Annotated in this window: 39 protein-coding genes and 4 tRNA genes (1 of these 43 only partly in view); 22 read left to right on the top strand and 21 right to left on the bottom strand. The window is 53.2% G+C overall.

The genetic code is table 11. The features are described from left to right. Positions 1-109: 109 nt before the first annotated feature. The 5 genes from JW499_RS05920 to JW499_RS05900 all read right to left on the bottom strand — a co-directional run bounded on the left by JW499_RS05920 (position 110) and on the right by JW499_RS05900 (position 1674). Positions 110-185 (bottom strand) — tRNA-Lys (locus tag JW499_RS05920). 46 nt (positions 186-231) lie between these two features. Further along, positions 232-307 (bottom strand) — tRNA-Lys (locus tag JW499_RS05915). A gap of 4 nt (positions 308-311) precedes the next feature. Further along, positions 312-387: transfer RNA gene (locus tag JW499_RS05910), tRNA-Asn, on the bottom strand. A 15-nt stretch (positions 388-402) separates the two neighbouring features. After that, a tRNA-Ser gene (locus JW499_RS05905) sits at positions 403-493 on the bottom strand. Positions 494-606: 113 nt separating this feature from the next. Next, entirely contained in the window at positions 607-1674 is a 1068-nt protein-coding gene (locus JW499_RS05900) for an AraC family transcriptional regulator (protein ID WP_205209731.1), read from the bottom strand. A gap of 270 nt (positions 1675-1944) precedes the next feature. Here JW499_RS05900 and JW499_RS05895 point away from each other — a divergent pair, with 270 nt between their 5' ends. Further along, positions 1945-3798 (top strand): DUF1302 domain-containing protein, encoded by a 1854-nt coding sequence (locus tag JW499_RS05895; RefSeq protein ID WP_205209730.1) that lies wholly within the window; start codon positions 1945-1947, stop codon positions 3796-3798. 27 nt (positions 3799-3825) lie between these two features. Beyond that, positions 3826-5178, top strand: coding sequence for a DUF1329 domain-containing protein (locus JW499_RS05890; protein ID WP_205209729.1), 1353 nt, complete (start codon positions 3826-3828; stop codon positions 5176-5178). A gap of 69 nt (positions 5179-5247) precedes the next feature. Here the strand turns inward: JW499_RS05890 and JW499_RS05885 are convergent, their stop codons facing one another. After that, entirely contained in the window at positions 5248-5466 is a 219-nt protein-coding gene (locus tag JW499_RS05885) for a hypothetical protein (RefSeq protein WP_205209728.1), read from the bottom strand. 245 nt (positions 5467-5711) lie between these two features. Between JW499_RS05885 and JW499_RS05880 the strand changes: the two genes are divergently transcribed. From JW499_RS05880 to JW499_RS05865, 4 genes are all read left to right on the top strand, one after another. Further along, complete coding sequence (locus JW499_RS05880) at positions 5712-6458, top strand: fused MFS/spermidine synthase (protein WP_205209727.1); 747 nt, start codon at positions 5712-5714, stop codon at positions 6456-6458. A 117-nt stretch (positions 6459-6575) separates the two neighbouring features. After that, positions 6576-7088 (top strand): S-ribosylhomocysteine lyase, encoded by a 513-nt coding sequence (gene luxS, locus JW499_RS05875; RefSeq protein ID WP_091360097.1) that lies wholly within the window; start codon positions 6576-6578, stop codon positions 7086-7088. Between the two features lie 85 nt (positions 7089-7173). Continuing rightward, the gene (locus JW499_RS05870) at positions 7174-8010 is read left to right on the top strand and encodes a CvfB family protein (RefSeq protein ID WP_091360099.1); all 837 of its coding nucleotides are present in this window, start codon (positions 7174-7176) and stop codon (positions 8008-8010) included. An 86-nt stretch (positions 8011-8096) separates the two neighbouring features. Then, on the top strand, positions 8097-9164 hold the full coding sequence (locus tag JW499_RS05865; protein WP_205209726.1) for a hypothetical protein: 1068 nt from the start codon (positions 8097-8099) through the stop codon (positions 9162-9164). Between the two features lie 131 nt (positions 9165-9295). On the opposite strand, the gene JW499_RS05860 is transcribed toward JW499_RS05865, so the two are convergent. Together JW499_RS05860 and JW499_RS05855 are read right to left on the bottom strand one after the other, a co-directional pair. After that, positions 9296-10363 carry a M14 family metallopeptidase gene (locus tag JW499_RS05860; protein WP_205209725.1) on the bottom strand — a complete coding sequence of 356 codons (1068 nt, stop codon included), beginning with the start codon at positions 10361-10363 and terminating at the stop codon, positions 9296-9298. Further along, positions 10363-11853, bottom strand: a complete 1491-nt coding sequence (locus JW499_RS05855) for a glutamate--cysteine ligase (RefSeq protein WP_205209724.1) — start codon at positions 11851-11853, stop codon at positions 10363-10365. Before JW499_RS05855 ends, JW499_RS05860 begins: the two co-directional genes overlap by 1 nt. A gap of 534 nt (positions 11854-12387) precedes the next feature. Here JW499_RS05855 and selD point away from each other — a divergent pair. Beyond that, complete coding sequence (selD, locus tag JW499_RS05850) at positions 12388-14619, top strand: selenide, water dikinase SelD (RefSeq protein ID WP_205209723.1); 2232 nt, start codon at positions 12388-12390, stop codon at positions 14617-14619. A gap of 58 nt (positions 14620-14677) precedes the next feature. Here the strand turns inward: selD and JW499_RS05845 are convergent, their stop codons facing one another. Then, entirely contained in the window at positions 14678-15370 is a 693-nt protein-coding gene (locus JW499_RS05845) for a PilZ domain-containing protein (RefSeq protein ID WP_205209722.1), read from the bottom strand. A gap of 151 nt (positions 15371-15521) precedes the next feature. Between JW499_RS05845 and msrB the strand changes: the two genes are divergently transcribed. The 3 genes from msrB to JW499_RS05830 all read left to right on the top strand — a co-directional run bounded on the left by msrB (position 15522) and on the right by JW499_RS05830 (position 18458). After that, on the top strand, positions 15522-16688 hold the full coding sequence (gene msrB / locus JW499_RS23000; RefSeq protein ID WP_205209721.1) for a peptide-methionine (R)-S-oxide reductase MsrB: 1167 nt from the start codon (positions 15522-15524) through the stop codon (positions 16686-16688). 95 nt (positions 16689-16783) lie between these two features. Next, positions 16784-17167, top strand: coding sequence for a hypothetical protein (locus JW499_RS05835; RefSeq protein ID WP_205209720.1), 384 nt, complete (start codon positions 16784-16786; stop codon positions 17165-17167). 181 nt (positions 17168-17348) lie between these two features. Further along, positions 17349-18458, top strand: coding sequence for a GIY-YIG nuclease family protein (locus JW499_RS05830; RefSeq protein WP_205209719.1), 1110 nt, complete (start codon positions 17349-17351; stop codon positions 18456-18458). A 15-nt stretch (positions 18459-18473) separates the two neighbouring features. Here the strand turns inward: JW499_RS05830 and JW499_RS05825 are convergent, their stop codons facing one another. The 3 genes from JW499_RS05825 to fadB form a co-directional block, all read right to left on the bottom strand. Next, complete coding sequence (locus tag JW499_RS05825) at positions 18474-19064, bottom strand: acyl carrier protein phosphodiesterase (RefSeq protein WP_205209718.1); 591 nt, start codon at positions 19062-19064, stop codon at positions 18474-18476. 81 nt (positions 19065-19145) lie between these two features. Beyond that, on the bottom strand, positions 19146-20324 hold the full coding sequence (gene fadA / locus JW499_RS05820; protein ID WP_205209717.1) for an acetyl-CoA C-acyltransferase FadA: 1179 nt from the start codon (positions 20322-20324) through the stop codon (positions 19146-19148). Between the two features lie 13 nt (positions 20325-20337). After that, the gene (fadB, locus tag JW499_RS05815; protein ID WP_205209716.1) at positions 20338-22509 is read right to left on the bottom strand and encodes a fatty acid oxidation complex subunit alpha FadB; all 2172 of its coding nucleotides are present in this window, start codon (positions 22507-22509) and stop codon (positions 20338-20340) included. A gap of 393 nt (positions 22510-22902) precedes the next feature. Between fadB and JW499_RS05810 the strand changes: the two genes are divergently transcribed. Continuing rightward, positions 22903-23481 (top strand): 1-acyl-sn-glycerol-3-phosphate acyltransferase, encoded by a 579-nt coding sequence (locus JW499_RS05810; RefSeq protein ID WP_205209715.1) that lies wholly within the window; start codon positions 22903-22905, stop codon positions 23479-23481. A gap of 41 nt (positions 23482-23522) precedes the next feature. Here JW499_RS05810 and JW499_RS05805 read toward each other — a convergent pair whose 3' ends face one another. The 7 genes from JW499_RS05805 to JW499_RS05775 form a co-directional block, all read right to left on the bottom strand. Continuing rightward, positions 23523-24293 carry an enoyl-CoA hydratase gene (locus JW499_RS05805; protein ID WP_205209714.1) on the bottom strand — a complete coding sequence of 257 codons (771 nt, stop codon included), beginning with the start codon at positions 24291-24293 and terminating at the stop codon, positions 23523-23525. A 41-nt stretch (positions 24294-24334) separates the two neighbouring features. Beyond that, positions 24335-25999, bottom strand: a complete 1665-nt coding sequence (locus tag JW499_RS05800; RefSeq protein ID WP_205209713.1) for an AMP-binding protein — start codon at positions 25997-25999, stop codon at positions 24335-24337. A gap of 151 nt (positions 26000-26150) precedes the next feature. Further along, complete coding sequence (locus tag JW499_RS05795; RefSeq protein WP_232846256.1) at positions 26151-26606, bottom strand: SCP2 sterol-binding domain-containing protein; 456 nt, start codon at positions 26604-26606, stop codon at positions 26151-26153. A gap of 20 nt (positions 26607-26626) precedes the next feature. Then, positions 26627-28426 (bottom strand): acyl-CoA dehydrogenase C-terminal domain-containing protein, encoded by a 1800-nt coding sequence (locus tag JW499_RS05790; RefSeq protein ID WP_205209712.1) that lies wholly within the window; start codon positions 28424-28426, stop codon positions 26627-26629. Between the two features lie 258 nt (positions 28427-28684). Then, positions 28685-29521, bottom strand: coding sequence for a universal stress protein (locus JW499_RS05785; protein WP_205209711.1), 837 nt, complete (start codon positions 29519-29521; stop codon positions 28685-28687). Then, positions 29508-31892: an efflux RND transporter permease subunit gene (locus tag JW499_RS05780; protein ID WP_205209710.1), complete on the bottom strand. Its 2385-nt coding sequence runs from the start codon at positions 31890-31892 to the stop codon at positions 29508-29510. The genes JW499_RS05785 and JW499_RS05780 overlap by 14 nt, the downstream gene beginning before the upstream one ends. Beyond that, entirely contained in the window at positions 31885-32994 is a 1110-nt protein-coding gene (locus JW499_RS05775; protein ID WP_205209709.1) for a WD40/YVTN/BNR-like repeat-containing protein, read from the bottom strand. Before JW499_RS05775 ends, JW499_RS05780 begins: the two co-directional genes overlap by 8 nt. A 364-nt stretch (positions 32995-33358) precedes the next feature. Here JW499_RS05775 and JW499_RS05770 point away from each other — a divergent pair, with 364 nt between their 5' ends. From JW499_RS05770 to JW499_RS05720, 11 genes are all read left to right on the top strand, one after another. After that, positions 33359-34492, top strand: a complete 1134-nt coding sequence (locus tag JW499_RS05770) for a branched-chain amino acid ABC transporter substrate-binding protein (RefSeq protein ID WP_269814537.1) — start codon at positions 33359-33361, stop codon at positions 34490-34492. 116 nt (positions 34493-34608) lie between these two features. Next, positions 34609-35535, top strand: coding sequence for a high-affinity branched-chain amino acid ABC transporter permease LivH (gene livH, locus JW499_RS05765; protein ID WP_091360129.1), 927 nt, complete (start codon positions 34609-34611; stop codon positions 35533-35535). Further along, positions 35532-36794 (top strand): high-affinity branched-chain amino acid ABC transporter permease LivM, encoded by a 1263-nt coding sequence (locus JW499_RS05760; RefSeq protein WP_205209707.1) that lies wholly within the window; start codon positions 35532-35534, stop codon positions 36792-36794. The genes livH and JW499_RS05760 overlap by 4 nt, the downstream gene beginning before the upstream one ends. Next, complete coding sequence (gene livG, locus JW499_RS05755; RefSeq protein ID WP_205209706.1) at positions 36791-37558, top strand: high-affinity branched-chain amino acid ABC transporter ATP-binding protein LivG; 768 nt, start codon at positions 36791-36793, stop codon at positions 37556-37558. Before JW499_RS05760 ends, livG begins: the two co-directional genes overlap by 4 nt. A gap of 1 nt (position 37559) precedes the next feature. Beyond that, the gene (locus JW499_RS05750; RefSeq protein WP_091360135.1) at positions 37560-38261 is read left to right on the top strand and encodes an ABC transporter ATP-binding protein; all 702 of its coding nucleotides are present in this window, start codon (positions 37560-37562) and stop codon (positions 38259-38261) included. Between the two features lie 667 nt (positions 38262-38928). Next, the gene (locus tag JW499_RS05745; RefSeq protein ID WP_205209705.1) at positions 38929-40293 is read left to right on the top strand and encodes a sigma-54 interaction domain-containing protein; all 1365 of its coding nucleotides are present in this window, start codon (positions 38929-38931) and stop codon (positions 40291-40293) included. 178 nt (positions 40294-40471) lie between these two features. Next, positions 40472-42115 carry an acyl CoA:acetate/3-ketoacid CoA transferase gene (locus JW499_RS05740; RefSeq protein WP_205209704.1) on the top strand — a complete coding sequence of 548 codons (1644 nt, stop codon included), beginning with the start codon at positions 40472-40474 and terminating at the stop codon, positions 42113-42115. A gap of 66 nt (positions 42116-42181) precedes the next feature. Then, on the top strand, positions 42182-42676 hold the full coding sequence (locus JW499_RS05735) for a SixA phosphatase family protein (protein WP_205209703.1): 495 nt from the start codon (positions 42182-42184) through the stop codon (positions 42674-42676). Between the two features lie 87 nt (positions 42677-42763). Then, complete coding sequence (locus tag JW499_RS05730; protein WP_205209702.1) at positions 42764-43720, top strand: AEC family transporter; 957 nt, start codon at positions 42764-42766, stop codon at positions 43718-43720. Between the two features lie 41 nt (positions 43721-43761). Further along, positions 43762-45027 (top strand): SO_0444 family Cu/Zn efflux transporter, encoded by a 1266-nt coding sequence (locus JW499_RS05725; RefSeq protein ID WP_205209701.1) that lies wholly within the window; start codon positions 43762-43764, stop codon positions 45025-45027. Beyond that, on the top strand, positions 45024-45650 hold the full coding sequence (locus JW499_RS05720) for a hypothetical protein (protein WP_205209700.1): 627 nt from the start codon (positions 45024-45026) through the stop codon (positions 45648-45650). The genes JW499_RS05725 and JW499_RS05720 overlap by 4 nt, the downstream gene beginning before the upstream one ends. A gap of 22 nt (positions 45651-45672) precedes the next feature. Here the strand turns inward: JW499_RS05720 and JW499_RS05715 are convergent, their stop codons facing one another. Both JW499_RS05715 and JW499_RS05710 read right to left on the bottom strand, forming a co-directional pair. After that, positions 45673-46023 carry a RidA family protein gene (locus JW499_RS05715; protein ID WP_205209699.1) on the bottom strand — a complete coding sequence of 117 codons (351 nt, stop codon included), beginning with the start codon at positions 46021-46023 and terminating at the stop codon, positions 45673-45675. Positions 46024-46182: 159 nt separating this feature from the next. Beyond that, positions 46183-46523 carry the 3' portion of a CoA-binding protein gene (locus JW499_RS05710; RefSeq protein ID WP_175483562.1) on the bottom strand. Its footprint extends 55 nt past the window's final position, so the window shows 341 of its 396 coding nt (coding positions 56-396); its start codon lies beyond the right edge, outside the window; the stop codon is at positions 46183-46185.

The raw sequence follows: 46523 nt of genomic DNA, 5'->3' as shown, positions 1-46523 counted from the left end.
TGTTTTCTCGCCAAAAAACGGCTCGAATCGAACCTATAGGTTCTCATCCTATATGTGCCACAAATTTCAGGCGTAAAAAAACCACCCTACGGTGGCTATTTAGTAGAAGTGGTGGGTCGTATAGGATTCGAACCTATGACCAATTGGTTAAAAGCCAACTGCTCTACCAACTGAGCTAACGACCCACACCAAACTTCTTTTTCCCCTGCCCACTACTCTCCTGAGAGAAAGTGGTGGGTCGTATAGGATTCGAACCTATGACCAATTGGTTAAAAGCCAACTGCTCTACCAACTGAGCTAACGACCCGCTGTGGCTCCTCGAGCTGGACTCGAACCAGCGACCAATAGATTAACAGTCTACTGCTCTACCAACTGAGCTATCGAGGAACAACGTTCTCACTATGGCGGAGGGGCAGGGATTCGAACCCTGGGAGGGCTATCAACCCTCGCTGGTTTTCAAGACCAGTGCTTTCGACCACTCAGCCACCCCTCCAGTGAGGTCGCGTATATTAAAGGATTCCGTGTTTGTGTCAATACTTTAGAAGGGAAAAAATTAATTTTTTGCAGAATTTTACCGGTTCGTAATCCTGGCAATATCCTCAGCCATCAGCTCATTCCCAGACTGTACTTCTCACCATAGGTGTCACTGCGCCGATACTCCCCCGGTGTCATGCCGGTCCATTTTTTGAAAGAGCGGAAAAACGCCGAAGGCTCATCAAACCCCATCAGGGCTGCCACATCATTGATCGACAGCTGCGGCGAGTCCATATAGTTGATCGCCGCTTTCTTACGGCACTCATCCTTAATCTTCTGGTATGAGCTGTTCTCCTCCGCCAGACGGCGACGCAGGGTTGATACCGACATATTCAGTTTAAAAGCCACCTCTTCCGCGCCGGGCAACTCGCGGCTGAAATCTTTACCCAGCATCGCTTTAACCTGTGAACGCAGGCTCTGATCATTATCCACCATGACAATCAGTTGATAGGGGGCTGTTTGAAGAAATCCGCGAAGGCTTTCATCACTCTGGATAATGGGATAATCGAGGTAACGGGCGGGAAACACAATCGCATTATCGTGCTGACCAAACTTGATCTCCGACTGAAACAGTGTCTCATAATGATAACTGTCGTCCTGCGGTGGAAAGGTAAAGTAAGCCGCCTTCAGATCGAGGCGTGAACCAATCAGCCAACTGATAAAGTGGTGCCACATCGACAGTCCGGTACGCACCACCGCCGGCGCTTCATTGTGAAGCATCTCGCGCACCTCTTTTTCGGGTACGGAACTGACCGGCGCAAAAGAGAGCTTGGCGTAGCGCCCCTTGCGCACCAGATAAGGCTTTACCTTAGTGCCGCGACAGATCTCATAAAAAGAGCTGCAGCGATAGATAGCCCGCTCCAGCGTCGGGCAGTGAATAATGGCATGACACATCATCCGGAAAGTACCATTGGGCACCCGACCTCCAGACACCATACCAAACGACTCATCCTGAGCCGTCCACATAATCCGCTGGTATAGCTGACCGAATTTGATAGCAGAAAACTCAGTTCGCTGCTCTATTTCAGTTGGATCGATCCCGACGACAGCCAGAAGTTCATCAAGATTGTAGCCCTGCTTCTCAACCTGCGTCAGAAGGTAACGGACATAACCTGTTGGTACGGTGATGGTCTTTTCCATCCTTCTTATCTCTGCTCTGCTAATATTTTTGTATTTTTAGGAATTTCAAATAGTATTCTCTTAACTTATATCATGAAAAACGAAAAAAATAGCTGAGACATTTTTTGTCAGTGAAAATGACAGCTATTGTTATTGAGCAAACAGGTTGAATTGAAGGATTATCTATTCTGCCTTAATTTCAGATGACGCAAGCCTGAAGTCTGCAACCCGGTTCGAGGGACGGGCGGGCTGAACAAACAAAAATAACAAGTTACCGAGAAGGTGAACTAAATGGCAAAGAGATCGATAAGGACGTCAGCCCCCTGGCGTGTCACTCCTGTGCGCAATCAACTCGCGCGAAGTGTAACCCTGGCAATGCTGACAGCCTCAATCGCCGGACCGGCATCCGCTGTAGAATTTAATCTAGGAGAGATCGAAGGCCGGTTTGATTCTCAACTGTCGGTTGGCTCGAGCTGGCGTATGAGCAACCCGAACGAAGGGCTGATCTCTAAGGCTAACGGAGGGACCAGTGCAGGCTCAGGTTCATACGACGATGGTACCCAGAACTATTCCAAAGGCGATGCCTTTTCGACTGTTTTAAAAGGCGTACATGATCTTCAACTGAGCAAGGACAATGTCGGCGTTTTTATCCGTGGTAAATACTGGTACGACTACGCTCTGAATGAAGGCAATGCGAACCATGGCAATATCCCAAATGGCTACGCCTCAAATACCCCACTGGATGACAACGGCTTTAATGATTATGCTCAATTTTCCGGGGCAGAAATTCTCGACGCGTACGTTTTTGGGGCATTCGATCTCAGTGATAAGCCCCTCGACATCCGCCTCGGCCGTCAGGTCGTAAACTGGGGTGAAAGCACCTTCATACAGGGCGGTATCAACGTTATCAACCCGTTCGACGTGAGTGCATTTCGCCGTGCAGGCGCAGAAGTAAAAGAGGGACTGCTGCCGGTCAATATGGCGTTTGCCTCACTGGGTCTGACCGACAATCTTAGTGTCGAGGGTTTCTACCAGCTTGAATGGGAAAAAACCGCGATTGATGGTTGCGGCACATATTTCTCGACGAATGACTTCACCGCAGAAGGCTGCAACGGCATCCGCATCCGCAGTGATAACCCTGCGCTGGCAGCGACGAATAGCCCAGACTCTGTATATTTCAACACTTTTGATGGCAGCCCCCCTTTTAGTACCGATCTGGTGGTAAACAGAGCGGCAGACGGCATCAGAGAAGCCGATGACAGTGGTCAGTTTGGTGTTGCTTTCCGCTATTTTGCCGAGGAACTAAACAGTACGGAGTTTGGTTTGTATCTGGCGAAATATCACAGCCGGCTACCGCTGATCAGTGGTATTAAAGCCGATCTTGTTTCACTGGGTACACTGGGCCAGCTAGGCGTCTTCCAGTCGCAGTATTTTGTTGAATACCCGGAAGATACCAAACTGATCGGACTTAGCTTTAGCACCAGCCTGGGTGATGTCGCCTGGTCAGGAGAGGTCAGCCATAAGATGGATGTCCCTCTACAAATGAATGGACCGATGCTGGTTGCTGCAATGCTTTCATTAGGTAACCCGGCAGTATCCGGCAACAATCCGGCCAACTCACTGGTAGCTTCAACCGGCTTCGGTGAGGATATTCATGGCTACAGTACTTTTGATATCACTCAGGTACAAACCAGTTTTGTAAAATTTGTTGACCAGGTGATGGGTGCCAGCCGTATGACGCTGATTGGTGAACTGGGCTGGACCCATGTGCACGACCTTGATGAGAGTGCAACCGCACTGAAATATGGTCGAAACGGTATCTTTGGTTATACTCCGGGGGATACAGAAGGTTTTGTAACCCAGGACTCCTTTGGTTACGTTGTCCGGGCAAATCTCACCTACCCCAATGCCTTTGCCGGGGTTAACCTCAAACCTGAAATCAGCTTTAAACATGGTATTGAAGGTTATGGCCCTCAACCAGGCGCAGCCTTTAACGAGGGCGAAAAAACAGCCACTATCAGCCTGACCGCCGATTATCTGAACCAGTATCAGGTTCAACTGGGCTATACCAACTTCTTTGGTGGTGACTATAACCCGATTGACGACCGCGACTTTCTGTCTCTTAGCGCTTCGGTCTCTTTCTAACAGTTAAGGATTACAGGAGAATTCTCTATGACGTTTAAATCGACTGCCCTGATCCTTGGCTCAGCTCTGGGATTAAGTTTAAGCCTGCAAACACTGGCCGCTGTTTCAGACACAGAAGCGGCCAAACTGGGGGCGACCCTGACCCCGATTGGGGCCGAAAAAGCCGGCAACGCAAACGGTACTATCCCTGCGTGGGATGGTGGTCTGCCCGCGGGTGGAGAGCGCTTTAAAGACCCCTATGGCGATGAACAACCTACCGCTACGATTACGGCAGCAAACGCTGCAGAATATAAGCAACATCTGACGCCGGGCCAGTTGGCACTGTTTGCCAAATACCCGGACAGCTTCCGGATGAATATCTATCCAACCCATCGCAGCGCCTCCCTGCCCCAGTCTCAGTATGATCACGCCCGTCAGAATGCGGTGCAGTCGGAACTGGTGGACAACGGTAACGGACTGAGTGCAAATACCCTTGAGGGAATCCCTTTCCCAATCCCTCAGAATGGCCTGGAGGTTATCTGGAACCATATGTCCCGTTACCGCGGCGGAGCCCTTGAGCGCACCTTCGTACAAGTGCCGGTGCATGAGAATGGCAACTTTGTGCCGGTGAAGATTACCGAGAAGATGTCCTGGCCCAGCTACCTGAAAGAGGGGCGTACGGAACAGGATGATAATATTCTGTTTTACTTTGTACAGGAGATTCAGGCACCCGCCCGACTGACCGGCAATGTGTTGCTGGTGCATGAAGCACAGAATCAGATCGCCAAACCCCGTCAGGCATGGATCTACAATGCCGGGCAGCGCCGGGTTCGTCGCGCTCCGCAGATCGCCTATGATGCACCGGGCACGGCCTCAGACGGCCAGCGCACCTCTGACAATCTGGATATGTTTAACGGCGCGCCCGACCGCTACAACTGGAAACTGGCGGGTAAGGAGGAGATCTACATCCCCTATAACAGCTATAAACTGGCGGACCGCAATCTGAAATACAGCGATATTCTGAAACCGGGTCATATGAACCCGGACTATACCCGCTATGAGTTGCACCGGGTGTGGAAGGTTGAAGCGACCCTGAAAGAGGGGGCACGGCATATCTATGCGAAACGGGTCTTCTATATTGATGAAGATACCTGGCAGGCAGCAATCGTCGATCACTATGATGGCCGGGGTCAGCTGTGGCGCGTCGGTGAAGCTCATGAGATGCAGTATCAGGATGCTCAGGTTCCCTGGTTAACCGCCGAAGCACTCTATGATCTTCAATCCGGGCGCTATCTGGTAGGCAGCCTGACCAATGAGGAGGGCGATGGATTCGACTTTAACGCGCGCTTTAAGCACAGCGACTTTACGCCTCAGGCGATCCGCCGCATGGGTATTCGTTAATCCGCCTGCAGAAAGTAAAGAAGGAGCCTGAGGCTCCTTCTTTTTTATTATTATTTGTTGTCTGAACCATTAACCATGACGACGCAGCGCTCGCGCCTGAACGGCCGCCGCACTTCTTGCCCCCTGCTGCCAGGCGGCCAGAGCATCTTCACAACCACTGCACACGCCAACATTCAGTTCGCGGTCAACAATAATCCAGGTACATTTGCCATAATCGGTATCACAGCTGTGATGATCATCACAGCCGCAGCCGATACAATGGGCCAGCACCAGCTCACTTTGCTTCATGAGTTTCTCCCACTTTTTTGTTTTTATCCTACTGCAAGCAGGTAATAATAGATCAAACCCATTCCACTTTCCGTTCAACTAAGTAGTTAGTTAAGATGAAAAAGAATCAACTGCTGAGAGAATCATTGAACAGATCTACACTTCAGCCACAAAATCATGATCCAGATCAATACCTGCTGTGCTATGCAGCAAACAGCGGAAATATTTTAGGGAGAAACTTTTGAACACCATTCCGGACAGTGACTATGCAGGGTACTGAGATCGCCCGCCATTTTGATGAGTATGGCCCGATCTACGTTTACGATGATGGCCCCTATCGTTACATGAGCTTTGGCTCCGGCGGTGAGCAGAGCCGGATCGATCGCAGCCGTCCGGAATACCCGGTCTATCAATATCTGCAAGCGATGCTGCTGGGCCTGTTATACCAGCCCGACCCACAACGGGCACTGATGCTGGGCCTGGGGGGCGGATCACTGGTACACGCCCTGCTGAGCTATTCATCCAGCTTATCGATCTGTGTTGCGGAACTCCGGCAACAGGTGCTGAATATCGCCTGTGAGCATTTCCTGTTGCCGGACACCGGCCGCCTGAGCATCACCATCAGCGATGCCCTGGAATACCTCTGTCAGGAAGCCACCCCCTGCGACCTGATCTTTACCGATCTGTTCAGCGATGCCGGTATGCAGCATCAGCAATTGCAAAAAGAGTACCTTGAACAGTGCTACCGCCTGCTGACGGATCAGGGAGTACTGGTACTCAATCTGTGGGATGAGGGTAATGGTTATCATCCGCTGGCTAGCCAGCAACTGTCCGACCTGTTTAGCGATAACTGGCTCTGCTGCACTGTCGATAGCGGCAATCTGATCGCTTTTGCTTTCAAGAGCGGCAAGCCGGAGTCAAACCCCAGAGCACTACTTAACGGCGCCAAAAAGCTGGAGAAACAACTGGGATTTCCCGCCCGCAAACTGCTGAACCGGCTACGGGAGATCTGAACGGTGGGCGGCGCAAAAGAAATCCGGAGAAAGGGTTAATTTCCCAGCGTAATACTGGGATAATCGGCGACTATACTATGGTTATTCCTGTTATTTACCCAAGCGAGAGATTCAGACATGCCTCTGCTAGATAGCTTTACTGTTGACCACACCCGCATGAATGCACCGGCGGTTCGTGTTGCTAAAAAAATGACAACACCCGGTGGCGATACCATTACGGTTTTTGATCTGCGCTTCTGCCGTCCGAATGAAGAGATCCTGAGTGAGAAAGGGATCCACACGCTGGAGCACCTGTTCGCCGGTTTCATGCGCGATCACCTGAACGGCAACGGCGTTGAGATTATCGATATCTCCCCTATGGGCTGCCGCACCGGTTTCTATATGAGCCTGATCGGCACCCCGGAAGAGCAAAGTGTCGCTGGCGCCTGGCTGGAATCGATGGATGATGTACTGAAGGTTGAACAACAGAACCAGATTCCAGAACTGAACGAATATCAGTGTGGCACCTACCATATGCACTCTCTGGATGAAGCGAAAGCGATCGCTGACACTATCCGCCAGCGTGGCGTGGGCGTTAACAGCAATGATGAACTGAAGCTTGATCCTGAGTTTCTGCAGTCTCACTCCTGAATTAGCGCAGATTTCTGATCCGGAACGGAGCCAGACTAAAGCGAGTATGGCTCCGTTTTTTATTGACTAAGAGGCAACACAAACCATGGCAATGATCGGCCGGTTCAACACTCTGGAAGTAACCAAACAGGTTAAGTTCGGCGTTTATCTTGATGGCGAAGAACTGGGGGATATTCTGCTGCCTCAGCGCTATGTGCCCGATAACACGCAGCCTGGAGACCGGCTGGAGGTGTTTATCTACCGTGATTCCGATGACCTGCTGATCGCTACCACCGAAACGCCAAAAGCACAGATCGGCGAGTTTGCCTGTCTCAAAGTGGTCGACCTGAACCGCACCGGTGCTTTTTTTGACTGGGGACTGCCAAAAGATCTGCTGGTGCCTTTCAGCGAACAGAAGAAAACCGTAGAGAAAGGTCAGGAACAGATCGTCTATCTCTATCTGGATCAGGAAACCGACCGCATTGCCGGCTCCACTAAGCTGAATAAGTTTCTCGATAACTACCCGCACCGTTACGAGAAGGGCCAGCAGGTTGACCTGATCATCGAAGAACATACCCACATCGGTTACAAAGCGATTATCAACGGTCAGCACTGGGGCGTGATCTACGATGATGATCTGTTCAAGCCGGTGCGCTACGGGCAGCGCATGAAGGGCTTTATCAAACTGATCCGCCCGGATGGCAAGATCAACCTGAGCCTGCAGCAGTTGGGGTATGGCAAAACCGATGATCTGGGTAAACGTATCATGCACCTGCTGGAAGAGCATGATGGTTATATTGCCGCCAACGACAAAACCTCACCGGAAACCATCAAACGTCTGTTCAGCTGCAGTAAAAAAGCGTTCAAACTGTCGATCGGGCGCCTCTACAAAGAGCGCCGTATTGCAATAGAAGCAGATGGTATCCGCCTGCTGAAAAAGTAGTCAGCGAGAGGAGATTCATCATCCGGCGCTTACAAAATACAGGAAAACCCTGATAAGATAGCCTCCCCGACCCGAGGAGTAGCGCTATGACACAGGCCCTGATAATTGCCGCCGCAAAAACCGTAGATGATCGCGGCTCTCTGAAGCACTGCCTGGATCTGGAAGCGACCCTGCATCAGCAGGGCATCCGCTTAACCGAGCTGATCATCGACCCGCTCAGCACCCCCTGGCACAGCACACTGGAACAACACCACTACCGCAGCGGCTGCGGCCCGATTGAAGCACTGGCCGATGCCCGGCAGATGATTATCAGCGGTTCAACCGATGCCGTAGTGATCAGCGGTAAAGATATGCTGCGTAGCGGCTATGAGCGCCAGCAACGGCTTGATCTGATGGCGATTTATGGTGACGACTACCCTCTGACCAGCGCTTATAATCAACTGGCGGAACAGTTTATCCACCGCCACGGCGCCGATGCTCAGCTCTTTCAGCAACTGGCTCACCACCTGTTTGAAAACTATAAATGCAGTTACCGAAACGTAGTTTCAGATCAGTTATTGGCCGAACAGCTACCCGATGAGCGCTGGTATAACCATATCACCCCCCTGTTCAGAGGGGTCGATTGCGCTAATCCGCTGATCGATTTCTCGGGCCGGTTACTGCTCTGCAGTGCAGAGATCGCTCAACAACTGGTGCCCCCTGAGGAATGCCTTGAGGTCGCCGGAGTCGGGCTGGGCTTCCTGCCCGCTGATGGTCAGCAGCATGTAGAAGACATTGTCAGCTACGCCCATCTTGAAACCGCTTACAAAGCCGCCTGTGAACAGGCAGATACCGACTTCGCCCAACGGTTTCGCAATGGTGATGCCCTGCTGGAAGTTTACACCTGCTATCCGGTGGTGCCGATCGCCTTTTTACTGACCAGTGGGCTGGTCGACCTGCTGGAGCAGGTGCCCGCCTTTCTGGAACAGCATCTGATCACGATCACCGGCGGGATGAACCTGGCGAAAGGCCCGTGGAACAACCCCGCCCTCAACAGTCTGATCGAGATGCATCAGCAACTCACCGCCAGCCCCGATCATCAGGTTGGCGCGGTTCATGGTAATGGCGGACTGGGGTATAAACAGGGCGTTGCGATACTTAAAAAGTGCCTCTGAAACGTGCAGAACTGGTGTGAAAGTTACCCACAGAATCTGTGCATAACCTCTGGGGAAAACTCTGCATAACCCACGTAATGGTTCGCCAGCGCCTGTCAGACGGGGCCCCGTCAAAGCTGGTCAGGTTCTGGTCAGTGCTCACTGTCAGCAATGGGGTCAACAATCTGATCAAGCTCAATATCGGCACAGGCGTAGAACAGGCAATCACTGAGCGCAATCGCCGGGTTAGTGGTGATCATAAACAGTTTAAGTTGCTGGGCAGAATAGAGCCCTGAAGCCCGGCTGAGGAAATAGTGCGGCAGCAGGTTTTCCCCCGTTGCACTCTGCACCCGGAATACCGACATCCCTTCAGAACCAAGCCAGCCCAACCGGGTCAGCGCCGGTATCGTACCAAAATTAAACCTCTCCACATCAGGAGGAACGGTCAGATCAGCCCCCGCAACCGGCTGCTCAGCAAACGCTATCCGGCAACCGGGTAACAACTGCAGTCTCACCGCATCTTTATACAGATCCATTACCAGCCCGGATGGCGGATGTAACACCTGCTCATTGAACAGATATCGTTGTAACCCCTCCTCTGCCACCCGGTCCGACCCGGCTTGTCCGGCACCACCACACTCAATGGTTACGACGGGCATCTGTTTACAACTCAACTCCATCAGTGCTCCTAAACGCAGCTCCGTGACGATCATTCGCTGGGTAAACAGTGCTACCAGCGCTTCATGTTCAGGGCTTTCACTGATCACCACGCCAAATGCGGGGCTCATGCCGGAGGTGTTATGAATATCCAGCAGAGCTTCTGGCTGATACTGCGCCAGCAGTTCGATGAAGTGCCGGGCAATATGTCCCGGATTATCCTCAAATGGAGGAGCAAAACAGCGGTTTAAATCCCGCTGTCCTGGTATCTGACGATGACAGAAAAGCGTCTCATGCAGGGCGGTCTGAACGGAAGCGATCAGGCAGATCAGCCGGACCGCAGGACGCTCGCCCGTGCGCAGCCATTTAAGCAGAGCTTTAACGCCGGAAGGCTCATTGCCATGCAGCAGGGTAGCGACAGCCCGGCAGCGGCTGTTATCCCGGCCATCCACCACAATCAGAGTGGGGCCACCCAGACGCCTTAGAAACAGCTCCACCTCCGGTGGCAGAGAGGCCGGATCAGGATTATGAATAAACTGTATCGGGTGTGATTGTCGTGGCATCAGATATCCTCCCATTCAGCCACCGGACGATTGTTGCCACAGTGATCAATGTAGTGTTCCAGCATAGATCGCAACGCCCGTCGCTTTACCAGTGATGCTGATAACCGTTCAAACTGTCTTAGCTGCCAGCTGGCACCATTGGTTTTCGCCTGCAGGCGCTGGCGGATAATCCCCAGATAGTGATCAGCTTCTGCGGCATCGATTCCCGCCCTCAGTAAGCCTTTCCGGGCCACCGGCAACAGTGCAGCCACAATATCCACCGCCGCACGCCGGGTTAACTGTTCACGGGGACCACTGGGCCACATCAGTTTCGCGCCCATACCAAAGCGGGCGGCCTGATAAAAATTATACTCCAGGGTTTTGAAGGGCATCGCCGGAATAATCTCCTCGATGCGGCCACGCAGCCCTTCGGCCAGGCCGATAATCAGCGCCGCATTTGCCATCATATCGCAGGGACTGGGTCCCGCCGGTAATGAGCGGATCTCAATACGCAGATGCCCGCCATCAACCGGATCGTACACCGGACGATTCCAGGGCCAGACAGTCCCCTGATGCAGTGTCAGCTCAAACAGAGTGTGGCTATCGGCTCCCTGAGCGGTCTTAGCGGGACGGCGATGGCCGCTTTCACACACCGGCAGAATCGGCTTATGCAGGTAGACGGCTTCGGCAAACAGCTCATGAACCCCATGCCTGACCCAACCATGGCCAAAACTCACGCGCTCAGCCTCTCCGGTTTTCACCGAACAGTTACCGCTGCCATCGATAGCCTGTTTGAACAGTGGTACCCGGGTTTCATGCCAGAGCCGGTTGCCCAGCAGGAACGGTGAATTGGCCGAGATCGCCAGTACCAGAGGAGTGACCAGCTGAATCGCATTATAGCTGTCGGCAAACTGCTGCGGGGTAACACGATAGTGCATCTGCAGTGAAGTATTCGCCCCCTCCAGGGTGACGTCAGAAGCGCGCAGGGAGATCGGATCTTCACCATCGATGCGAATCGCGACGGTCTCTCCCCGCATCTCAGCCAGCGCCCGGGTCAGCGCATGATAACGGGACAGATCGGTCATCGCATGCAGGCCAAAATCTTTTCGCTGCAGTGTCGGCAAAATACCGATCGGTAACACCCGGCCATCGAGAGGCTCAGCGAGCCCATTGAGCCGTTCCAGTATTTTGCGGATTTCAGCCTCGATAGCTGAAAATGGCCTGCCCTCTATACCGACCGGGGTCAGATTATATTCAAGATTGTAACGATTCAGCTCCAGAGTCAGCTGTGGGTCTCCCAGTTGCTTCTGAACCTCACTGTTCACCGGTAGCGGCCGCCCCAGTTTATCAACGATGTAGAGCTCCAGCTCGGCCCCCAGGGTAGCCGCTCCCAGGCCAAAGCCTGGCTCTCGCAACAATTGCGCCAGCTCATCGAGATTAGCAAACAACCTGCGGGTAAAACGCTCATAGTCCTGCCGGGTAAATTCAGATTTTTTAATCTCAAGTCCCATTATCAGTTCCACTCCGGTGTCTGGTTACATTCAGTTAAGACGCAGCCCGGTTATTCTTCAATGTTAATACGCAATGACAGGATCAGTTTTTATCCCCGGTTTCTGTGGATATCCTTTGGGAAAACCTTTGCACAGCGACTTATAACCCCTCTCAGCCCCTGCAAAAACGGCAGCTGTGAGGCCGGGTCAGTTTATAAGCAACAAAACCAACAAATACTATTGATAGTCATTCTCATTTGCATTAATATCAGCGCTGTCCATAAGTACTGGCAGATAACTCTCACCTCACCGGTTATCTGCCTGCGGCGCAGAGACTGATTTGGCCAGCTTCTGCGTCTTGCTTACGGGCAATGATATGCAGCGATGGGATCATGTTTATGGTAAACGCTGGCCTTGCAGCGCTTACCAGCATGCCCGCTGGTAATATCAGGCTCTTGTTAATATTGACCGGGTGCAATCACCCGGTATTTTTTTCTTATCTCTGGCCATTTATTCGCTAATATATAGCAAACTTTTTTCACAGGCCGAGCACCGATGCAACAGGACCCTACCCCCGCCAGTAAACATCTGATCTTAATCGGAGGTGGACACGCCCACGCTATTGCCCTGCTCATGATGGCAATGAACAAGCCCGCAGGGGTGCGCATTACCCTGATCTCTAACCTGGTGCAGACCCCCTATTCCGGCATGCTGCCAGGATTAATTGCCGGACATTACAGTTTCGATCAGGTACATATCGACCTGGGCCGTTTCTGCCGCTATGCCGGAATCGACTTTATAGAAGACACGGTGACCGGCATCGATCCGCTCAACCGCACTGTGCAGTGCCTTAACCACCCTGATTTCAGTTACGATCTGCTGAGTATCGACACCGGTTCAACCCCCGATCTGAGCACCATTCCCGGCGCAGCAGAGTTCACCACCGGGGTTAAACCGGTTAAACCGTTACTGGCTTACTGGGACGCCTTACAAAACCGTGTGCTGCAGGGGGATGACCAGCAGGATATTCATATCGGTACAGTCGGTGGCGGTGCCAGTGCGGTTGAAGTGATGCTGGCGATGCAGTACAAACTGCACAAGCTACTCAGTAAAGAGCAGCGGCGTACCAGCCATCTGCATTTCCATATTATTTGCGGTCCACAGCAGATTCTGACAGGCCACAATAACCGGGTAAAAAAACGCTATCTGAACGTGTTGAAACAGCGAAACATTGCGCTGCACACCGGGTTCCGCGTCGCTCAGGTAAAACAGGGACGAGTGATCAGCGACACCGGAGAAGTTCTCGAACTGGACGAGATAATCTGGGCAACCTCCGCCAGCGGCGCCCAATGGCCCGCCCGGGCGGGACTTGAATGCGCTGATAACGGTTGCATCCGGGTCAATGACTATCTGCAATCGCTCTCCCACCCGGAGATATTTGCCACCGGTGATATTGCCGATATGGTTAACCACCCGCGCCCCAAAGCGGGGGTGTTTGCGGTACGTCAGGGAGCCCCGTTACTACGCAACCTGCTGGCCGCCCTCGCCGGTCAACCCCTGATCCGTTTCCGGCCACAGCAACAGTTTCTCAGTCTGATCAGCACTGGTGATCGCTATGCAGTTGCCTCCCGTGGGCCCTTCAGTTTTGCCGGATTCTGGGTGTGGCGCTGGAAAGACCGTATTGATCAGAAGTTCATGCAACGTTTCAGCGATCTGACTCAACTGCCTGATCAGATTCCCGGGGCACAACTGAAAATCGAAAATCCGGATATGCGTTGTGGTGGCTGCGGCGCCAAAGTGGGCCACAGTATTCTGAACCGGGTGCTGAAACAGCTGCCACCACCGCCCAACGACATTGAGATCGGTCTGAACCGGCCCGATGATGCTGCAGTCATAGAGGTACCACCGGGCAAGCTATTGGTGCAGTCAGTCGATAGTTTCCGTCAACTGGTCAGCGATGATTATCTGTTTGGTCAGATTGCGGCAAACCATGCGCTGGGGGATATCTTCGCCATGGGGGCAATCCCGCACAGTGCTCAGGCGATTGTCTGCCTGCCCTATGCCAGCGATGAGATTGTTGAACAGCGGTTGCGCCATCTGTTGCTGGGTGCCAGTAAGGTGTTTACCGAATGCGGCATCGGCCTGATCGGCGGCCACACATCGGAAGGTGCCGAACTGACGCTGGGCTTCACCATTAATGGTCTGGCCGAACGTCAGCAACTGCTCACCAAACAGGGGCTGCAACCGGGAGACCGGTTAATCATCACCAAACCCCTGGGCACCGGCACGCTGTTTGCCAGCGATATGCGCAGCCAGGCGCAGGGACGCTGGATAAGTCAGGCGCTGCAACATATGCTGCACTCCAACTACCGCGCCAGCAAAATTCTCACCGCTGCCGGAGCGCATGCCTGTACCGATATCACCGGTTTTGGCCTGCTGGGTCATCTGCATGAGATGCTCGACGGCTCCAGCCTCGGTGCCCGGCTATGGCTGGAGAAGCTGCCGGTCATGGAAGGTGCTCTGGCTTGCCTGCGAGCGGGGCTGTTCAGCTCTCTTCACCCTCAGAACCGGAAATTTTCGCCGTTCCTGGATAACCTGGATGAGTTCAGTGGTGACACATTAACCGAGCTGCTGTTTGACCCGCAAACCGCTGGCGGACTGCTCGCAGCGGTCAGTTCAGATCAGGCGGATGCGGTGGTTGCCGAACTCCAGGCAGCAGGCTACCCCGAAGCCTGTGCCATCGGCAGTATCAGACCCGAGGGCAACGGTTCGGTTACCCTGATGTAGGAGGATCCAGGTGCTAAACAGATAACACGGAACGCAGTCGCGACAGACAATACCCGGATCAGAAATGATCCCTGATAGACTCCAGTTTCAGCGCTGTAATGTAACGCAGAATCACATCACGATCAGCGGTAAACGCGACCCCCACCTGCTGATCGGCCACCGACAACGACATCACCCTGGAGTGCACTTCCGAGAGTTGCTCATCAAAGGGCAGCTGCAGCCTCAGAATACACTCCTGCTGTTCGCTACGGGCAGTCTGCAACAGTTCAGAATCCTCCAATGACGTCAGTTTCAGCAGCCCGCCGCCGCTGCTGAAGTTGACCATAATGCCGCTGATACTGTTTTCACCAATCACCAGCTCAGCCGGAATCGCACAGGGATAGCGTGGTTCCTTGCGCAACAGCCGCGACTGAATCTTCTTTGGATAGCTTGTCATCAGCAACCTGCCGCCCTGCAGGAAGAGATCAACAACTTCGGTTTCAAAGGCATAAACCCGGCCATGGGAGATCATCCGCATCACCAGCTTTCGTTTACTGGTAAACGTATCCCGGTAGGTCAGTTCATCGGTCCCCATACCGCTTTTTTTCAGCTGCGAGACCGCCGGTAAACGGGTGATCACCACCTTGCCATCAACACCAAAGAAACGGGAGATATATTTAAGGCCTCCACCAGCATCACTCACCTGTATCACACATCCCTGTTCAATCGCTGGCAGCTCATCCAGGAGGACACTCGCATTTCTACTTGGCATCAGTATTCCATTTATCTCAGTGCTTACAGATCAACCAATACTACAGCTCTGTTCAGGGGTCAAAGCGAACATCACCATTTTGGAATTTTCAGTTTGATTTCATTGCCCGGCGGTAGGCTTAGATCATTCAGTGTTTGTGGAGTATTAAACGATGAGAACAAAGATAGCGGTGTTTCTGGTCGCCCTGACGGGCATAACCGTACTCAGCGTAACCGCCGGTCCGGAGACCGTGGTGCGCGAAGATCTTGAACAACAGGGTCTGAAAGTCGCCACCTTTGCCGGAGGCTGCTTCTGGTGTACCGAAGCGGGCTTTGAAAAGCTACCCGGGGTAGTAGAGGCGATCTCCGGTTACGCCGGTGGTCAGGCGATCAACCCAACCTATAAACAGGTCTCCTCCGGCACCACCGGGCACACAGAATCGGTGCAGGTCTATTATGACCCCAAAGTGATTACCTATGCAGGCTTGTTGCAGTCCCTCTGGCGTCAGATGGACCCCACCGATGGCGATGGCTCATTTGTTGACCGGGGTAATCAGTACCGCCCGGCGGTGTTCTATCACAACCAACAGCAACGCCTGATTGCAGAAAAATCGATGCAGGAGCTGGCAGCCTCTGGCCGCTATAGCAAACCGTTAGCAACAGAGCTGACCCCACTGACCCGGTTTTACCCGGCTGAGGAGTATCATCAGGATTATTACAAGCATAATCCCCTCAGGTATAAATACTACCGCTTCCGTTCCGGTCGCGATCAGTATCTGGAGAAAACCTGGGGCGATGACCTGCACCCGGACTTTACTCAGTTCGGCCGTGATCTGCCACAGGCCGCAACCCCGATGAAAGATGCCACCCAGAAGGCCGCAGCGGCCAGCCGTTTCGCGCAATTCAGAAAACCCTCTGAAAAGCAGCTGCGCGACACACTGACCGAACTGCAATATGAGGTGACTCAGGAGGAGGGCACCGAGCGGGCGTTTCAGAATGAGTTCTGGAATGAGAAGCGGGCGGGGATCTACGTGGATATCGTCAGCGGTGAACCCCTGTTCTCGTCCACAGACAAGTTTAAATCCGGCACCGGATGGCCCAGCTTTACCCGGCCGATCACCCCCACTGCGGTGACGGAGCATACCGATACAAAGTTCTTTATGACCCGTACCGAAGTTCGCAGTCAGTTTGCCGATTCCCATCTGGGGCATCTGTTCAGCGATGGTCCGCAACCCACCGGGCTGCGTTACTGTATCAACTCAGCGGCACTGCGTTTTATTCCGCGGGAGCAACTGGCTGCCGAGGGATATGGTGAACTGCTCAGTCTGTTTAGTGAGTAATACAATGGCTAACGCTCAGACAGCTGACGATCAAAGCTGAGTGATCGATAAAAATAGGATAAACTGCGCTAAAGACCTTCAACAGGAGCAGCAGTTTGTCCCACAGGCAACGGTATACAACGGGTTATCTGTCAGCGCTGGCGTTTGCTATGCTGCTGTCCCTCTCCGGATCGGCCATTGCGATGCAACTGACCGATCCGCGATCCGCAGCCGTTTACATCATCAAGCTGCGGCCCCTGATCAACGCCTGCCGGCAGCAGGCTGAGGCCAGCAACAGTTTAACGGCGCTGTGGAACAGCTCTGCCTGCCGACTGTTGTTGAATGAGGAACCCCAGTTTACCCGGGCCTGGCAACTGCTACTGCCGCAAGGCAACATCAACCCCCTCGCCGAGGTCCCCTATTCGTTGCGAAAAACCACTATCGACACCTATTCAGAGTACAAACAACTGGCGGAGCGGATCGCCCAGCTGAACCGCTGAGGGAATTTATTGTAAACTTTTTTCCAGCAGACTCTCTGCTCATCGGCTGAATAAACCATGAAATCAGTCAGATAGCCCGACTCATTTTTCTGTCTGAAAAAAAACAAAATTTCAAGTCTTACCTTTGCCTCCCGGATCTCTATAATACGCCCTCTTTTTGCCAGCGGTACCGGGTAATATCTTGATTATTTTCACCATCACCAACACAGTTTCACAACAGGTTTATGTCGGCTCCACCCGAAACGATATCGATAGCCACTGGGAGACACTGCTGATCGCAGCGGAGTCTGGCGTTGAGGCCGAACTATATAATGACATTCGTAATGCCGGAGCCCACAGCTTCGCACTGAGCGAGTACGGTTTCGCTGAAAACCTCAGCGAGGCCCGCGAGCTCACCGCGGATGCACTGGAAACCTTCAACGGTAAAAGCCTGCAGGGTCTGATCACCAAACCCAAACCCAGCAAGGTGCATCGTCAGAGCGCTGAAGAGCGCAAAGCCGCACTCGCCCTGCTGGAAGAAGCAGAACAGAAAGCCTTGCTGAAAGGCGAGGTCGTCAAGCCCTCCGGTGAAGTTGACCTGAAACTGCTGGCGCAACAACGGGATGCCGAACTGGAAGCACGCATCGCGCGTGAACGGCAGGAAACCAGGGCGATGAACAAGGTACTTGCCGCAATGGATTCCCGTAAACGTGGAGGCAGCGCGAAAACAAAAGCCAAAAAAGCCGCCGTAAAGCCGGCCAGTCAGTCCACCGCTCCGAAGCTGGCAAGTGGTAAAGTAGCCTCCGCAAAACAGGAAAAGCTGATCCGGGAAAAGATTGCCCTGGAGCGGGAAAATCGCGAAAGCAGCAAACTTTCAAAGCAAAAAGCGGAAGCTCAGGAGATGGCAGCAGTGATGGCGCGTATCGATGCCCGCGCTCAGGGGATGCGTAAAACCGCGCCCAAAGCCAAAGCCAAATCAGCGATCCGCAGCAGCCTGAGCCTGACACCGAAGAAACCGGCGGAAGCCCTCCGCGATAGCCGGCTGGAACTGGACCGGGATAGCGTTAAAAGTGCCGAAATTGCCCTGTTACAGCAGGAAAAAAATCGCGCTACAACAGCGCTCTCTCTGACACAGAAGCAGACCACTCCTGCCCGCCTGAATGCGCGCCCCGGTCTTAACAAAGAACAAAAGATAGCCCATACCATTGCCCGTTATCGCAATACTGCAGAACCTGCAGTTAACAAAACAGGGCATGGTCAGCAGGAACTGATCAGTACTCTGCAAGCCAGATTAGCCCAGCGCAACCGCTAACGGGCAGCCAATCTGTCAGTTCCCGGAATCGATCAGCGGTGACGGGAACTGTTGCACCAGATCTGCAAAAAAGACACTGAAGCCCGCTTCAAACCGGGGATAATGGCGTTCAAGCTCCTCCCCCACTCCGGTAAACTGATTGCTAAACCTGATCCTTCCGGCAATCCGGTCAAGCGCGTAGCTCACCCCGTCCAGGCACTCATAGCTGCCAAACCAGTCAGACCCGACGATACGCTGGGTGACCTGTTGCATTCGCGGTGGCATCAGCGACTGTCCGGCAATCAGATCGTCATACAGCGTATCGATCACCCGGGTCTTAGACTGAGAGCTGAACTGCTGCCAGTGATTCAGCAGGTAGTGATCGAACAAAACATCCAGTGCGATACCGGCAAACCGACGCCGCTGTCGACTAAACAGACGCTTCATCTGCTGTACCTCAGCATGCTGATCGGTAAACTGATCGACCCGACGATGATTAATCAGCCCCTGCAGAACCTCCGCGGGCAGCATCTGCTGATCGATGCCACGGGCAAAGTCTCCCAGCAGATTGCCTACCCGGGACTCCACCGTTGCGTCAGCCAACACCAGATGCGCGAAAAAATTCAAATAAAAAACCCCGGATCATGTAACACCAGGTCACAGTATCCGGGGTTTTATCAGCAGCGGCAACCACCGCTGCCGCGGTGATCAGTTGAGTCGTTCAAATACGGTCGCGATCCCCTGCCCCATACCGATACACATGGTTGCCAGTCCCAGGCTACCATCATTCTGCTCCATCACATTCAGCAGGGTGGTAGAGATCCGGGTACCGGAACACCCCAGAGGATGGCCCAGGGCGATGGCGCCGCCATTCAGGTTAACTTTCTCCTCCATCTGATCCATCAGTTTAAGGTTTTTCAACACCGCCAGTCCCTGAGCAGCAAAGGCTTCATTCAGCTCAACATAATCGATATCTTCGATTCGCAGACCCGCCCGTTTCAGCGCTTTCTGAGTAGCAGGTACCGGCCCGTAACCCATGATAGAAGGATCACAGCCAGCCACCGCCATTGAGCGAATCTTCGCCCGGGGCTTCAGCCCCAGCGCCTGAGCCCGGGCTGCCGACATCATCAGCATCGCCGATGCACCATCGGAGAAGGCTGAAGAGGTGCCTGCAGTGACGGTACCAACCTTGGGCACAAAGACCGGCTTCAGTGTTGCCAGCGTCTCTGCGGTTGTTTCCGGACGGATAACCTCATCCTGCTCAAGCAGGGATTTGAAACCGTTTTCATCGTGTCCTTCAACGGCCACAATCTCATTATCAAAACGACCCTCACGGCGGGCCTCATCAGCCAGACGATGAGAACGGGCACCAAAGGCATCCTGCTCTTCACGACTGATCATGTTCATCCGCCCCAGCATCTCAGCGGTCAGGCCCATCATCATCGCAGCCTTAGCCACCTGCTTACTCATCTGTGGATTGATATCGATACCGTGAAGAATGTCCAGATGCCCCATGTGCTCAACCCCGCCAACCATAAACAGGTCACCGTTGCCACTCATGATCGCCTGGGCCGCGGTATGCAGTGCCGCCATAGAGGAACCACACAGGCGGTTAACAGTCTGCGCTGCCACGCTATGGGGCAGCCCTGCCAGCACCGCGGCATTACGGCCAATATTAAAGCCCTGCTCTTTGGTCTGGTTAACACAGCCCCAGATCACATCTTCAATCTCTGCCGGATTGACATTGGGATTACGCTCCAGCAAGGCGTTCATCACCCTGGCAGACAGCTCCTCAGCCCGCACATTACGGAAGGAACCCCCTTTTGACTTGCCCATCGGGGTGCGCACCGCATCGACGATGACTACATCATTTGGATTCAGACTCATCTTCGATTCCTCCTTAGTTAGCGTGCTTATTTGATTGAGCGTTCAGGTAGGTGGCACCACTGGCCGCCATCTGCTGCATCGTTTCGGTTGGCTGATACAGCGGTCCCAGCTCAGCATACTTAGCCGCCATCTCACAGAATGCGGCCAGTCCCATCTCATCCAGGTAGTGGAAGACACCGCCCCGGAACGGCGGGAAACCGATACCGTAGATCAACGCCATATCCGCTTCTGCCGGTGAAGCAACAATCTGCTCCTCCAGACAACGAACCGTTTCTATACACAACGGAATCATCATCCGTTCAATGATTTCCTGATCCTCAAACGACCTGGCACTGCCAACAGCCCCCTGCAGCAACTGATCGACGTCGTCATCAGCAAGCTTGGCAGGCTTGCCTTTGCGATCCAGCTCATAACGGTAGAAGCCTTTACTGTTCTTCTGTCCATAACGCTCCAGACTGTACATCCGGTCAATCACCGACTCACCCTCGTGCGCCATGCGCTCCGGGAAGCCCGCCGCCATCACCTGATCCGCATGGTGGGCGGTGTCGATACCGACCACATCCAGCAGATAAGCGGGGCCCATCGGCCAGCCAAAGCCTTCCATCACTTTATCTACCTGACGGAAATCCGCACCATCCTGTAGCAGACCATTAAAACCGCCAAAGTAGGGAAACAGCACCCGGTTTACCAGGAACCCGGGGCAATCATTCACCACAATCGGCGTTTTCCCCATCGCGGTTGCATACGCCACGGTGCGGGCGATGGTTGCTTCAGAGGTTTTCTCTCCCCGGATCACCTCCACCAGCGGCATCATATGTACCGGGTTGAAGAAGTGCATACCGCAGAAGTTTTCCGGACGCTTGAGTGATCTGGCCAGTTCGGTAATAGAGATCGTTGAAGTGTTAGACGCCAGCACCGCATCACTGGAGATATGCTGTTCGGTCTCAGCCAGTACCATCCCCTTCACTTTGGGATTTTCAACCACCGCCTCAACCACCAGATCGACTGTGTTGAAATCACCATAGCTGAGGGTCGGGCGAATCCGGTTGATCGTCTGTGCCATCTTCGCCGCATCGATACGACCCCGTTTCAACTGACCACCAAGCAGCTTGTTAGCTTCATCCAGTCCCAGTTGAATCGCCGCCTCGTTGATATCCTTCATCAGGATCGGCACCCCTTTTGAGGCCGACTGATAGGCAACGCCACCGCCCATAATACCAGCCCCCAGAACGGCCGCCTGGGTCACCTTTTCAGCCTTCGCTTCATAGCCCCGGCTGACTTTTTTCACATACTGATCCTTCATGAACAGGCCGACCAGGGCTTTCACCACAGGTCCGGAGGCCAGTTTAGCAACGCCCTCAACCTCAGCCTGAATCGCTCTGTCACGATCCATACCGCAGGACTTCTGAATCGTTTTCACTGCCTGCAACGGCGCAGGATAGTGAGGCCCCGCTTTGGCACCAATCATCCCTTTAGCCGTTTCAAAGGCCATCATCTGTTCAATCTGATTCAGTTTCACCGGACTCTGTTTTTCAACGCGTCGGGCAGCATAATCGAATTTACCCTCGGCACACTGGCGCAGCAGATCAATGGCAGCCTCACGTACCCTGTCCTGCGCTACAACCGCATCCACTGCACCATCTTTCAGTGCCGCATCGGCGCGTTTTTCGGCACCGGCACAGATCCATTCATTGGCATTGTCGATCCCGATAATCCGGGGCAGACGCACAATACCGCCCCAACCAGGGTTGATCCCCAGCTTCACCTCCGGCAGCCCCACTTTGGCTTTTTCGCCCATCACCCGATAATCGGTGGAGAGGCACAGCTCAAATCCCCCTCCCAGCGCCAGACCATTAATCGCAACAACCGTCGGGCAGGGCAGATCTTCCACCGCGTTGAAAATTTCGTGAGTTTCCAGCAGTTTAGCGATCAGTCCCGCCTCACCCTGTTCAAACAGCGAACTGAACTCTGTAATATCGGCACCGACAATAAAACTCTCTTTGGCACTGCTGAACAGCACACCCTTAATATTTTCAACAGCACTCAGCTGGGTCAGCGCATCTTTCAGCTCCCCCAGGGTGAGTTGATTAAACTTATTCACCGGTTCATTGCTCAGATCAAAACACAGCTCATACAAGCCGTTGTCGATCTCCCGAACCTGAATAGCCTTTCCTTCAAATTGCATGGTGCACTCCATACTCAGGATAATTATTGTTCGTCATAGTAAACATCTGACTCTTTCTCTGTACGCCGGACTGCCAAATCAGAAACAGGGAGATAACTCTGCGTACAGCACAGACTTTTTAATACTAGTCGCGGGGGATTTTCCAGCAATAACAAAAATAGCCTTTATCAGTAACAAAATCGTCTATATTGAATTTATACCTTTTAAAAACAAAACCTTACAAGAAACATTCGAATCACAATTATGAGCATAAAAATGATCGGCCACGGCTTTCATAGTGTTTCCCGATCAGTGATGCGGGATAACAGACAGCGGACTAAAGGGTTGTTACGTATCAGACAGGGACAATTAACATTACAATAACGTCAAAACAGCGACACTTTCAGATATCTCATGCACTCGACTATTTTTGACAATCCGGTACTACAACCCGCGCTACGCTGGGTTTCCCGAAAATTTCTGAAGATGAACAAGTGGCAGCTGGATTTTAGCGCCATTCAGGGGATCGATAAGTGCGTTCTGATCGGAGCCCCCCATACCAGTAACTGGGATCTGCCCTACGCACTGATGCTGGCGTTCAGCCAGGAACTTCCCATCTACTGGATGGGCAAGGTACAGATATTCAGGTTTCCCTTCCGTCACCTGATGATGTGGCTGGGTGGAATTCCCATCGACCGTTCAAAATCCCTCAATGTGGTCTCCCAGGCCGCCGCTCAGTTTGACCAGGCGGAACAGCTCTATCTGGTGATCGCTCCCGAAGGAACCCGCTCGCAGGTCGACGAGTGGAAAACCGGCTTCTACCATATCGCCCATCAGGCCGGGGTTCCGGTTCTAACCGCCTATCTGGACCTGCGAACCCGTAAAGCCGGTATCTACTGCAGCTATACAACCAGTGGTGATATCGATAAAGACCTGGCAGAAATTAAAGCCCTGTATGGCGACCTGTTATTACGCCATAAGGGAAACCAGTAGATCATAAAGCTTTCGCGTGCACTCACCTGACAGACGCCCCCTCAGAAGCGGGAAAAATCCGCTTCGCGCTTCTCCATAAACGCCTGTAACGCTTCTGCAGCTTCGGCTGAGCCCAACCGGGCGGCAAACTGTTCAACCTCCGCCATCATTACCTCCTCCAACTGAGACTGGGTATAGCTGCGCAGCATCGCCTTACTCTGCCGTACCGCTTCAGGTGCCAGACCCGCCAGCTTTTCCGCCTGCAACATCGCCAGATCCTCTAAACTGTGATGCATAACCACCTGGTTGATCAGTCCCAGATCACGAGCGGTTGCGGCACTGAAAGACTCGCCCATCACTAACAGCTCAAATGCCCGACGATGCCCCACCAGTTGCGGTATCAGCAAGCTAGAGCCACCTTCAGGCACCAGCCCCAAACGGGCAAAGGGCAGCTGAAAACGAGCCTGATCACTGGCGATAACCAGATCACAATGCAGCAACAGGGTGGTACCAATACCGACTGCAGCACCCGGCACCACGGCAATAACCGGCTTTTTCAGGGAGGCGATAGTGTGCAAAAACTGCAACGGTATCTTAACGGCGTCCGGTCGCCCTGCTGCCGCAATAAAATCAGCAATATCGTTACCGGAGCAGAAGCTGTCACCGGTGGAGCCCAGCACGATAACTCTGACATCAGGGTTCTCATCCGCACTGAGCAGTGCTGCAGTTAACCCCTCATACAGCGGCAGCGTGAGGGCATTTTTCTTCTCGGGACGGTTCAGGCGAATCTGACAGACATGCCCCCGGGTGGTTATACTCAGCAGTTCACTCATAGCCGACTCCTGTATAGTCAGATTCTGATTTCGACAATATTTCAGGCAGCATGACTACCGGGCTTCTCGTTACGCAACATACGCCGCAGCACTTTGCCCACATTTGATTTGGGCAGCTCATCGGCAAACTCGACGATCTTAGGCACCTTATAGGGGGTCAGGCGCTCTTTACACCAGTCGCGAATCTCTTCGCTGGTGACCTTCTCTTTCGTCACCACAAAAAGCTTTACGATCTCGCCACTGTGAACATCAGGCACTCCCACTGCGGCGCACTCAACCACCGCCGGATGCAGAGTGACGACATCCTCAACTTCATTGGGATACACATTAAAGCCAGACACATTGATCATATCTTTTGCCCGGTCAACGATACGCAGATAACCATCCGCTTCAATAATCGCCACATCGCCGGTAATAAAAAAGCCATCATCGGTAAAACAACTGCGGGTGGCCTGCTCTCTCTGCCAGTACCCCAGCATCACCTGAGGCCCTTTAACACAAAGTTCCCCCGGCTCGCCGACACCCAGAGCCTGGCCCTCAGCGCCGACAATTTTCACCTCGGTCTCGGCCACCGGCGGGCCTATTGTCCCCACACGGATATTTCGCGGCGGGTTCATCGCTACCGCCGGAGATGTCTCAGTCAGGCCGTAAGCTTCCAGCACCTGGCAACCGGTCAGCTTCTCCCAGGCCTTCGCTGCAGCTAAAGTCAGCGCCATACCGCCGGACAGGGTGACTTTAAGATGACTGAAATCGATCAGATGGCTGTCTTTATGATTACAGATCGCAACAAACAGGGTATTCAGTCCGATAAACGCCGATACCGCATGCTTTTGCAGCTCTTTGACAAAACCGGATATATCACGGGGGTTGGCAATCAGCAGGTTATTACCACCCAGCTCAAGCACCGCCATGGTGATAGTAAAGGCATAGATATGATAAAGCGGTAACGGCGCGACCACCATCTCCGCCCAGTGTTTGTCGGCATCTGAGATCAGCTTAACCCCCTGAAGGAAGTTGGAGATCAGGTTGCCATGGGTCAGCATTGCGCCTTTGGAGACACCGGTGGTGCCGCCGGTATATTGCAGCACCGCAATATCGCTGCAGCTCTGAGGCACCACCTGGGGCTTCTGACCTGCCTTTTGCTTTAACACATGCCGCAGTTCGATCGCCTGGGGCAGATGGTACGCAGGTTCCATCTTCCTGATATATTTCACCACCGAGTTGATCAGCAGCCGTTTTAAAGGCGGGTGCAGATCGGCAATCTGGGTGGTGAAAACATATTTTATCGGGGTGTTGGCAATAATCTTATCAACATTATGTGCAACCCCTTTGTAGACCACCAGCGCTTTAGCGCCCGAGTCATTAAACTGTTTTTCCAGCTCCCTGGGAGTGTACAACGGGTTCGTATTCACGATGATCAGGCCCGCTTTGAGCGCGCCGAACAGCACCACCGGATACTGATTCAGGTTCGGCAGTTGAATCGCAATACGATCACCCGGTTGCAGATCGGTTTCCTGCTGCAGGTAAACGGCAAACGCATCCGACAACTGCCCCAGCTCTGCATAGCTCATCGCATTGCCAAAGCTGGTAAAGGCGGTTTTAGAGGCATATTCGCTGACGATTCGCTGGATAACATCCGTCAGCGTGTTATAGCCTTTTGGATTCAGACTTTCTGGAATCCAGCTACCGCGTACTTTTTGATCCATATTCAGATCCCGTCTACTGTCATTGTTATTGTTGTTAAGCTGTTTTTATAACGGGTGCAGCGTTAGACCCGTTGCTCTCAGCATAAGTGCTCAGAGAAAAAAGTCTAATATAATCAGCAGCAACCGTGACTCAGCACTGCTGTGTTACGGATTAACCGGCAGGAAACAGGGCCTCCAGGCGGGTTGCCAGCATCACGTCGCCTTCAGCACGGATGCGACCAGCCATAAACGCCTGCATACCGTTAGTTTCTCCCTCCAGCACCTCTTTGAAGGTCTGGCTGTCCATCATCAGAACCACACTGGGACTATCATGCAGCCCTTTATCCAGCGCACACTCCCCACCTGAAATAGCGACATGATAGGCATCGCCTTCATCCAGTTTATACTGAAACACCGCATCCAGGCCTGCCGCTGCAGCGCTGTTAAAGCGCCCGGCCATGGTTTCAAACAACCCCTGAATCTCTGACATATCTCTCTCCTCTGTTGCTTTTAGCTGCGACGACATGCGTGAACCCTGACGCCGCACGCGATGATTAACCCTGATCAGACCGGTCAGTAATACCTGACCGGCTTTGCTTCGTACCAGCTTGGTGACAAATCGTTTCATCGTTATTTCAACAGCCCGGATCAGCAGGAAAACTCTGCTTCATCCATCGCCAGCAGATTATCCGCACCGGAATCGATGGTCGCTTCCAGGGTTTTCGTCCGGGGCAGAATCCGCTCAAAGTAGAACCGTGCGGTTTTCAGCTTCGCCTGATAGAAGCTCCGGTCGCCCTCACCGGCATCCAGCTTCTGCTGCGCAGTGACAGCCATTCTGGCCCACAGATAGGCCATCGTTGCATAGCCGGAATACATCAGGTAATCCACAGAAGCGGCACCGACCTCTTCCCGGTTCATCATCGCTTTCATGCCGATACGCGTGGTCAGATCGCCCCACTCTTTATTCAATCGGGCAAGCGGACTGATAAACTCCTGCATGGCACGATTCTCAGCCTGGGACTGGCAGAACTTATGTACCACTTTGGTAAAGGATTTCAGCGATTCGCCCTGAGTCATCAGCACTTTACGGCCTAACAGATCGAGCGCCTGAATCCCGGTGGTGCCTTCATACAACATCGAGATACGGCTATCACGAACGTTTTGCTCCATCCCCCACTCACTGATATAACCGTGCCCACCAAAGATCTGTAATCCCAGATTGGCTGATTCAAAGCCGGTTTCAGTCAGAAACGCTTTGGCTATCGGTGTCAGGAAAGCCAGCTGAGTGTCGGCCTGCTGCCGCTCATCACTATCGGTGGTCAGGTTAACTCTGTCCACCAGCTGCGCGCAGTAATAGATCAGCGCCCGTCCGCCTTCAGCAAAGGCTTTCTGGGTCAGCAGCATACGCCGTACATCAGGATGAACAATAATCGGATCAGCAGGCTTGTCGGGACAGGCAGGGCCATTCAGCGCCCGCATCTGCAAACGATCCCGGGCGTAAGCCAGTGAGTTCTGATAGCCCCATTCAGCGTGGGCCAGCCCCTGCAGCGCGGTACCCAGACGTGCGGTATTCATAAAGGTGAACATACAGTTCAGGCCTTTGTTTTCCGGCCCGATCAGATAGCCGGTAGCGCCATCAAAGTTCATAACACAGGTAGCGTTACCATGAATCCCCATCTTATGTTCCAGCGAACCACAACTCAGGTTATTCCGTTCACCGACATTACCATCGCTGTTAGGCAGGAACTTGGGTACGATAAACAGCGAGATACCTTTGGTCCCCTGGGGAGCATCCGGCAGACGGGCCAGCACGATATGAACGATATTATCCGCCATATCGTGCTCACCGGCGGAGATAAAGATCTTAGTGCCGCTGATTTTATAGCTGCCGTCGGCCTGGGGTTCCGCTTTGGTTTTCAGCATCCCCAGATCGGTACCGCAATGGGATTCGGTCAGACACATGGTACCGGTCCACTCGCCACTGATCAGCCGGGTCAGGTAGGTCTGTTTCTGCGCTTCTGTACCATGAGCTTCAATGGTATTCATCGCCCCGTGGCTCAGCCCCGGATACATACTCCAGGACCAGTTGGCTGAGCCAACCATCTCATTAAGTACAATACCGATCGACTCCGGCAACCCCTGCCCACCCCACTCAGGATCATGGGCCAGAGAGGGCCAGCCCCCTTCAACAAACTGCTGATAGGCCTCTTTAAAACCAGCAGGCGTCTTCACCTCGCCATCCGTTAACTGACAGCCTTCCCGATCACCCACCTGATTCAGGGGTGCCAGCACCCGCTCAGCAAACTTTGCCCCCTCTTCCAGAATAGCTGCCACCATATCCGGGGTAGCTTCTTCACAACCCGGCAGGCTCTGGTAGTGCTGTTCACTGTGCAGCATTTCGTCCAGTACAAACTGTATATCTTTTAAGGGCGCTTTATATTCCGGCATGATGACACCTCGACAGATCCTGTATCGCACCTGCATCAGGGACACAGGTATCTTGTGTTAATTATTGTATGCCATGAGGATCTCCCAAATACCCTGCATTACCAATAACAAAACCCTCCATTATCACTAACACAAAAAATCATATCGAGATTTAAATCCATTTAATCTTTATTTTTCATAAGCTTAAAAAACAATAGACAGGTATTTTTTATTAACAAAAAAGCCCGGACAAACCAGGCTTCTGGACTGAAAATCTATTTACTGCTGTAACACAGGAACCACCTGATCAGATAACCCGATCCGCAATACCAGAATATCGCAATCCAGCCGCGGCAATATCCGTTCGGCAGTATTTCCGATCAACGCTCCCTTTAAGCCGCCGCGGGCCCGGGTACCGATCACCACCAAACGCGCAGCCTGCTTCGCTCCAGCTTCAGGGATCCAGTATTCAGCAGGCCCCTCTCCCACAGCAACATCCTGTGGCTGCAACTGCAACCGGCTTAACTGCGCGTCAAGAGCCTGATGCGCTTTCTGCTGAATCAACTCTTCGGACTGCATCACAGGATCAGCGCCCATCATCGCAGAGGGACAGGCAACCGCAGCCGTTAAGGTTGATCCGGTCGCCAGGGCAATCTGAGCTGCAACTTTAAGGACATCATCATTGAGTCGTCGCTGGTAAGAATCATTAGCCAGCGAATTAACGGCGGCCATCACTACACCATCCTGCCAGAGCAGATCTCGCTTAACCATCAATACAGGACAGGGAAGTTCCCGCAGAATCTGACCATCCACCGTGGTCATAAAGCCTTTACTGCGGGGATCACAACTCTTTATTAACAAGCCAAAAGACTCCCGCTCCAGAAACTTAGCCAGTAACTTTAAGAGTTTATCTCTGGCGGCAATATGAAGCGCCACAGAGATACCATCACTCTCCAGCTGCTTCACAGCGGCTTCCGCCTTTTCAATGCTGTCGCCAAGCCAGATCAGGGTTACCTGACTTTGCAAACGTCCGGCGATCAGACGACAACGCTGCAATGCATTGCAGGCCTGATCCTGCTGATCCAGCACCAGCAGCAACCGCTTATTTAACAACATCTTTTACCTCCGGAGGGGTTGTAACAGTGGCTTTCGCACCACAGTTAAGCAGACAGGCAAGCGCAGGCAGCAACACCAGAGCGCCAAGCATATTCCAGAGGAACATAAAGGTGAGTAACACGCCCATATCCGCCTGAAATTTAATCGGAGAAAAGACCCACAGCACCACGCCAATTGCCAGCGTTAAGCCGGTAAAAGCCACCGATTTACCGGTTGTTTTAAGCGTATTAAGATAAGCCTCCTGCAACGGCATCCCCTGCACCAGATAGGTGTTGAGTTTGGAATAGATATAGATACCGTAATCGACACCGATACCCACCCCCAGGGCAATCACCGGCAGGGTCGCTACTTTGACGCCGATACCAAAGCTGGCCATCAAGGCCTGACAGAGAATCGAGGTCAGCGCCAGCGGTGCGATGATGCACACCAGTGTTTTCAGTGACCGGAAGGTCAGCAGACAGAGCAAACCCACCACCGCGTAAACCCAGGCCAGCATCTGATACTGGGCAGTACCGATCACCTCATTGGTAGCGGCCTCAAAACCGGAGTTGCCAGCAGCCATCTCAAACTGTATCCGGTCCGAACCATACTCTGCGGCAAACGACGCGATCTGACGGGTCAGGTTATTCAGGGTTGCGGCCTTATGATCATCAAGAAAGATGATCACCGGCAACAATGAACAGGAGGGGTTCATAAGCCCCGCGGGGACATAGGAGAGGGAGGCATTGATCACCAGTTGATTACGGCTCACAGTACGCCACTTCAGGCTGCCCTCATTGAGCCCGGATGTCACCCGTTTGGACACATCCACCAGCGATACACTGGACTGTACCCCGGCAATATTGGTCAGGTAATACTGAAACCGGTCCACCAGCGATAGCGTGGCAAAGCTGGAGCACTGATCTTTAGGAGTACTGACCATCACCACAAAGATATCGCTGGAGGTCGAATAGTGCTGCGTGATAAAGCGGTTATCAAGATTATATCTTGAATCCGGACGCAGCTCCGGAGCTCCGCTATCAAGGTCACCGATCTGGAGCTTCTGTCCCTGATACACGCCCCCCAGCAACATCAACAGCGCAACCACCACCGCGGCCCGGGCACCGGAGGGGGTCGCAAACCAGGTCAGCAGCTGCCAGCCACTGTGCTGTTTCTGCTCCGCTTCCCGGGCTCTCCGGGTCGCGGTTTCGCCAATACCTAACAGCGACATGATAACCGGTAACAGAAACAGGTTGGTGAGGATAATCACGGCAATCCCCAGCGATGCTGCGATCGCCAGATCCTGAATTACCCGGATCTCAATCACCATCAGGGTAACAAACCCGATACCATCCGATAACAGCGCCGTCAGGCCCGGAATATACAATGCCCGGAACGCCCGCCGTGCAGCCAGCCATCGATCTGCGCCCCGGGCACTTTCCAGGGCGATGGTATTAACGATCTGTACTCCGTGGCTCACCGCAATGGCAAATACCAGAAACGGCACCAGCATCGAATAGGGGTCCAGCCCATAGCCCAGCAGCTTTAGCAGCCCTAACTGCCAGATCACCGCTATCACAGAGCAGGCCAGCGGCACCAGCGTGCCGGTAATACTGCGGGAATAGAGATACAGCAGTACCAGGGTGATCAGCAGGGCGATAGCAAAAAACACCGCCACCTGCGCGGCACCCTCGATAAGATCCCCCACGATCTTGGCAAAACCGGTGATATGAATGCTGATATTGTCAGACTGATAACGGTCCCGTATCAGGGTTTCCAGCTGTTGAGACAACACCTGATAGTCAAGTTTTTCACCGGTATCCGGATGCTTATCAAACAGCGGCACCTGCACAATCGCCGAGCGGAAATCGTTCGCCACCAACCGGCCTACCTGCCCTGAGCGCAGAATATTCAGCTTGATCTGTTCAAGACTCTCGGGCGAGCCATCATAATCCGGCGGAATCACCGGACCACCAACGAACCCCTCTTCGGTGACTTCAGTCCAGCGGACATTGGGGGTCCAGATTGAGGTCAGTGCCGCCCGGTCAACGCCGGGAATAAAGAACAGCTCATCGGTAATCTTTTGCAGTGTCTGCTGAAACTCAGCGGTAAAGATATCCCCCTCGCGTACCGCGACCGCAACCCGGACACTGTTGCCCAGTCCGGCAAGGTCATCCCGGTTTTTGAGATAGTTCTCAACGTAAGGATGAGAGGTCGGAATCATCTTCACAAAACTGGCATCAGGACGGATCTGCACCGCCTGCCAACCGAGAAACAGGGTCAGCGCCGCAAACACCAGTAATACCGGTAACCGATGGTGAAACAGAAACCGTTCAGCGAACTCTTCAGAACCTTTGATCGGTGCTAACAGGAGCCGGGAGAGCTTATTCATGGGCAGCCTCCAGCGTATGCAAACCACCCTCGCCCACCAGAACATACCCCCCATTCAGCGCCAGACCGGCGCTCAGAGAGTGCCGTCCGCCACTGGGCAGTTGCGAGAAATGCTGGCCATCGGCACTCTGCAGGATCAGCCCCCCCTGCCCCAGCAACACCAGTTGCTGCGCCTCGGTCACCGCGCTGACCAGAGTTGCTGCATGTCCGGTCTCCACCGGCAGCCATTCCAGCCCGTCGGCCGAACGAAAGAGGTGGCCTCGCAGCCCCATCAGATAGAGTTGGCTGTTGAATTCGGTGATGCCGAAAAAAGAGCCATCATAAGGGGTCTCTATACGTTGCCAGTGATCGCCGCCATCCTCTGAACGAAACAGCAACCCGGCCTCACCCACGATGTACAGGTATCCCCGATGATCCGCCTTCATGGCGTTCAGATGAAAATTATCCGGATTGTCCAGCCGATCACCCCAGTATGCCCAGCTGTCACCACCATCCTCGGTTTTCAGTAACAGGCCATAGCCTCCCAGAGCAAAGCCGCGCTGAGAGTCGGAAAACCAGATATCCAGCAGCGGCACCCCCGCCCCATCATCCACCGCTGCTGCAGCGTCACCCGCCTGCCAGGACACATTGTCCAGTTGCTCAGCCAACTGGGCATTATCCGGCTGAACATCAAGCTGTGCCTGTAACTCAGCCATCTTTTGTTGCAACCGCTGCAGGCGCAGCTGATTGATCTGATTACCGTCCAGCAACAAGTGCCAGTTGACACCACCGTCATCGGTTGCGGCCAGCAGGCCATCGTGCCCGGTCAGCCACCCATGTTGAGCATCAGCAAAGCAGACCGACGTCAGCATCACGCTGAACGGGGTTAACTGCTGCTGCCAGCTTTGCCCCTGATCGGTTGAGCGCATCACCACGCCCTGATCACCCACAGCAACCAACTGATTACCGCTGGCGGCGATATCCAGCAACAGCGTCTGAGCAGCACGATAGGAGGGTAAAGCGGGAGTAGTAAGCCGATCCACTCCAGACTGCGCCACAGCAGCGCCCGCCATCAGAGTAGCCGATACTATAATAAAGCCAGTGAGTGACCGGATCAGATCCATACGTTTCCCAGTTATTATCATTATGCAGGAATTAATTTTTTCTCCGACGCCCGCATCCTTCAGCAACCGTCCGAAATAAATCGCTTAGGCTGGAATCATTAACAAAAACGGTCAGATGCTCAATAACAAATAGTGGCAATTTCGTTAACACTTTCGCCACAGCACAGAGTAAAGCATTCCAGATCAACATAAATGTATAAAAGTCTTCTGCTTAGATTGCAATTAGTAGACGGCCAGAGGTAGAGTTAGCCACTGCGACAGAGGTAATAACATCTGAGCGTAACATCTGTGAACAGATCCGAATTTAATCAACAACCGGCTATTCTCAGATTGTGCACTCAAAAACCTCTGCAAAGAACAATAAATGGAGATTAGCTCGATGAATCAATTCCGCAAAACATTGCTCGGTCTAAGCACCGCCGTATGCATAATGGGCTTAACCGCCGCGGCACAGGCTGACACCCTGAAAATCGCTCTGGCCGGCCCGGCAACAGGCCCTGTCGCCCAGTATGGTGATATGCAAAAAATCGGTGTTATGGCAGCGATTGAAGATATCAACAAAGCAGGCGGTGTGAACGGTATGATGCTGGAAGGCGTTATCTATGACGATGCCTGCGACCCAAAACAAGCCGTCGCCGTTGCGAACAAAATTGTCAATGATGGTATCACTCAGGTGGTTGGCCATCTGTGCTCCTCCTCCACCGAACCTGCCGCAGATATCTACGAAGAGGAGGGTGTATTGATGATTACCGCCGCATCCACCTCCCCTTCGATCACCGAGAAGGGCTACAAAATGGTTTTCCGCACCATCGGCCTGGATAGTCTTCAGGGCAGTATGGCCGCTCAGTACATCCTCAATACAGCCAAGCCGGCCCGTGTTGCCGTTATCCATGATAAGCAGCAATACGGTGAAGGACTGGCAACAGCGGTTCGCGATCAGTTAGCTGAAAACGGCGTCAAAGCGGTTATGTTTGAAGGTGTCACCCCCGGCGACAAAGACTTTTCTGCCCTGATTGCCAAGCTGAAAAAAGAGAACGTTGATTTTGTCTACTACGGTGGCTACCACCCTGAGCTGGGCCTGATCCTGCGTCAGTCTGCTGAAAAAGGCTTCGATGCACAGTTTATGGGCCCCGAAGGTGTCGTTAACTCCGACCTGGCCAAGATCGCTGGCGACGCAGCTGAAGGCGTGCTGGCCACAGCACCGAAGAGCTTTGACCAGAACCCGGTCAACGAAGCACGCGTTGCGGCCATCAAGGCCAAAGGTGAAGACCCAACCGGTCCGTTTGTTTTCACAGCTTATGCTGCGGTTGAAGTGATGACCGATGCTATGGAAGCGACTAAATCAACTGATTCTGAAGCGCTGGCTGACTATATCCGCAGCCACGACTTCGATACAGCCATCGGTAAAGTAAAGTATGACGAGAAAGGCGACCTGACTGAGTCAACTTTCCTGGTATACCGCTTACACAAGGATGGCTCCAAGACTCCTGCTGAGTAAATTACTGTAATATCAATAGATTAGCGAACTGCAACGCACCCTGTTGCAGTTCGTCAATCCCGACTCCCTGATGCCGCGATCCGGCATCGGGGATTCGTTTTATATGGTCCCTGCAAATGTCAGAATTCTCGCTTTATCTGTTGCAACAGCTCATTAACGGGCTAACCATCGGCTCTACCTACGCCCTGATCGCCATCGGCTATACCATGGTTTATGGCATCATCGGCATGATCAACTTCGCCCACGGCGAGATCTACATGATCGGCTCCTACGTAACGTTTATTGTTATCGCAGGTCTGCTGGGCATGGGTATGGTAAGCCTGCCAATCATCCTGATAATCGCCCTCGTGGTCGCCATGTTTATCGCCAGCACCTATGGCTGGACGATTGAGCGGGTCGCCTATCGCCCCCTGCGGGGCTCAAACCGGCTGATTCCACTGATCTCCGCGATCGGCATGTCAATTTTCCTGCAAAACTTTGTCGTCCTGTCCCAGGGTTCCCGGGATGTTGCCCTGCCTCCGCAGATTACCGGTGGCTGGAACTTTGGTGATCCCAGTGTCTTTGAGGTTTCCCTCTCCTATATGCAGGTACTGATCTTCATCATCACCTTTATCAGCATGACTCTGCTGACGCTGTTTATCTCCCGCTCCCGCATGGGTCGCGCCTGTCGCGCCTGTTCAGAGGATCTGGGGATGACCAACCTGCTGGGGATCGATACCAACAAGATTATCGCTCTCACCTTTATTGTCGGCGCCGCCCTGGCTGCCATCGCAGGCCTCTTGCTGGGGCTCTACTATGGCGTGGTCAACCCGTTTGTTGGTTTTATCGCGGGTCTGAAAGCATTTACGGCAGCGGTACTCGGAGGGATCGGTTCAATTCCCGGCGCAGTGCTCGGTGGCCTGATCCTCGGCGTTACCGAAGCGATGACCTCCGCATTCTTCCCCTCAGAATATAAAGACGTTGTCTCATTCGGTCTGCTGGTGCTTATCCTGCTATTCCGTCCAAGCGGACTTCTGGGCAAGCCGGAGGTAGAAAAAGTATGAATTCCAGTAAGCTTTATAATGCAGTTTTTGCCGCCGGTATCGCCTTCATCCTCGCCTGTCTGATGATCGGCGTTAAACTGGATACCGACAGTACCGTACTGGCCGTCAAAGGCGCCACCGCCGAACAGTGGGCATGGATTTTTGGCGGTATCGCGGTGGTATTCCTGTCGCAGCTGTTCAGCACCCAGGTTGATGCCCTCTTCCGTGCCATTCCCAAACCTGATATCCAGGCATTGCTGCCGCAACAGCAAAAGTTTGCCACCCTGAAGCCCTGGCTGATCGCAGCGATCATTGTCGTAATGATGATCTGGCCATTTATGGTTTCACGGGGGTCGGTTGACCTGGCTACCCTGACGCTGATCTACATTATGCTGGGGCTGGGGCTGAATATCGTGGTAGGGCTTGCCGGCCTGCTGGATCTGGGCTTTGTCGCTTTCTACGCGGTGGGCGCCTACACCTATGCGCTGCTATCCCAGTATTTCGGTATGTCGTTCTGGGCCTGCCTGCCAATATCAGCGGGGCTGGCAGCTACCTTTGGCTTCCTGCTGGGCTTTCCGGTGCTCCGCCTCAGAGGCGATTACCTGGCCATTGTCACCCTCGGTTTCGGTGAGATAATCCGCATTCTGCTGAACAACTGGACCTCCCTGACCGGCGGTCCCAACGGTATCTCAGGCATAGCCAAACCGACCCTGTTTGGTCTGGAGTTCAACCGCAGAGCTAAAGAGGAAGGCGCGATGACCTTCCATGAATACTTTGATATGGATTACTCCAGTTCCTACAAAGTGATCTTTCTCTATCTGATCGCAGTCTTGCTGGTGATCTGTGTCATCTATCTGATCAACCGTCTGATGCGGATGCCTATTGGGCGCGCCTGGGAAGCGCTGCGGGAAGATGAGATCGCCTGCCGTTCCCTGGGACTGAACCGCACCGCCATCAAGCTGTCAGCGTTCACTCTGGGGGCATCAACAGCCGGATTTGCAGGTTGCTTTTTTGCTGCCCGGCAGGGCTTTATCAGCCCGGAATCATTCATCTTTATCGAGTCTGCCATCATTCTGGCGATTGTGGTACTGGGCGGTATGGGCTCGCAGTTGGGCATCATCTTCGCCGCCATTATTATGACTATTCTGCCGGAGCTGGCGCGGGAGTTCTCTGAATACCGGATGCTGCTGTTCGGCCTGCTGATGGTGGTGATGATGCGCTGGCGCCCTCAGGGACTGGTACCGATGAAACGACCGAATCTGGAGTTGAAACAACAATGAGTCAGTTACTGCTGGATGTAAACGGTCTGACCATGCGCTTCGGCGGCCTGGTAGCGGTAAACGGGGTAAACCTGAAGGTAAAAAACCGCCAGATCGTTTCAGTTATCGGCCCGAACGGTGCCGGAAAAACGACCGTTTTTAATTGCCTGTCCGGTTTTTATATTCCCACGGAAGGCAGTGTCATGCTCAAAAATGAACAGATTGCCGGCCTGAAAGATTATCAGATTTCACGCAAGGGACTGGTACGCACTTTTCAGCATGTCCGCCTGTTTCAGAAGATGACCGTGATTGAGAATATGCTGGTTGCACAGCACCGGCATCTGAATACCAACCTGTTCTCCGGTTTGCTGAAAACGCCGAACTATCGTCGCCTGGAAAAAGACGCGATGGAGCATGCCGCGCACTGGCTGGAAGAGGTAGGGCTACTGGAGTATGCCAACCGGGAAGCGGGCAACCTCGCCTACGGGCAGCAACGCCGCCTTGAGATTGCCCGTTGCATGGTAACCCAGCCCGAACTGCTGATGCTGGACGAGCCCGCCGCTGGTCTGAACCCTAATGAGACCAAAGAGCTGGACGAGCTGATCATTAAGCTGCGTGATGAACATGAGATCTCGATTCTGCTGATTGAGCACGATATGAGCCTGGTTATGGGCATCTCCGATCACATCTATGTGATTGCCCAGGGCACCCCTCTGGCCAACGGAACCGCCGAGCAGATCAAAGGCAACCCCGATGTCATCAAAGCTTATCTCGGAGAGGAATAAGATGCTGCAGATCGAAAATGTAAACACACATTACGGGCAGATTCAGGCACTTCATGATGTCAGTATTGAGATCCGTCAGGGGGAGATAATTACGCTCATCGGTGCCAACGGCGCGGGCAAAACAACCCTGATGATGACCATCTGCGGCGACCCCAAAGCCTCATCCGGCAAGATTGTTTTTGAAGGGGAAGAGCTGGAACACTGCAACACCCCTGAGATCATGCGCAAAGGGCTGGCAATCGTCCCCGAAGGACGCCGGGTGTTCAGCTCGATGACGGTAGAAGAGAATCTCTCAATGGGGGCCTACTTTCGCACCAAAGAGCAGGCAGAAGAAACGGTGCAATATGTTCTTAAGCTGTTCCCGCGTCTCGAAGAACGGTTTAAACAACGGGCAGGCACCATGTCGGGTGGCGAACAACAGATGCTCGCAATTGGCCGGGCACTGATGAGCAGACCCCGCCTACTGCTACTGGATGAACCCTCACTGGGGCTGGCACCGATCATCATCAAACAGATTTTCGATATTATCGAACGTCTGCGGGATGAGGGGGTCACCATCTTTCTGGTGGAGCAGAATGCCAACCAGGCTTTACGAATCGCCGACCGGGCCTACGTTCTGGAAAATGGCAGAATCGTTAAAACCGACACCGGGGCTAACCTGCTCACCGATGAATCGGTTCAAAAGGCCTATCTCGGGGGCTAAAAGCGTCTCCAAAAAGATACAAAACCAGCCTGTTGGCTGGTTTTTTTTCGTTCTTTAGTCGGAGAAATGTTCAGAACCACCCTAATAAACTGACTAAAATCAACCAAAACAGCAATTTTTGCTTACACTACAGTGATTTACGTCAACATTTTTAATCCATCATTATTGTGCTAGTATAAGTCGCATATAAACGACACAAAAACGCTCTTCTGAGACTGTTTTTTGTCACACAGAAGCAACAGAAACACAGTAAGTACTGTTAAGGATTTTGAAGTAAGGGTCCAGAATACAGTTTTGAGGTAACACACATGAGATGTCTATGCCCACAGTGCAAGTCACTACTGGAACATCAAAGCATCAGTCTCCACAGCGGCTTGGTTGAAGTTAAGCACATACACAACAACACCCTCTATATCTGCAAAGACTGCTCAGCGCAGATTGGGCTGGTAAGCGTGCCTCACAGCTGGCAACTGATGCCGTATACCGAAAATCAGCGCGTCGCCTGATTTTTTATTTTGAGCGCCAGGCCTGGCGCTCAAACAGGAGTCTTACAGCGGCTCTGCCATTCAGCAGTAAAATCTGGCACACTGGTGTGTACATACCCCTGCGCGCATACCTGCGTACATCTAAGTGACCTGCGTACATCTAAGTATAAGTGCCGATACCGATGAGCCAGCTTGAAACCCTCATTAACAGCAGCGATGAAAACCTGCTTACCCTGCTCTCCAGCCTCTGCCAGGGCGCTATCGCCATCGATCAGCAATGCCGGGTTGTCTGGCTAAGCGAACAATACCGGGAGTTTCTTAACCTCCCCACGGATGCACCTCTTACCGGACAACCGGTTGAAGAGATTCTGCCTACCACCCAGCTTCCCCGGGTGGTTAAAACAGGTCAGCCAAGCTTTCTGGATCTGATGCAGATTAATAATCGCTGGTGCGCAGTCACCCGTTTGCCACTGAAAAATCCCGATGGTTCAGTGTTTGGTGCTATCGGCTTTATCTTCTATGACAATCTGAACAATCTGCAACCGCTGTTTGATAAATTCGCACGCCTGAAAAAGCAGTTGGTATCGGAAAACCTGTTGCGTACCAGCAAATATGAACTGGATGATCTGGTGGGGGATTCAGTCCCTCTTCTCAAAGTCAGACGCCAGGCTCTGCGGGCGGCGCAACTGGATACCACCATTCTGCTGCTGGGAGAGACCGGTACCGGCAAAGAACTGCTGGCTCAGGGAATTCACAACGCATCGCCGCGCAGGGACGGCCCCTTTGTCGGGATCAATATGGCGGCACTGCCTGAAACACTGGTGGAGTCTGAACTGTTTGGTGCCGTAGCCGGCGCCTTTACGGGCGCGACAAAAAGCGGGCGGCAAGGCAAAATACAGCTGGCTGCGGGTGGCACCCTGTTTCTCGATGAGATCGCCGACATCTCAGCTGCCATTCAGGCAAAGCTGTTACGGGTGCTCCAGGAACGGGAAGTGGAAGCGCTGGGCTCCAACCGCTTAGAGAAGATCGATGTCAGAATTATCGCCGCGACCTCACGCAACCTCAAACAGCTGGTTGATCAGGGACGCTTCAGGGAGGATCTCTACTATCGGTTAAATGTTCTGCCGCTACGACTCCCGGCGCTGCGGGAAAGAAGATCCGATATCCCGGCACTGTGCAGCCATCTGTTGCAGAAAATCGCCCGTGACTCCGGTCTGCCTGCCCTGGAACTCAGCAGCGAGGCGATCACCTGGCTGCAGCAGTATCACTGGCCCGGCAATGTCAGAGAGCTGCACAACCGGCTGGAACGCGCCTGCGTTATGGCGGAACAGAATGCTATCTACCCGGATGACCTGGGTGCCGATGATATCGTCCAGACCACCCCGGCGTTTTCAGCTAACAGCCTGTCTCAGATTCGTAGCCAGACAGAAGCGAGCTCTCTGCAACAGGCTCTGCTGCAGTGCCGGCATAATAAGACCCAGGCTGCTAAACTGCTGGGCATCTCCCGTGCGACACTTTACAACCGGATAAAGCGTCTAAAACTGTAAAGCCATAAAACTAAAATAGACAGATCTTTACACTTTGTTTAAAAATATAGACAAACTCATTATCAATCTTTGATATTAATTACTATAAACGGTTGATTAAAAAGGATTTTAAACCTATGGCCCACCGTTTGCTTTATATCGGTCTATATTAAAAAAACAACAATGTCAGGATCGATTTATGTCTAAGCAGATCAGTGCAGAACAAGCCGCTCAACTTATCCCAGACAACGCAACCATCGCAACCGGAGGCTTTATCGGTATCGGCTTCGCTGAAGCGATCGCCAAAGCAGCAGAGCAACGCTTCATCGCTTGCCAGCAACCACAGAAACTGACACTGGTTTACGCTGCGGGCCAGGGAGATGCACAACACCGGGGCCTGAATCACTTTGCTCACGAGGCGATGGTCAGTAAAGTTATCGGCGGTCACTGGGGATTAGCGCCGGGCCTCGGTAAACTGGCGACAGATAACCGCATCGAAGCCTACAATCTGCCTCAGGGAGTGATCTGCCATCTGTTCCGGGATATTGCCGCAGGCAAACCCGGAACGCTCACCAAAGTAGGCCTGCACACCTTTGTTGACCCCCGCCTGGGGGGCGGTAAGATCAACAGTCGCAGCCGCACCGATCAGGTTGAACTGATCAGCCTCCATGGCGAGGAGTACCTGTTCTACAAAGCTTTCCCTATCGATATCGCCCTGTTGCGCGGTACGACAGCCGATGCAGATGGCAATATTTCCATGGAACGGGAAGCCCTGCCACTGGAAGCTCTGGCAATTGCCCAGGCGACCCATAACAGCGGCGGAAAAGTGATTGTTCAGGTGGAACGCACCACCCACCAGCACCATCTGACACCCGACCGGGTTAAAATACCCGGCATACTGGTCGATCATTATGTCGTTGCAGACCCGGCTGACCATCCCCAGACATTTGCCGAACCCTTTAATCCAGCTTATTGTGGCGATGTTGTTGCCCCGGCCAGTCAGGAAACAGAGCCACTATCCGCGCGAAAAATCATCGGCAGACGAGCGTTGATAGCCCTGCAGAAACACGCGGTGGTAAACCTCGGTATCGGCATGCCGGAAATGGTTTCAGCCGTAGCTGCAGAAGAGAAGATGCTCAATGATTTCACTCTGACAGTGGAGCCTGGCGGTATCGGCGGACAACCGGCCAGCGGCCTCAGCTTTGGCGCCGTCAGCAATGCCGCGGCGGTGATCGATCAGCCGGCACAGTTTGACTTCTACGATGGCGGCGGACTGGATCAGGCTTTTCTGGGGCTGGCGGAGACCTGTCCTGAAGGACATGTCAATGTCAGTCGTTTTGGTAACAAACTGGCGGGCGCCGGTGGCTTTATTAACATCACCCAGAACACCCGTGATCTTTACTTTCTCGGCACCTTCACCTCAGGACCTCAGCAGATTGAGATCAATGACGGTCAGCTACAGGTAATTAAAAACGGACCGGTGAAAAAATTTCTGCGGCAGGTTCAACAGATCACTTTCAATGGTGAGTATGCGGTAAAGCAGCGCCACTCCGTCACCTTTATCACCGAGCGGGCGGTTTTTAAGCTCACCGCCGAAGGACTCCGGCTCACCGAAATTGCCCCGGGGGTCGATCTGCAAAACGATATTCTCGACCAGATGGAGTTCCAACCCGTTATCGATGATAACCTGGTGCTGATGGACCCTCGTTTGTTTAATGAAGGGCCGATGAACCTGCAACATAGTGGCAGCCACCCAGCCGGTCATATGCGCAAGCTCTGGTCGCAACTGGTCACCGGCTCAGAGGAGCAAACCGGGGAGCTGGACAGTTGTATTGCCAGTTAGCGGTTAGCTTTTCTATCCAGCTTAGTTAATACTGAGGCTATCATTCCCGCAGTTTAAGGACAGATTATGAAAATGCTGACGCTGGTACGGCACGCTAAATCAAGCTGGGAAAACCCCGAACTGTCCGACTTTAACCGCCCGCTGAATAAACGCGGCAAACGGGATCTGCCCCTGATGGCATCCCGTTTGCTGACCATGGGGATTCAACCAGACCTGATCCTCAGCAGCGGCGCCCGCAGAGCGATCACCACGGCCGAGCAGATAGCTATAGCGCTGGAGTATCCGGTCAGCAAGATCATTGAAGTTCCTGAACTGTATCATGCCCGGGTAGAGACCCTGATCAACCTGTTACAGGGTCAGTCAGATCACTACCGCCATCTGATGGTAGTGGGACATAACCCGACACTGGAGATGACCGGGCACTACCTCACCCATGAAAATATCCCCCATTTCCCCACCAGCGGGGTGATGCAGATCGCTCTGAGCATCACCTGCTGGGAAGAACTCTCAGAATCCTGCGGCAGCCTCGAAGCTCTGGATTATCCAAAACTTCATCAATAACCCCGCCTCCCTGGAGAGCAGCTGCAGCATAGGTGATATACTGCCTTAACACCGACATCTCTCTATCAGTGAAACGGAATCATCACGTTGAGTCTTTATATTGATACCCTGCTATTCACCAGCAACATTGTGGCGCCGATCTTTTTTATTGTCTCGCTGGGCTATCTGCTGATGCGTCTGAGGATTATTGATCAGGGCTTTATCGATACCTCGTCAAAACTTGTATTTACCATCACCCTGCCGGTTCTGGTGTTTATGAGCATATCCCGGATGGATTTTCAGGCTGTCTTCAACCCACAACTGATGGGCTATTTCGTTATCAGCACCCTGATCATCGTCCCCGCCATCTGGCTGGTTAGCCAATACTTCATCAAAGAGCCCGAAGATCTGGGTGTCTTTATTCAGGGCTCCTTCCGCGGCAACTATGGCATTATCGGCCTGGCCATCAGCTTCAACATGTTTGGCTCCAGCGGCCTGGCACTGGCCTCCCTTCTACTGGTCTGCGTTATCCCTCTGTACAATGTACTGTCAGTGCTGGCCCTGTCACTGCCGATGCAAAAGGTCAGTGGCCCCAGTCTCACCCGCCCGATCAAAGAGATCGCCCGCAACCCACTGATCATCTCGGTTCTGCTGGCCCTGCCATTCTCCTATTATGGCTGGGGACTTCCCGCCGCCGGGGATAAGATCGGTACCTATTTTGCCAACCTCACTCTGCCACTGGCGTTATTAGCGATCGGCGGTTCGCTGAACCTGAGAAGCCTCAGAGATACCTCTGGCCAATCCAGTTGGTCCACCCTGATTAAACTGGTCATCATGCCGCTGGTGCTGACCACAGGCGCCTGGCTATACGGCTTTAAAAGCCAGGAACTGGGAATCCTGTTTGTCCTGTTCGGCTGCCCAACCGCCGCTGCCAGCTTTATCATGGCCAAAGCGATGGGCGGCAATGCCCAACTGGCCGCCAATATCATTCTGACCACCACGCTGGGATCGGTGATCACCCTGAGTAGCGGCATCTATCTATTACGTTTATGGAACCTGATCTGATTCTGATAATATAAACAGTATCGGGTATAGGGGTACTATCAATGCTGCTGGAATTTTTCGAAAATCTACTGAACCTTTTTCTGGATACGGCGATCTGGCTGCTCTTTGGCCTGGTTCTGGCTGCGATACTCAAAGGCTGGATCCCATCCGCACTGGTCAGAAAATGGCTTAGCGGCAAAGGGCCTGGCGGCGTCATCCGGGCAGCCTTTATTGGCGCGCCACTGCCGCTCTGCTCCTGCGGCGTACTACCCACCGCCATAGGACTGCGTCGCTCCGGCGCATCCAAGCCCGCCACGGTCTCCTTTCTGGTTGCCACACCGGAAACAGGGGTTGACTCAATTTCGGTAACCTACGCCCTTCTTGGCCCGACCATGGCGATTATCCGACCGGTATCAGCCATCTTCAGTGCTATTGTCAGCGGCATTATGATCCTTATGTTTGATCCTGATGATAGCGCGCCGCAACAGACAACCGACACAAAACCCGCGAGCAGTTGCTGCAGCAGCAAAGAAAAAGCCGTGTCTGGCTGTTGTAGTCCTGCGCAAGAGAGCGTCTCCAGCTGCTGTAGCACCAAAGAAACAACCATCAGCAGTGTCTGTGACGAAGAAAAAACAGTGAGTAAAAGTTGCTGCAGCAAACCAGCAAAAACCGAAACCCGCTGCTGTAGCATCCCACCGGAAACAACTGACAAGCCCGAAACTGCTGGAAGAACAGGCTGTTGCGGCGAACAAACCACAGAGCCGGAGCAAGCAGGGATTCTGGCCGGACTGCAGTTTGCAATGGTCGATATTCTCGATGATATCTCTAAATGGCTTGCCTTTGGCCTGGTGCTGGCGGCGGTCATCGCGACACTGGTCGAGCCTGCCAGCCTGAGTCAGTGGGGCAGCGGACTGACGGGGATGCTGCTGATGCTGGTTGTTGGCCTGCCACTCTATATCTGCGCCACCGCCTCCACACCGCTGGCAGCAGCACTGCTGGCTGCGGGTATGTCGCCCGGTGCGATTCTGGTATTTCTGCTGGTCGGCCCTGCCACTAATATTGCATCACTGGGCATTCTTACGCGGGAACTGGGTGCCAGGGCTGTGGTTATCTATCTGTGCGGCATCAGTGTTTGCGCAGTTGCCTTAGGACTGGCAACCGATGCGATCCTGACCAGTCAGTCACTCACCGTTGGCGTTGCCATGGGGCATCACGACTCTCAGGCTTATATAGCGATTAAGTGGATCGCCGCGATCATCCTGTTTCTGCTTGCCGTGAAACCCCTGCGGCAGATTTTCTGGAAAACAGAGGCAGCAGCCTGCGCATGAGCTTCTTTACCCGGCGCAGCCTCAACAAACTCCAACAAGCCGTCATCTCGGGTGACCTCACTCTGCTGAAAAAGCAGTTTACTAAACTGGATCAGACGCTGTTGACTGAACACAGATTCAACTATGACAACAGCGTCTGTAACCTGCCAGAACTGGCGATCCGCTCGGGACAGCCAAAGTCACTGGCTCACCTGCTACAGGCCGGCTGCACTCGCCAATCGACTCGCAGTGACCCACTGCTCTATCAGGCACTGCAACACCCGCAACAGAGCCTGGCATTGATGACAGCGCTGCTTCAGGCGGGTCTGCCTGTAGACTATCCGGGAAACGACCCCGAGTCGGCTCTGTTTGCCTGTTTCAGATATTGTTCAGATGACACACTGATGCTGCACCTGAGTCGACTGAATGAGTACGGAGCGAATCTGAATAGGAGCGACGCTGAGGGTAAAACACCGCTTTTGATGGCGCTGCAATCTGATTATCAAGCACTGGTTCAGATGTTGATAAACAGTGGAGCCGAGCTGCCGGATGAAATTCCACAAGGCTGTTGTAGTGAAGAGATCATCGGCTACGCCAGAAGACTGGCCGATGACCTTAAAATCAGACAGATGATGCTGAGCTAATCAGCATGCGCCGGCTTAATTACTATTTAAGCGCTGCGATAACGGAGACTTCCACCAGCAGTTCTGGTCGCGCCATGCGCGCCTCAACACAGGCACGGGCAGGCGCATGACCCTCCGGTACCCAGTTATCCCACACCTCATTCATATCCGCAAAGTCTTTCATATCACGAATATACAGGGTCGCTGAAAGGATATGCTCACGATCACTGCCAGCCTGTTGCAGCAGTGCATCAACCTTTTCCAGCATGGTGGCGGTTTGTTCTTTAATTCCGGCAGTGGCATCTTTAGCCACCTGACCACACAGATACACCGTATCGTTATGGATCACGATACGGCTCATCCGCTGGCCGATCTCCTGGCGTTCAATTGACATCAGTATTCACCCTTTATGTAAACCGGATATTGTAGTAAATCACCACGGAGACACCAGTCAGATGCCCCTGAATTCAGGAGCATTGACGGAAAAAAGAGAGGAAGTCGAAAAAATATCAGAAAATAATACTACAGCTAACCCCAAAACCTGCCTGTCGGCTCAGAGACGGGGAATCTCAATCGCAGGACAACGGTTCATAACCACCTGCAAACCGGCCGCCTCAGCTTTCTCTGCCGCAGGCTCATTGATCACGCCCAGTTGCATCCAGACCGCTTTGGCTTTCACGGCAATCGCTTCGTCGACCACATCGCCCGCTTCAGCCGAGTTGCGGAAGATATCCACCATATCGATCGGTTCTTTAATATCCGCCAGCGAGGAAACCACCTCCCGACCGCAAATCTGTTCACCCGCTTTGAGAGGGTTTACCGGAATCACGTTATAACCTTTGGCCAGCAGAAAATGCATCACCTGATTGCTGGCACGGTGTGATTTCGGGCTTG

Origin of the sequence: Amphritea pacifica, from assembly GCF_016924145.1 — a bacterium.
In the GTDB taxonomy this organism is placed as follows: domain Bacteria; phylum Pseudomonadota; class Gammaproteobacteria; order Pseudomonadales; family Balneatricaceae; genus Amphritea; species Amphritea pacifica.
The sequence above is the reverse complement of the archived record's forward strand: the minus strand, read 5'-3'. Positions and strand labels throughout refer to the sequence as shown.

Bases quoted from the DNA above. Each gene is read 5' to 3' on its own strand.
- JW499_RS05750 (WP_091360135.1), top strand. From the start codon at position 37,560: ATGCTGCAGATCGAAAATGTAAACACACATTACGGGCAGATTCAGGCA.
- fadB (WP_205209716.1), bottom strand. From the start codon at position 22,509: ATGCAATTTGAAGGAAAGGCTATTCAGGTTCGGGAGATCGACAACGGC.
- JW499_RS05735 (WP_205209703.1), top strand. From the start codon at position 42,182: ATGAAAATGCTGACGCTGGTACGGCACGCTAAATCAAGCTGGGAAAAC.
- JW499_RS05890 (WP_205209729.1), top strand. From the start codon at position 3,826: ATGACGTTTAAATCGACTGCCCTGATCCTTGGCTCAGCTCTGGGATTA.
- JW499_RS05745 (WP_205209705.1), top strand. From the start codon at position 38,929: ATGAGCCAGCTTGAAACCCTCATTAACAGCAGCGATGAAAACCTGCTT.
- JW499_RS05810 (WP_205209715.1), top strand. From the start codon at position 22,903: ATGCACTCGACTATTTTTGACAATCCGGTACTACAACCCGCGCTACGC.
- JW499_RS05715 (WP_205209699.1), bottom strand. From the start codon at position 46,023: ATGTCAATTGAACGCCAGGAGATCGGCCAGCGGATGAGCCGTATCGTG.
- JW499_RS05900 (WP_205209731.1), bottom strand. From the start codon at position 1,674: ATGGAAAAGACCATCACCGTACCAACAGGTTATGTCCGTTACCTTCTG.
- JW499_RS05855 (WP_205209724.1), bottom strand. From the start codon at position 11,853: ATGGGACTTGAGATTAAAAAATCTGAATTTACCCGGCAGGACTATGAG.
- livH (WP_091360129.1), top strand. From the start codon at position 34,609: ATGTCAGAATTCTCGCTTTATCTGTTGCAACAGCTCATTAACGGGCTA.
- JW499_RS05805 (WP_205209714.1), bottom strand. From the start codon at position 24,293: ATGAGTGAACTGCTGAGTATAACCACCCGGGGGCATGTCTGTCAGATT.
- JW499_RS05785 (WP_205209711.1), bottom strand. From the start codon at position 29,521: ATGTTGTTAAATAAGCGGTTGCTGCTGGTGCTGGATCAGCAGGATCAG.
- JW499_RS05860 (WP_205209725.1), bottom strand. From the start codon at position 10,363: ATGCCACGACAATCACACCCGATACAGTTTATTCATAATCCTGATCCG.
- JW499_RS05760 (WP_205209707.1), top strand. From the start codon at position 35,532: ATGAATTCCAGTAAGCTTTATAATGCAGTTTTTGCCGCCGGTATCGCC.
- JW499_RS05845 (WP_205209722.1), bottom strand. From the start codon at position 15,370: ATGCCAAGTAGAAATGCGAGTGTCCTCCTGGATGAGCTGCCAGCGATT.
- JW499_RS05740 (WP_205209704.1), top strand. From the start codon at position 40,472: ATGTCTAAGCAGATCAGTGCAGAACAAGCCGCTCAACTTATCCCAGAC.
- fadA (WP_205209717.1), bottom strand. From the start codon at position 20,324: ATGAGTCTGAATCCAAATGATGTAGTCATCGTCGATGCGGTGCGCACC.
- livG (WP_205209706.1), top strand. From the start codon at position 36,791: ATGAGTCAGTTACTGCTGGATGTAAACGGTCTGACCATGCGCTTCGGC.
- luxS (WP_091360097.1), top strand. From the start codon at position 6,576: ATGCCTCTGCTAGATAGCTTTACTGTTGACCACACCCGCATGAATGCA.
- JW499_RS05780 (WP_205209710.1), bottom strand. From the start codon at position 31,892: ATGAATAAGCTCTCCCGGCTCCTGTTAGCACCGATCAAAGGTTCTGAA.
- JW499_RS05790 (WP_205209712.1), bottom strand. From the start codon at position 28,426: ATGCCGGAATATAAAGCGCCCTTAAAAGATATACAGTTTGTACTGGAC.
- JW499_RS05885 (WP_205209728.1), bottom strand. From the start codon at position 5,466: ATGAAGCAAAGTGAGCTGGTGCTGGCCCATTGTATCGGCTGCGGCTGT.
- JW499_RS05720 (WP_205209700.1), top strand. From the start codon at position 45,024: ATGAGCTTCTTTACCCGGCGCAGCCTCAACAAACTCCAACAAGCCGTC.
- msrB (WP_205209721.1), top strand. From the start codon at position 15,522: ATGAGAACAAAGATAGCGGTGTTTCTGGTCGCCCTGACGGGCATAACC.
- JW499_RS05795 (WP_232846256.1), bottom strand. From the start codon at position 26,606: ATGAAACGATTTGTCACCAAGCTGGTACGAAGCAAAGCCGGTCAGGTA.
- selD (WP_205209723.1), top strand. From the start codon at position 12,388: ATGCAACAGGACCCTACCCCCGCCAGTAAACATCTGATCTTAATCGGA.
- JW499_RS05770 (WP_269814537.1), top strand. From the start codon at position 33,359: ATGGAGATTAGCTCGATGAATCAATTCCGCAAAACATTGCTCGGTCTA.
- JW499_RS05725 (WP_205209701.1), top strand. From the start codon at position 43,762: ATGCTGCTGGAATTTTTCGAAAATCTACTGAACCTTTTTCTGGATACG.
- JW499_RS05895 (WP_205209730.1), top strand. From the start codon at position 1,945: ATGGCAAAGAGATCGATAAGGACGTCAGCCCCCTGGCGTGTCACTCCT.
- JW499_RS05880 (WP_205209727.1), top strand. From the start codon at position 5,712: ATGCAGGGTACTGAGATCGCCCGCCATTTTGATGAGTATGGCCCGATC.
- JW499_RS05800 (WP_205209713.1), bottom strand. From the start codon at position 25,999: ATGGATCAAAAAGTACGCGGTAGCTGGATTCCAGAAAGTCTGAATCCA.
- JW499_RS05870 (WP_091360099.1), top strand. From the start codon at position 7,174: ATGGCAATGATCGGCCGGTTCAACACTCTGGAAGTAACCAAACAGGTT.
- JW499_RS05865 (WP_205209726.1), top strand. From the start codon at position 8,097: ATGACACAGGCCCTGATAATTGCCGCCGCAAAAACCGTAGATGATCGC.
- JW499_RS05775 (WP_205209709.1), bottom strand. From the start codon at position 32,994: ATGGATCTGATCCGGTCACTCACTGGCTTTATTATAGTATCGGCTACT.